This is a genomic window from Pseudomonas sp. BRM28, assembly GCF_002939405.1.
GTDB classification, from domain to species: Bacteria; Pseudomonadota; Gammaproteobacteria; order Pseudomonadales; family Pseudomonadaceae; genus Aquipseudomonas; species Aquipseudomonas palmensis.
On the sequence record NZ_PEFV01000001.1, the window covers coordinates 3,655,034 to 3,712,704 of the forward strand.

52 protein-coding genes and 1 pseudogene (2 of these 53 running past the window's edge) are annotated in these 57,671 nt (G+C 63.3%); 15 read left to right on the forward strand and 38 right to left on the reverse strand.

Going from position 1 to position 57,671, the window contains the following annotated elements:
- On the forward strand, positions 1-1,193 hold the 3' portion of the coding sequence (locus CR917_RS17165; protein ID WP_104572664.1) for an FAD/NAD(P)-binding protein. Its footprint begins 241 nt before the window's first position; the window shows 1,193 of its 1,434 coding nt (coding positions 242-1,434); its start codon lies off the left edge, out of view; it ends in the stop codon at positions 1,191-1,193.
- An 8-nt stretch (positions 1,194-1,201) separates the two neighbouring features.
- On the opposite strand, the gene CR917_RS17170 is transcribed toward CR917_RS17165, so the two are convergent.
- From CR917_RS17170 to CR917_RS17210, 9 genes are all read right to left on the reverse strand, one after another.
- On the reverse strand, positions 1,202-1,453 hold the full coding sequence (locus CR917_RS17170; protein WP_058541278.1) for a response regulator transcription factor: 252 nt from the start codon (positions 1,451-1,453) through the stop codon (positions 1,202-1,204).
- A gap of 42 nt (positions 1,454-1,495) precedes the next feature.
- The gene (locus CR917_RS17175; protein ID WP_235593702.1) at positions 1,496-2,203 is read right to left on the reverse strand and encodes a sulfite exporter TauE/SafE family protein; all 708 of its coding nucleotides are present in this window, start codon (positions 2,201-2,203) and stop codon (positions 1,496-1,498) included.
- Between the two features lie 161 nt (positions 2,204-2,364).
- Positions 2,365-3,312 (reverse strand): LysR family transcriptional regulator, encoded by a 948-nt coding sequence (locus tag CR917_RS17180; RefSeq protein ID WP_235593703.1) that lies wholly within the window; start codon positions 3,310-3,312, stop codon positions 2,365-2,367.
- Between the two features lie 237 nt (positions 3,313-3,549).
- Positions 3,550-3,876, reverse strand: a complete 327-nt coding sequence (locus tag CR917_RS17185; RefSeq protein WP_104572665.1) for a DUF3325 domain-containing protein — start codon at positions 3,874-3,876, stop codon at positions 3,550-3,552.
- 1 nt (position 3,877) lies between these two features.
- Complete coding sequence (locus CR917_RS17190; RefSeq protein WP_104572666.1) at positions 3,878-5,401, reverse strand: PepSY domain-containing protein; 1,524 nt, start codon at positions 5,399-5,401, stop codon at positions 3,878-3,880.
- Position 5,402: 1 nt separating this feature from the next.
- Positions 5,403-5,687: a hypothetical protein gene (locus tag CR917_RS17195; RefSeq protein WP_043861156.1), complete on the reverse strand. Its 285-nt coding sequence runs from the start codon at positions 5,685-5,687 to the stop codon at positions 5,403-5,405.
- Positions 5,687-7,048 carry a sensor histidine kinase gene (locus CR917_RS17200; RefSeq protein ID WP_104572667.1) on the reverse strand — a complete coding sequence of 454 codons (1,362 nt, stop codon included), beginning with the start codon at positions 7,046-7,048 and terminating at the stop codon, positions 5,687-5,689. The genes CR917_RS17195 and CR917_RS17200 overlap by 1 nt, the downstream gene beginning before the upstream one ends.
- The gene (locus CR917_RS17205) at positions 7,045-7,755 is read right to left on the reverse strand and encodes a response regulator transcription factor (RefSeq protein WP_104572668.1); all 711 of its coding nucleotides are present in this window, start codon (positions 7,753-7,755) and stop codon (positions 7,045-7,047) included. The genes CR917_RS17200 and CR917_RS17205 overlap by 4 nt, the downstream gene beginning before the upstream one ends.
- 106 nt (positions 7,756-7,861) lie before the next feature.
- Positions 7,862-10,078 (reverse strand): TonB-dependent siderophore receptor, encoded by a 2,217-nt coding sequence (locus CR917_RS17210; protein WP_104572669.1) that lies wholly within the window; start codon positions 10,076-10,078, stop codon positions 7,862-7,864.
- 657 nt (positions 10,079-10,735) lie between these two features.
- Here CR917_RS17210 and CR917_RS28165 point away from each other — a divergent pair.
- The 3 genes and pseudogenes from CR917_RS28165 to CR917_RS17220 all read left to right on the forward strand — a co-directional run.
- A pseudogene (locus tag CR917_RS28165) lies at positions 10,736-11,743 on the forward strand (HAMP domain-containing protein); the annotation flags it as partial.
- Between the two features lie 102 nt (positions 11,744-11,845).
- Positions 11,846-12,601, forward strand: coding sequence for a methyl-accepting chemotaxis protein (locus CR917_RS28170; RefSeq protein ID WP_370409154.1), 756 nt, complete (start codon positions 11,846-11,848; stop codon positions 12,599-12,601).
- Positions 12,602-12,799: 198 nt separating this feature from the next.
- Entirely contained in the window at positions 12,800-13,951 is a 1,152-nt protein-coding gene (locus CR917_RS17220; protein ID WP_100633310.1) for a cysteine desulfurase family protein, read from the forward strand.
- A 106-nt stretch (positions 13,952-14,057) separates the two neighbouring features.
- On the opposite strand, the gene CR917_RS17225 is transcribed toward CR917_RS17220, so the two are convergent.
- On the reverse strand, positions 14,058-15,437 hold the full coding sequence (locus CR917_RS17225) for an amino acid permease (protein ID WP_104572670.1): 1,380 nt from the start codon (positions 15,435-15,437) through the stop codon (positions 14,058-14,060).
- A gap of 531 nt (positions 15,438-15,968) precedes the next feature.
- Here CR917_RS17225 and CR917_RS17230 point away from each other — a divergent pair.
- The 10 genes from CR917_RS17230 (at position 15,969) to CR917_RS17275 (ending at position 36,680) form a co-directional block, all read left to right on the forward strand.
- Positions 15,969-16,373, forward strand: coding sequence for a hypothetical protein (locus CR917_RS17230; protein WP_043861149.1), 405 nt, complete (start codon positions 15,969-15,971; stop codon positions 16,371-16,373).
- A 93-nt stretch (positions 16,374-16,466) separates the two neighbouring features.
- On the forward strand, positions 16,467-23,048 hold the full coding sequence (locus CR917_RS17235; protein ID WP_104572671.1) for an SDR family NAD(P)-dependent oxidoreductase: 6,582 nt from the start codon (positions 16,467-16,469) through the stop codon (positions 23,046-23,048).
- A 34-nt stretch (positions 23,049-23,082) separates the two neighbouring features.
- A complete protein-coding gene (locus CR917_RS17240) occupies positions 23,083-24,399 on the forward strand; it encodes an NAD(P)/FAD-dependent oxidoreductase (protein WP_104572672.1) in 1,317 nt (438 codons plus the stop codon).
- 28 nt (positions 24,400-24,427) lie between these two features.
- Positions 24,428-27,964, forward strand: coding sequence for an alpha/beta fold hydrolase (locus CR917_RS17245; protein ID WP_104572673.1), 3,537 nt, complete (start codon positions 24,428-24,430; stop codon positions 27,962-27,964).
- A complete protein-coding gene (locus CR917_RS17250; RefSeq protein ID WP_078481915.1) occupies positions 27,961-29,451 on the forward strand; it encodes an NAD(P)/FAD-dependent oxidoreductase in 1,491 nt (496 codons plus the stop codon). The genes CR917_RS17245 and CR917_RS17250 overlap by 4 nt, the downstream gene beginning before the upstream one ends.
- Positions 29,439-32,099 carry a beta-ketoacyl synthase N-terminal-like domain-containing protein gene (locus CR917_RS17255; RefSeq protein ID WP_104572674.1) on the forward strand — a complete coding sequence of 887 codons (2,661 nt, stop codon included), beginning with the start codon at positions 29,439-29,441 and terminating at the stop codon, positions 32,097-32,099. The genes CR917_RS17250 and CR917_RS17255 overlap by 13 nt, the downstream gene beginning before the upstream one ends.
- Positions 32,096-33,913: an ACP S-malonyltransferase gene (fabD, locus tag CR917_RS17260; RefSeq protein ID WP_104572675.1), complete on the forward strand. Its 1,818-nt coding sequence runs from the start codon at positions 32,096-32,098 to the stop codon at positions 33,911-33,913. Before CR917_RS17255 ends, fabD begins: the two co-directional genes overlap by 4 nt.
- Complete coding sequence (locus tag CR917_RS17265) at positions 33,910-34,173, forward strand: acyl carrier protein (RefSeq protein WP_043860793.1); 264 nt, start codon at positions 33,910-33,912, stop codon at positions 34,171-34,173. Before fabD ends, CR917_RS17265 begins: the two co-directional genes overlap by 4 nt.
- Positions 34,166-35,896, forward strand: a complete 1,731-nt coding sequence (locus CR917_RS17270; RefSeq protein ID WP_104572676.1) for a fatty acyl-AMP ligase — start codon at positions 34,166-34,168, stop codon at positions 35,894-35,896. Before CR917_RS17265 ends, CR917_RS17270 begins: the two co-directional genes overlap by 8 nt.
- The gene (locus tag CR917_RS17275; RefSeq protein ID WP_104572677.1) at positions 35,883-36,680 is read left to right on the forward strand and encodes a thioesterase II family protein; all 798 of its coding nucleotides are present in this window, start codon (positions 35,883-35,885) and stop codon (positions 36,678-36,680) included. Before CR917_RS17270 ends, CR917_RS17275 begins: the two co-directional genes overlap by 14 nt.
- Here CR917_RS17275 and CR917_RS17280 read toward each other — a convergent pair.
- From CR917_RS17280 to CR917_RS17290, 3 genes are all read right to left on the reverse strand, one after another.
- On the reverse strand, positions 36,677-36,967 hold the full coding sequence (locus CR917_RS17280) for a DUF3077 domain-containing protein (RefSeq protein WP_052504224.1): 291 nt from the start codon (positions 36,965-36,967) through the stop codon (positions 36,677-36,679). The two genes, CR917_RS17275 and CR917_RS17280, sit on opposite strands and share 4 nt — an antisense overlap.
- A gap of 200 nt (positions 36,968-37,167) precedes the next feature.
- Positions 37,168-37,395 (reverse strand): hypothetical protein, encoded by a 228-nt coding sequence (locus CR917_RS17285; RefSeq protein ID WP_104572678.1) that lies wholly within the window; start codon positions 37,393-37,395, stop codon positions 37,168-37,170.
- Positions 37,396-38,040: 645 nt separating this feature from the next.
- A complete protein-coding gene (locus tag CR917_RS17290; RefSeq protein WP_104572679.1) occupies positions 38,041-38,406 on the reverse strand; it encodes a DUF2388 domain-containing protein in 366 nt (121 codons plus the stop codon).
- Between the two features lie 554 nt (positions 38,407-38,960).
- Between CR917_RS17290 and CR917_RS17295 the strand changes: the two genes are divergently transcribed.
- On the forward strand, positions 38,961-39,131 hold the full coding sequence (locus CR917_RS17295; RefSeq protein ID WP_104573187.1) for an HNH endonuclease signature motif containing protein: 171 nt from the start codon (positions 38,961-38,963) through the stop codon (positions 39,129-39,131).
- 525 nt (positions 39,132-39,656) lie between these two features.
- Here the strand turns inward: CR917_RS17295 and CR917_RS17300 are convergent.
- The 25 genes from CR917_RS17300 to CR917_RS17410 form a co-directional block, all read right to left on the reverse strand.
- Positions 39,657-40,160, reverse strand: coding sequence for a DUF2514 family protein (locus CR917_RS17300; RefSeq protein ID WP_104572680.1), 504 nt, complete (start codon positions 40,158-40,160; stop codon positions 39,657-39,659).
- On the reverse strand, positions 40,157-40,600 hold the full coding sequence (locus CR917_RS17305; RefSeq protein ID WP_104572681.1) for a structural protein P5: 444 nt from the start codon (positions 40,598-40,600) through the stop codon (positions 40,157-40,159). Before CR917_RS17305 ends, CR917_RS17300 begins: the two co-directional genes overlap by 4 nt.
- Before the next feature lie 142 nt (positions 40,601-40,742).
- Positions 40,743-42,635 carry an acyltransferase family protein gene (locus tag CR917_RS17310; RefSeq protein WP_104572682.1) on the reverse strand — a complete coding sequence of 631 codons (1,893 nt, stop codon included), beginning with the start codon at positions 42,633-42,635 and terminating at the stop codon, positions 40,743-40,745.
- 359 nt (positions 42,636-42,994) lie between these two features.
- Complete coding sequence (locus tag CR917_RS27130) at positions 42,995-43,420, reverse strand: phage tail assembly chaperone (protein WP_146095022.1); 426 nt, start codon at positions 43,418-43,420, stop codon at positions 42,995-42,997.
- A gap of 2 nt (positions 43,421-43,422) precedes the next feature.
- Positions 43,423-44,352: a hypothetical protein gene (locus CR917_RS27135; RefSeq protein ID WP_146095023.1), complete on the reverse strand. Its 930-nt coding sequence runs from the start codon at positions 44,350-44,352 to the stop codon at positions 43,423-43,425.
- Between the two features lies 1 nt (position 44,353).
- On the reverse strand, positions 44,354-44,995 hold the full coding sequence (locus tag CR917_RS17315; RefSeq protein WP_104572683.1) for a DUF2612 domain-containing protein: 642 nt from the start codon (positions 44,993-44,995) through the stop codon (positions 44,354-44,356).
- Positions 44,995-46,215, reverse strand: a complete 1,221-nt coding sequence (locus tag CR917_RS17320; RefSeq protein ID WP_104572684.1) for a baseplate J/gp47 family protein — start codon at positions 46,213-46,215, stop codon at positions 44,995-44,997. The genes CR917_RS17315 and CR917_RS17320 overlap by 1 nt, the downstream gene beginning before the upstream one ends.
- Positions 46,208-46,555: a hypothetical protein gene (locus CR917_RS17325; RefSeq protein ID WP_104572685.1), complete on the reverse strand. Its 348-nt coding sequence runs from the start codon at positions 46,553-46,555 to the stop codon at positions 46,208-46,210. The genes CR917_RS17320 and CR917_RS17325 overlap by 8 nt, the downstream gene beginning before the upstream one ends.
- A complete protein-coding gene (locus CR917_RS17330) occupies positions 46,552-47,259 on the reverse strand; it encodes a Gp138 family membrane-puncturing spike protein (protein WP_104572686.1) in 708 nt (235 codons plus the stop codon). Before CR917_RS17330 ends, CR917_RS17325 begins: the two co-directional genes overlap by 4 nt.
- A 71-nt stretch (positions 47,260-47,330) precedes the next feature.
- Positions 47,331-47,753, reverse strand: a complete 423-nt coding sequence (locus tag CR917_RS17335) for a hypothetical protein (protein WP_104572687.1) — start codon at positions 47,751-47,753, stop codon at positions 47,331-47,333.
- Positions 47,754-47,825: 72 nt separating this feature from the next.
- The gene (locus CR917_RS17340; protein ID WP_104572688.1) at positions 47,826-49,241 is read right to left on the reverse strand and encodes a hypothetical protein; all 1,416 of its coding nucleotides are present in this window, start codon (positions 49,239-49,241) and stop codon (positions 47,826-47,828) included.
- Positions 49,238-49,546: a hypothetical protein gene (locus tag CR917_RS17345; protein WP_104572689.1), complete on the reverse strand. Its 309-nt coding sequence runs from the start codon at positions 49,544-49,546 to the stop codon at positions 49,238-49,240. The genes CR917_RS17340 and CR917_RS17345 overlap by 4 nt, the downstream gene beginning before the upstream one ends.
- A complete protein-coding gene (locus tag CR917_RS17350) occupies positions 49,546-50,202 on the reverse strand; it encodes a phage baseplate protein (RefSeq protein ID WP_104572690.1) in 657 nt (218 codons plus the stop codon). The genes CR917_RS17345 and CR917_RS17350 overlap by 1 nt, the downstream gene beginning before the upstream one ends.
- A gap of 2 nt (positions 50,203-50,204) precedes the next feature.
- A complete protein-coding gene (locus CR917_RS17355; RefSeq protein ID WP_104572691.1) occupies positions 50,205-51,608 on the reverse strand; it encodes a hypothetical protein in 1,404 nt (467 codons plus the stop codon).
- A 156-nt stretch (positions 51,609-51,764) separates the two neighbouring features.
- On the reverse strand, positions 51,765-52,166 hold the full coding sequence (locus tag CR917_RS17360; RefSeq protein WP_104572692.1) for a hypothetical protein: 402 nt from the start codon (positions 52,164-52,166) through the stop codon (positions 51,765-51,767).
- Between the two features lie 3 nt (positions 52,167-52,169).
- Positions 52,170-52,577, reverse strand: a complete 408-nt coding sequence (locus CR917_RS17365) for a hypothetical protein (RefSeq protein ID WP_104572693.1) — start codon at positions 52,575-52,577, stop codon at positions 52,170-52,172.
- A 10-nt stretch (positions 52,578-52,587) separates the two neighbouring features.
- Positions 52,588-53,730 (reverse strand): DUF3383 family protein, encoded by a 1,143-nt coding sequence (locus tag CR917_RS17370; RefSeq protein ID WP_104572694.1) that lies wholly within the window; start codon positions 53,728-53,730, stop codon positions 52,588-52,590.
- An 18-nt stretch (positions 53,731-53,748) separates the two neighbouring features.
- Positions 53,749-54,294: a hypothetical protein gene (locus CR917_RS17375; protein ID WP_104572695.1), complete on the reverse strand. Its 546-nt coding sequence runs from the start codon at positions 54,292-54,294 to the stop codon at positions 53,749-53,751.
- The gene (locus tag CR917_RS17380; RefSeq protein WP_256589705.1) at positions 54,291-54,548 is read right to left on the reverse strand and encodes a hypothetical protein; all 258 of its coding nucleotides are present in this window, start codon (positions 54,546-54,548) and stop codon (positions 54,291-54,293) included. The genes CR917_RS17375 and CR917_RS17380 overlap by 4 nt, the downstream gene beginning before the upstream one ends.
- Before the next feature lie 107 nt (positions 54,549-54,655).
- The gene (locus CR917_RS17385) at positions 54,656-55,255 is read right to left on the reverse strand and encodes a hypothetical protein (RefSeq protein WP_104572697.1); all 600 of its coding nucleotides are present in this window, start codon (positions 55,253-55,255) and stop codon (positions 54,656-54,658) included.
- On the reverse strand, positions 55,255-55,674 hold the full coding sequence (locus CR917_RS17390; RefSeq protein WP_104572698.1) for a DUF4054 domain-containing protein: 420 nt from the start codon (positions 55,672-55,674) through the stop codon (positions 55,255-55,257). Before CR917_RS17390 ends, CR917_RS17385 begins: the two co-directional genes overlap by 1 nt.
- Before the next feature lie 45 nt (positions 55,675-55,719).
- Complete coding sequence (locus CR917_RS17395; protein WP_104572699.1) at positions 55,720-56,046, reverse strand: hypothetical protein; 327 nt, start codon at positions 56,044-56,046, stop codon at positions 55,720-55,722.
- 68 nt (positions 56,047-56,114) lie between these two features.
- A complete protein-coding gene (locus CR917_RS17400) occupies positions 56,115-57,143 on the reverse strand; it encodes a DUF2184 domain-containing protein (protein WP_104572700.1) in 1,029 nt (342 codons plus the stop codon).
- Between the two features lie 5 nt (positions 57,144-57,148).
- Positions 57,149-57,643 (reverse strand): hypothetical protein, encoded by a 495-nt coding sequence (locus CR917_RS17405; protein ID WP_104572701.1) that lies wholly within the window; start codon positions 57,641-57,643, stop codon positions 57,149-57,151.
- A 2-nt stretch (positions 57,644-57,645) separates the two neighbouring features.
- Positions 57,646-57,671: the end of a DUF2213 domain-containing protein gene (locus CR917_RS17410; RefSeq protein WP_104572702.1), read on the reverse strand. The gene runs 1,135 nt beyond the window's last position; only the last 26 of its 1,161 coding nucleotides appear in the window; its start codon lies off the right edge, out of view — the gene reads right to left on this strand; the stop codon is at positions 57,646-57,648.

Consider the following 57,671-nt stretch of genomic DNA (forward strand, 5'->3'; position numbering starts at 1 on the left):
AGCCTGGTTGCGAAACCACCGACCTGAACGACTATGTCAGCCGCCGGCAGATGGGCCAGTACCTGGTCAAGGAGCTGGAGCTTGCCCGTCACACCCTGGCCCGGTTCAACATCCGATTGCGAACCCTCGCGCAAACCGTCATCGACGTGAAGGCCGAGCACCCCAGTTACACCGTGACCACTGCACAGGGCGATGAACGCTTCGACAACGTTGTGCTGGCGGTCGGGCACTTGAAGAAGCAGACGCCCTACCCCGACCTGGCGCACTACTACGCCAACCCCTATCACGATCTGGAGCGCCTGAAGACGCAGGTCAGGCCGGGGGCCACCGTCGGCATCCTGGGCACCAAGCTGACCGCAGTGGACATGGCCCTCATGCTCAGCGGGCTGGGCGCCGGACATGTCGCGATCTACTCCAATTCGGGGCGTATCCCGCTGGTGCGCGGGGCCGTGCTCGACAACCCGGTGGGCACGCAGCGACGCTTGCCAGAGCGCGTCTCGATCAGTGGCTTCCTGAACAGCTTTCGCCGCATGCGCAGCTTCAGCGCCGAGTACAAGGGCCTGTTTGCACCGCTGGAACCGCTGGAACGCCTGCAGCGGGAGATCCAGGCGGCGGCCCATGTGCGTGACTGGCAGATCTGGCTGGACGCCACCAAGACCTGGATCGACGAGTTCTGGACACGGCTGGACAACGTGCAGAAGCGTCGCTTCCAGCGCAAGTACCAGGGCCTGTGGATGTCCTATCGCCACCCCATGCCGCTGGACAATGCACTCAAGCTCGAAGCGCTGATCAAGGCAGGCCGGGTATCCATTCACCGCGGCTACAAAGCCACCCGCGCGGATGCGCAAGGCAACATCCTGATCGACCTCAGCGGGCAGACCCTGAGCGTTGACTACGCCATCGACGCCACCGGTTTTGCCGGCAACCTGGCGCGGCTGGACTCACCGCTGATAGAAAACCTGCTCGACCGCGGCCTGATCCGACAGAACAGCCACGGCGGCATCGCGATCAACCCTACCACCCACCTGATCGATGGGCAGCGGGGGGTGTATGCGATCGGGCCATTGACCCAGGGCTCGCTGTTCTATGTGTCAGCGATCGAACGCCTGGCGGTGCATGCGCGCAACCTGGTCACTCACCTGATGACCAACAACAGCCGCGTGCAACCTTCGTTGTCGAGCCTGCAGCAATAGGCATCTGCTCACGACAGCAGGCCCAGCGCGAACGCGCGGGCCACCGCTGCCGTGCGGTTCTTGCCGCCGAGCTTGGCCACCGCATTCTTGGTGTGGAACTTGACGGTGTTGACCGAAATGCTCAGCGCCAGCGCCACCTCCTTGCAGTTCTTGCCGGCGGCATAGTGCTTCAAGGCCTCGCGCTCGCGTGCGGTCAGCCTGTCGTCGCCAGGGCTTGCAGAGGGGTCGAGGTGATCACTGTCCAGCGGGGTATGCGACATGACTCATTCTTCCTTAAAGAGTAAGTGCATCAGCAGTGCTATTCAGCCGATGAGGTTGGGTACCGAGGAAATCAGCAGCGAAATGCCGGAGACCGTGAGCAGGCTCAGCACGACGCGGCGAAACTGCACGTCGCTGATGCCGATATACAGGCGTGTGCCGAGGAACGTCGGAATCAGCATCGCCGGCGCGACAATGGCGAAGTAGGGCAGCATCTCGCGCGTGGCAATGCCGGTACTGAGGTAGGTGCCCATGGTGACCAGCAGCATGGACAGGTTGAAGTTCTGGATAATCGAGCGCTGCACGTCGCGGTCGTACCCCTTGAGGGTGCACCACAGGGTCGGCACAGTGCCGGTGAAACCGCCCAGCCCGCCCATGATGCCGCCGGCCATGCCGATCACACCGTCGGCGATCTTGCCCTCGGCAGTGATTTTCGGCAGGTTCTTGGCAAACAGCATGGCTGGGCACCAACTCACCAGCAGGGTGCCCAGAATGGCCTTGAACCAGTTCATGTCCAGGCTGGGCAGCAGCGCGACGCCGAGTGGGATGCCGGCCAGGCCGCCAAGCACGAAGGGCAGCAGGCGCTGCATGTTGAAGCCCCGGCGTACCGAAATGGCCGCCACCACTTGGCCGGTCAGCGCCCCGAATACCGCCAGTGTGGCAGCCAGCTTCGGGTCGAGTACCCAGGCCCAGAACGACATGGCCACCAGGCCGAATGCAAAACCCGAGAGCCCCTGAACAAAGCCGGCCACCACTGCTCCGACCGTTACAATCAAATAAACCGTAAGCACCTGATATCCCCCTTTCCCTGGCACACCCTCATGGTGCGCCTGGCGGGAAGTATGGTACCGGGTCTGTAAAGTTGGAAATTTGAATCCTGTATCAGCCTATAAAACAATGTTATTGCGACACTTCAATCTGTCGTGACCAGCCACTGTTCATTGACCGGTGACGTCGATAAAACAGCAACTTTTGCGGCGCGTTTGAGTGCCCGTGCAAAGAGCGCCTGTTCGACCGCATTGGCACCATTGATACGCTGAAACAGGCTCATGGGTGACAGCCGCCAGCCAAGGCGATGGCGCACCCTGCCGACATTGCACAGGCGCACGAGCTCTTCGGCAACATCTGCCGGCACGATGGCCACGGCCTGCTCGTTGGTTGCCACCAGCTCACCGATGAACCTTGACGACAAGCTCTCGACCATGGGTGAAGGGGGGGTGATACCGGCATTGAGGAAGAAGTCGATGAGTTGCTCGCGGATCGGCGTCTGGCGTGGGCCGAGTACCCAGTCCAGCCGAGCCAGTGCCTGCAGGTCGAGTGGCCGCTGGTTGAGGTGCATCGCCAGGCGTTCGTGGGCAATCAGCCGGGGTTCCTGGTGATACAGCACCTCGTGTTGCAGATCGGGCACGTCCGGCAGCGCGGACGTGCGGCCGATCACGCAGTCGAGTTCGTGGGCCTGCAGGCGCTCCAGCAGGTGGGCGCTGGAGCCCTCGTGCAAGGTCACCGATATGCGCTTGCCGCAGGAGCGGGTCTGGTTGATGGCGGTGGCCAGCAGGCGCCCGGGTAGAAACGGTATGACGCCCACGTTCAAGTGTGCTGCACGACCCTGGGTCATGGCTTCGATGTCCATCGCCCAGTGATCGAGGTCGGCCAGCATCCCCCTGGAGCGGGCGACGATCAGGTTGCCCAGTTCAGTGGGCAGCATGCCGCGCGGTGAGCGTACAAAAAGGGGGGCGCTGAACAGGCTTTCGAGGTCGGCGAGGATCTGAGTGATCGCCGGTTGGCTGGTGGACAGCCGCAGCGCAACCTGGGTCAGCGAGCCATGCGCCTGAATGGCCTGAAGCACCAGCAGGTGTTTCATTTTCAGGCGGCTGGCAAGTCGTCGTGACAGTGAGGTTTCAAAGGGTAAGCGAGTCCTTTCGGTTTTCATACAATTCCATCATAAGAAAGTTATTATCCGTTCTATGCAGAACGTACACGCCCGTATGAGGTTAGTACGAAACACGCGCAATGATTGGCCGCAATTAAAACTTCCCAATTATTTAAATTGCACACTTCCCGACACTGTTTGCAGGTATAAGTTCGCCACAAAAAACCGTCAAACCAACACTACCCCTACCCCCCATATCGGTAAAACGCCCAGCAACCACACCGCCAGACGCGGCCAGTACGGCAACAGCATCGCCACCCCGAACCCGGCCAGTGAAATACCGCCAAACCAGGCTACCGGCCCCATCGCCCAGCCCCAGGCCACGCCACTGACCCACAGGCTGATGGCCAGCGCCGACCAGCCCGCCGACCGCAGGGCCACCCTCAACCAGGGTGCAGGTGCCCTGCCCCACACCTGCTTGTAGTGCCGCTCCAGCCCCAGGCACAACGCCAACATACCCACATAGGCAAACACCACCGCGCCGATCATCAGCATGTCATTGCCCCTCCACCGCTACCGTCGCACGCTTGCGCGCAGGTTTTTCTTCACGCGGCGCCACGCAGCGCCATGCCGCATACGCCAGCAACCCACCCAGCACCACGCTGGTGGCCTCCAGCACGCGGTGCGCCGGGTCGTGCTGCGCGGTCAACGCGCCCAGCACCGGCAGGCCGATGCACAGTACCGCGGCCAGCCCCAGCTGCTCGGCCCAGGCGCGCTGCGCCGGGCGCAAACCGGCATGCAGCAGCGACAGCAACCACACCGCGAAGAACGCCTTGACCTCCCAGTTGGCCCGCTGCGCCAGCTCCACCGGCAGCAGGCGGTTGGCCCACAGCAAGCCTGCGCAGGCCAGCATCAGGCCGGCGACGAACGCCACGTTGAAGCTCTCGGCCACCTTGTACCAACGCTGCGCCGACACCGAGGCACTGGCGTATTTGCGCCGGCGCTTGACGCAGAACAGCACCAGCCCGGTGCCGATCATCGCGGTGCTGACCAACGCACACACGAAGTACAGCCAGCGCATCGGATAGCCGCCGAACTGCGCGAAGTGCAGCCCCGCCATCACCCGCTGGGTGAGCACGGCAGGCCGCATGTCGGGCACATCGCGCAGCAGCTCGCCGCTGACGCCGTCGAACACCATGGCCTGCCCCTTGCTCAGGGCGATGCGATAGCCCAGGGTCGGGCGCACCTCGATCCGCGCGGCCGCCGTACCGGGGTTGGAGATACCGATGCTGCTGATGGCGCCCAGCCGCTCTTGCGCGCTGGCCAGTACCGGGGCCAGGTCGACCAGCGCGGCTGGCTGCTTGAGCGCCGCGCGCGGCGTGGGCAGACGCTGCTCGCCCTGGGCCTTGTAGTACGCCTGGTTGTCACCCTCGAACAGCGCATCCACCGCCGCCGGCATGTAGATCAGCAAAAAGATCACCAGCCCGGTGTAGGTGATCATCAGGTGAAACGGCAACAGCAGCACCGCGCTGGCGTTGTGAAAATCCAGCCACGAGCGCTGGCCCTTGCCGGGGCGGAAGGTGAAGAACTCCTTGAAGATCTTCTTGTGGATCACGATGCCGCTGACCAGCCCCACCAGCATCACGATCGCCAGGGCGCCGACCACGAAGATGCCCCAGTTGCGCGGCAGGTTCAGGGTGAAGTGAAAGCGGAAGAAGAAGCTGCCGCCGGCCGTTTCGCGCACCTCGATCGGCTCGCCGGTATGCGGGTCGAGCGCGGTGCCGCCACCGCGTCGACGCTCGCCGGACGCTACCTGCAAACCGGGCGAACGTGCATCCGGCAGGCTGATGTTCCAGTTGCTGGCGCCCGGTGCATGCTGGGTCAGGTAGGCCAGCCCGCGTTGCGCGGCCTGCAACTGGGTGAGGTCGTGGCTGCGCACCTCGGGGCGCATCCAGTTGTCGATTTCGCTGTCGAACACCGCCAGCGTACCGGTGGCGAATATCGCGAACAGAAGCCAGCCGAAGATCAGGCCGGCCCAGGTGTGCAGCCACGCCATGGATTGGGTGAAGGTATTTTTCATCTCACAGGCTCCACAACTGCGGCCAGAAGCCGACCGCCGCCAACGGCACCGCCAGCGCCGCCGGCCACCACGCACGCAGGGCATCGCGACTGGCGAAGGCCCACAGGAACGCGCAGGTGTAGAACGCAAAGGACGGCAGGCTGGCCACGATCACCGCATCTACCGCAGGCATTGGCAGCACACGGGCCAGAAAAGCCGTGGCCGCATAGCTGAATGCATAGCCGCCCAGCAAGGCGGCTGCCGCGCGCGACACAATCAACAACCAGACCGGTCGGGTGTTGCTCATCAGGTTTCTCCTTGTGCTGCCGCTGGCAGGCGCAGGTTCACGCGCAGGCCCGGCTTGAGGTTCTGTGCCCATACCTGGCCGCCCTGCAACTGCACCCGGCAACGGGCGATCGTCAGGCCCAGGCCGAAGCCGTCGCCGCCCGGGCGTGCGACGTCGAGTCGGGTGAAGGGTTGGAAGATGGTCTCCAGCGCAGCCTCGGCCACGCCGGGGCCCTGGTCGTCGATCCACAGGTGCCAGCAATCGCCATCGCGCCGGCCGCCCAGGCGCACCTGCCCGTTGGCAGGCGAATGGCGGATGGCATTGCGCACGATGTTTTCCATCGCCTGGGCCAGGCCGTTGAGGTGGCCGCGCACCAGGCAGTCTTCGGTGAGCGCCATGGGCAGTTGCCCCTCGCGCCAGCCGGACTCGAAACAGGCGTTCTCGCGTACCACCTCCCACAGGGTCTGCACCTCGACCGTGTCCAGCGCCAGTTGCGGGCGCTCGGTGCCGAGCCACACCAGCTCCAGGGTGTCGTCGACCAGCTGGCGCATGCACTGCACCTCGCGGGTCAGGCGCTCGCGCAACACGTCATCGTCGGGCTCGTTTTCGGCGGCCATGTGCAGGCGCGTCAACGGCGTGCGCAACTCGTGGGACAGGTCGGCGAGCAGGCGCTGCTGCAGCGACACGGTCTTTTCGAGGCGCTCGGCCATGTGCTCGAAGGCCCGCCCCAGATCGCCCAGTTCGTCGCTACGCCGGGAAATCGCCGGGTCGACCCGGGTGTCCAGGCGGTCGGCACGCAGGGCATTGGCCTGGGCGCGCAGGTGCGCCAGCGGGCCGATCAGCACGCGATACAGCAGAAAACCCGCCAGCAGTGCCAACAGCGCCGGCAGCAGCCCGTGGATCAGCAGTTGCACCAGCAGCGGACGCATCGACGGCATGAAGCGCTCGGGCAACTGGATCACCAGCCTGCCGGCCTGGGGCGCCTCGGGGAACGGCACGCTGATCGCCGGCAGCTCGGGGGAGCGCTTGCTCATGGGCCAGTCGAGCTCGCGCATGAACGTCACGTACTTCTGCTGCTCATCGGTCAGCGTCTGGCTGCTCAACGAGCGCAGGTCGCTGCCCAGCACCAGCGCCCAGCCCGGCTCGCGGATCTTCAGGTCAGCCAGCCACCGGTCGACGCCTGGCGTACCGCCGCTGCGCCACGCCGCGTGGGCCTCCACGGCGTAGCCCTTGAGCACCTGGCGCGCCTCCTCGCTCAGGTGATAGCTCCTGCGCTCCAGGTGCGCACCGCCCGAGCGGCTGAACCAGATGATCGACAGGCACAGCACCACCAGAAGCGCGCACAGTTTCCACAGCAGCGAGTGACGTCCGGGCAAGCTCATGCCGGCACCTGTGTCAGCACGTAGCCCTTGCCCCATACCGTGGCCAGGCGGCCGGCATAGCCGATGGCGGCCAGCTTGCGGCGCACATGGCTGACGTGCATGTCCAGCACGCGGTCCTGCTGGGAGAACGGCCTGTGCAGCACCTGCTGGTAGAGGAACGGCTTGCTCAGCACTTCCTCGGGGTGCGCCAGCAGCACTTGCATCAGGCGGTACTCGATGGGGGTGAAGCTGGCCACCGCGGCGCCCAGCTGCATGTCCTGGCGCATGTCCTTGCGCAGCGCCGCCGGCTCGCCCTGCGCGCCTTCCGGCGCGGCCCGCTCATAGGCAACCCGGCGCAGCACCGCATCGATGCGCACGTCCATCTCGTTCATGCTGAACGGCTTGGGCAGGTAGTCGTCGGCGCCCTGGCTGAAGCCGACGATGCGGTCCTGCTCGGCACCCAGTGCCGACATCAGGATCACCGGCACCATGAACCGCTCGCGCAATTCACCCAGCAGTTGCAGGCCGTCGCGACCGGGCAGGAGGATGTCCATGAGGATCAGGTCGAAGGCCGTCCAGGCCTGCAGGTCGGTGCTGTCGTCCACGCCATGACAGACGCTCACATCGAAACCGCGGCGACGCAGGTGCTGTTCCAGATGGGCCGCCAGCAGCGGATCGTCCTCGACGGCCAGAATCTTCGTGGCAGGTTGTGCTGATAGATAACTCACGCTTCACCTTGGGTAGTACGGGTGTAGAGGGCCTGAAAACACAAAAAAGCCGCCCCGGGCCGATCGATGCGCGATCGACCCGGGGCAGCCTGTAGGCAATGGCGGCTCAGAACGAGATGTTCAGTGCCGCGAACAGCGCCCGGCCCGGCTGGTTGTAGGTGTTGGCGCCCGAACTGCTGGCGTTGCCACCCCGGTGGATTTGCTTGTCGAACACGTTGTTCACGCCAAAGCGCACGTCGTAGTTCTTGGTGATCTTGTAGCCGGTGCTCACATCGACCAGGCCGTAGGCTTCGACGTCCTGCTGGGCATCCAGGTCGTAGTTCTGCTGGGTGCGGTAGTTGTAGGTCGGCGACTTCTGCTTGCCGAAATAGGTACCGGCGACCTGGAACGACAGCTTGTCGGTGGCACGCCAGTCCAGGGTGCTGTTGACCGTGTACTTGGGAATCACGCTCAGCGGCTCGCCGGTGTCGCGGTTGTCGTTGTTGAGCATCAGGGTGAGGTTGGTGTTCCAGTCCAGCGACGGGGTCAGCTCGACGAAGAAGTTGCCTTCCACCCCTTCCACCAATGCCTTGCCGGCGTTTTCCCAATGGGTCACGCGGCGACCGCTGTTGATGTCGTAGATCACGTCGGTGCCACCGATGATCTTGTTCTTGTAGTCGTTGCGAAAGTACGTCGCGCTGGTGCGCCAGGTGCCACGGTCGTAGAGCAGGCCGATTTCCTTGTTGACGCTGGTTTCGGGGTCGAGGTTGGGGTTGCCCTGCAGGTAGCAGCCACCGTTGTTGGTCTGCTGGGTGCTGCAACCGTTGCCCCGGCTGTAGAGCAGGTAGTTGGGGTTGGCCTGGTACAGGTTCGGGGTCTTGTAGGCCCGTGCGATACCGCCCTTGACGGTGAGGTCGTCGGTGAGCTTGTGCGCCACGTTCAGGCTCGGGCTGTAGTTGTCGCCGAACTCTTCGTGGTGGTCCAGGCGCAGGCCCGGGGTGATGGTGGTGTCGCCGATCACGATGTTGTCTTCGGCGAACAGGGCAAAGCTCTTGGCCGACATCTTCGAGTCGCTGCGATCGAAGCCTGCGATTTCATTGCCGGCACCACCGCTGGGGTCGAAGCTTTGCGGACGCAGCGAGCCCTTGTCGTTGAGCACTTCGTACAGGTACTCGCCACCCAGGGTCAGCACATGTTCGCTGCTGTCGAGGCTGAACGGCAGGTTCACTTCGCTGGACAGGCGCGTGTTGCGCAGGCGCGACATGTCGGCACCGGTGTCGTTGATCGAGCCTTCCGGGCCACCGGCCAGACCTTCGTTGAGGCGCCAGTTGCGCACGTATTCATACGACAGCGACGACTTGGTCGAGCCCCACTGGAAGTCGCCCAGGTGCGTGAGGTCGTAGGTGCTGCGTTGCATCACGTTGGTTTCGTGGCCGTACAGGCTGGAGATGCGCTCCACGTCACCGCCGCCGTTGCTGTTCATGGTGTCGCCGGCGTAGATATTGCCCTGGCGGCTGTAGCCGCTGCCCAGCTCCAGGCGGTGCTCATCATTCAGGCGCCAGCTGAGCAGGCCGTTGATGTCCTTGTTGCGCACGCCTTCGCGGCCGGCCACCAGCGCGCTGTTGGCGCTCTTGGCGTTGATGTCCAGGTCATCGGCGTCGGTCTTGGCCAGGCCGCCATACACACGGAACGCCAGGTCGTCGGTGAGGCCGCCGCTGAGGCTGAAGTTGGTGCGCTTGCTGGCGCCTTCGGCGTGGTCTTCGGGCAGCGTGGTGAACAGGCTGACGTTGCCCTGCAGCTCCTGGGTGGGGCGCTTGGTGATGATGTTGACCACCCCGCCCATTGCGCCGGAGCCATAGCGTGCAGCAGCCGGGCCGCGCAGGATCTCGATGCGCTCCACCGCCTCGGCCGGTACCCAGTTGGTTTCGCCACGGGTGTCGCGGTCGCCGTTCCAGCCGTAGCGCACTGCGTTGCGGGCGCTGGAGGGCTTGCCGTCGATCAGGATCAGGGTGTTTTCCGGGCCCATGCCGCGCAGGTCGATCTGGCGGTTGTTACCGCGCGCGCCGCTGGCGCTGTTGCCGGTGAGGTTGACCCCCGGTTCGCGACGGATGATGTCGGACAGGTCGTTGGCGGGCGGGTGACGCTTGATGTCCTCGGCGGTGATGATCGAAGAGCCCAGTGCCTGCTTGGCTTCCTGCTCGGCGGTGACCATGGTGTTCTGGATCACCAGGGTGTTCTCGACGTTCTGCTCGTCATCGGCCTGGGCCGAGGTGGCAATCAGGGCCGGCGATGACAGCGCGACAAAGGCCCAGGCCAGGCTGTTGGGGGTACTTCTGGACTGCATTTCACGTCTCCGTCACATCAAGCACAAGGGCAGCCTGCACGGCAGGGCTGCCACAAAGAGACGCCAAATATAATGATTCTCAAATGGGTTTAAATCTTATTTACGAAATTTACACATGGTTTCGCCTGGGCTGATAACCGATCTGTCTAATTTAATAAACAAACCATCAGTCATCACCCGCGAAAAAACGGAAACATCGGCAATTTTGCGTTTTATCTGCGAACACCCCGCCTCAAAGTGGAAATATTAATTGACACTTGTCTGTCAATTTTCTTATGGTCCGTGCCTCCTGTATGCCATCACTGCGCCACCCCTGCCGAGCACCGCCCAACGATGCCTACCCGCGATCCAGAGCGGGCCGTTGCTGCTCGACACCGTGAAATCAAGGACCTGATCATGTTGCTGCGTCGCCTGCGAATTCAATGGAAGATCACCTTGCTGGCGGGCCTGTGCCTGCTGGCCGTCGTGGTGGTGCTGATGGTGGCGACACGGGTGCAGTCCTCGCGCAGCGCCACGCTGGTGAGCAGCGCCAGCACCCAGATGCTCGACCAGAACGCGCGCCTGCGCCTGCACACCTACGCGCAGCTGCAGGCGGCGCAGATCCAGCGCTACTTCCAGAGCGCCTACCTGTACGGCAACGGTTTTGCAGACCTGGTGATGTACCTGCGCGCCCAGGGCAATGGCGACCTGCGCCAGGCCCTGACCCGCGAAACCGAACGGGCGCTGGGCAACAACCCCGAACTGCTCGGGCTGTACCTGGTGTTCCTGCCCGATGCGCTGGACGGCAAGGACGCGGCCTTCGTCAACCAGGCCGGCGCGGGCAGCAACGAGGCCGGACGGTTCTCGTTGTACTGGTCGCAGCCCAGCCCCGGCACCCTGGAGCGCGAGGCGATGCCTGAATCGATGCTCGCCGACACCAGCGTGTCGGCCAATGGCTCGGTCTCCAATCGCTGGCTGACCTGCACCCTGGAGAGCGGTGACACCTGCATGGTGGAGCCCTACTTCGACACCGTGGGCGACCGCACCCCGCTGACCACCAGCATCTCCATCCCGCTCAAGCACAACGGCAAGCTGATCGGCGTGCTGGGTGTGGACATCAGCCTGGACAACCTGCAGCTGCTGAGCCTGGAGGGGCGCAAGGACCTGTTCGACGGCAACGGGCAGGTGAGCATCGTCAGCGCGACCGGCCTGCTGGCCGGGCACAGCGAGGACAGCGGCCAGTTGAGCAAGCACTTCGAGCAGGTGTTCGGCACCGACTCCAGGGCCCTGGCCGAACAGATGCGTGCCGGCAAGGCGGCCGAATTCAACGACAACGGCCTGCTGCAGGTGAGCCAGTCCTTCGCCCCGGTGCCCGGTGCCCAGCCGTGGAGCGTGCTGCTGGAGGTGCCCGAGCGGGTGCTGCGTGCGCCGGCCGTGGAACTCAACAATCGCCTGGACACCTACAATGCCAGCGCCAACCTCGGCAGCCTGTTGATGGCACTGGTGGCCGCGGTGGTGGGGTTGCTGGTGATCTGGCTGACCGCGCGCGGCGTGACCCGCCCGATACTGGACGTGGCGGCGATGCTCAAGGACATCGCCAGTGGCGAGGGCGACCTGACCCGGCGCCTGGAGTATGCGGGCAAGGACGAGCTGGGTGAGCTGGCGGGCTGGTTCAACCGGTTTCTCGACAAGCTGCAGCCGGTGATTGCCGACGTGAAGGCCTCGGTGCACGACGCACGCGGCACCGCCGACCAGTCGGCGGCACTGGCCAGCCAGACCAGCGCCGGCATGCATCAGCAGTACCGCGAGGTGGACCAGGTGGCGACGGCGTCGCACGAGATGAGCGCGACTGCGCAGGATGTGGCGCGCAACGCCGCGCAGGCCGCCGAGGCTGCGCGCGGCGCCGACCATGCCAGCCGCGAAGGCCTGGAGCTTATTGGCGACACCACCCGCGCCATCGAACAACTGGCCGGCGAGATGACCACCAGCATGCAGGAGGTGGAGCACCTGGCCACGCGCAGCGAGCAGATCGGCTCGGTGCTGGACGTGATCCGTTCGATTGCCGGGCAGACCAACCTGCTGGCGTTGAATGCCGCCATCGAGGCAGCGCGGGCGGGGGAAGCCGGGCGTGGCTTTGCGGTGGTGGCCGATGAAGTGCGCAACCTGGCCAAGCGCACCCAGGACTCGGTGGACGAGATTCGCGTCGATATAGAAGGGTTGCAGCAAGGCACCCGCGAGGTGGTGGAGGCCATGCACAACAGCCACCGCCAGGCGCAGGACAGCGCGGCGCGTGTGGAGCAGGCATTGCCGGCCCTGCAGCGCATTGGCGATGCGGTGGCGGTGATCACCGACATGAACCTGCAGATCGCTTCGGCGGCGGAGGAGCAGAGTGCCGTGGCCGAAGAAGTGAACCGCAACGTGGCGAGCATTCGCGACGTGACCGAATCGTTGTCCGGGCAAGCCGAGGAATCGGCGCAGATCAGCCAGACACTCAACCGGCTGGCCAATCATCAGCAGGGGCTGATGGCGATGTTCAGGGTGTGATGGGGTTGGCGAGGCGCAACGGTTTAGGCGTGAATACGGTCGGCGGCGTGCGATGACGAAAAATATACTAATCCCTTAGACACAAAGAGAATATTTTTTCTATAAGCACTAAACAAACCGAACAACAGTCAAAAATTTTCTCCGTCATCGTCGGTAGGCTACCTACCTGCCCTTCACGTGCACAAAAAGACGATGACCATGCCAGAACTACCGCTGTACCTCGACTACGCCGCCACTACTCCGGTCGATGACCGGGTGATCGAAGCCATGCTGGCCTGCCTCGGCCGCCAGGGCAATTTCGGCAACCCCGCCTCCACTGGCCACGGCTATGGCCAGGCCGCCCGACAGGCCGTGGACCACGCGCGCCAGCAAGTGGCCGACCGGGTTGGCGCTACCGCACACGCCCTTGTATGGACCTCGGGCGCCACCGAGTCCAACAACCTGGCCCTCAAAGGCATTGCCCAGGGCCAGCCTGGGCGCCGTCACCTGATCACCAGTTGCCTGGAGCACAAGGCGGTGATCGACACCGCCCATGAACTGGAGCGCCAGGGCCACACGGTCACCTGGCTCAAGCCCGATGCACAGGGGCTGATCCAGCCAGAGGCCGTGCAGGCGGCCTTGCGCGAGGACACCGCACTGGTGTCGTTGATGTGGGTGAACAACGAACTCGGCACCCTCACCGACATTGCCCGCATCGGCGACATCGTGCGCGAACACGGCGCACTGCTGCACGTGGACGCGGCGCAGGCGGTGGGCAAGGTGGCCATCGACCTGGGCACGCTGGCGGTCGACCTGATGTCGTTTTCGGCGCACAAGGTCTATGGGCCCAAAGGCATCGGTGCGCTCTACGTCGGCCCGCGTGCGCGCCCCGTGCTGCAGGCGCAGATGCATGGCGGCGGGCACGAGGGCGGTATGCGCTCGGGTACGCTGGCCACGCATCAGATTGTGGGCATGGGCGCGGCGTTCGAGCTGGCGGGCGTGCAAGGTGATGCGCAAAGCATGCGCATCGAGCAACTGAGCCAGCGCCTGCGTGAAGGCTTGCTGGCCCTGCCGGGCGTGACCCTGAATGGGTGCGCGCAGCAGCGCATCCCGCACACCTTGAACCTGTGCATCAGCCGCAGCGGGTTCAACAGCGCGCAGGTGGCCGGCAGCCTGGCGCTGTCGTCGACCTCCGCGTGCAGCTCGGCCACCCAGGCCCCTTCGCATGTGCTGCTGGCACTGGGGCTGGATGCCGGCCAGGCGCTGAGCAGTGTGCGGGTGAGCGTGGGGCGGTATACCGAGATGGCGGATGTGGAGCGGGCGATCGAGGTGTTCAGGGCTGCGCTGCAGGCGCCGGCAGGGTTCTGGTAAAGCGGCCTGCAGGAGCCGGCCTTGCCGGCGATGGTGCGTATAGCACCCCTGGCCCGGCATGGCCGGGCATCGCCAGCAAGGCTGGCTCCTACACCCTTGCCACGGCTTACTCGGCTTGCACGTAAGCCGCCGGTTTGTCGGCCACCCGGTTGCGCTTCACGCAATAGGCCACCACCACCAGCACCGTGGTGGCCGCGATGAACCACAGTTGCAGGCGCGATGCCGGGTCGATGGCCTGGCTGCCGATCACGGCGAGCAGCGCAAGCAGTGCCACGACGTTGGCATAAGGGAAGAACCAGGCGCGGAAGGCCTTGGGGTCGACCGGTTCGTGACGGGTTTTCAGGCGCATGGCCAGGTGGGCAATGATGATGAAGATCCACACGATCATCACGAAGGTGCCGCTGCTCTTGGCCAGGGTCATGAACAGGTCGCCGCCGCTGAGAAAGTGCACGGTCAGAATCGTCAGGCAGATGCACAGGCTGAGCAGCAAGGCATTGAGCGGCACGCCCTTGGCCGTGGTGTGCGAGAACAGCTTGGGCGCATGCCCACGCTGGCTCAGGGAGAACAGCATGCGCGAGTTGGAGAACATGAACGAGTTCATCACCGACATGAACGAGACGAACAGCACGATCTTCATCGCCACCGCCGCGCCGCCGAACCCGGCCAGGGTGAACAGCGACACATAGGGCGACGCCAGGTTGGCCTTGTCGGTCCACGGCAGGCACAGGATCAGGATCGACACCGAGCCCACGTAGAACAGCATCACGCGCAGGATCACGCTCTTGATCGCGCGGATCACGTTGCGGCGCGGGTTCTCGGACTCGCCAGCCGCCACGGCGGCGATTTCACTGCCGCCCAGCGAGAAGATCACCACGATCACCCCCGCCATCACCGGCGACAGGCCATTGGGCATGAAGCCGTCGTGCGCGGTCAGGTTCACCAGGCCAGGGGACGGGATGTCGCTGTGCAGGCCGAGCAGTATCGACACGCCCAGCAGCATGAAGATGAGGATGGTGGCGACCTTCAGCGCGGCCAGCCAGTACTCCACTTCGGCGAACGACTTCACCGAGTAGGCGTTGCTCGCCATCAGGGTCACCAGCATGATGAACGCGCCCGCCCAGATCGGCAGCCAGGGCAGAAAATCATGCAGGATGGCGCCCAGCAGCACGGCCTCCAGGGTGATCGTCATCATCGACTTGAACCAGTACAGCCAGCCGACGGTAAAGCCGGCCCACTCGCCCAGGTACATGTTGGCGTAGGTGGAGAACGACCCCGCATCGGGGGTGCGGCAGGCCATCTCGCCAAGCATGAACATCACCAGGGTGACCACGATGCCGCCGATGAAATACGACAGGATCGCGGCGGGGCCGGCCGACGCGATCAGCGAGCCGGAGCCCATGAAAAGCCCAGCCCCGATCACGCCCCCCAGCGCGATCATGGTGATGTGACGTTGCTTCAGGCTCTGCTTGAGACTGTTGGATTGCATTTCCTTTACCTCTCTTATTATTGGGAGAAGACGGCAACGTTCTGCAGCGAGATGACGCGTCACGCTTGCAGAAGGCCGCTCCTCACGCAGGCATCGTCATGTGCCTGCGCCGCACGCTTCAGCCTTTTTCAGGCAATGGCTATCAGGGTGGCACCTTGGACGGCAAGGCCGGCCACCTCAAGCGATTTCTGCGCACAACATCCTGCATTTTTTTCCTGAGGGGCTGCAGCGGGTTTGTGGTAGGCGGCGAGCGAGTGGGCCCTGACGGTCATGTGCCGGCAGGGCTCGCAACTATCGGATAAATAAAACTTTATTCACCCGGTTATTACTTGATAACTTCACCTGCCGTGAAGCGGTTGATAACGTTTTAAGTCTCGCGCCCTAAGTAGTACGACTCTCGACCCGGCTCCCCTTCTTTGGTATTCCCCCACCGCGGCTTGCTTGACACACAAGTACCGCCCTCGCAATGCTTGCCCCCAGCAAAACCCCACGATGAATAACAACAATAACAATTGAACAAGGAGTTCGCCGATGCTTGGCTACTATGCGCAATACAGTAGTGTGTACATCACCACCCTGATGATCGTGACCACGCTGTTCTTCGCCCTGCCGATCTTCATTGCGCCACTCACCTGGGCGCGCCTGATGCAATGGACCATCCCGGAACATACCCACCTGGCCATATATTTCGGCCGCTGCCTGGGCGCGTTCATTCTGGTGGTTGAAGTGGCCATGTTGCGCTCGGCCACCACCGGCACCAGTTTCAGTTATGCCTTCGACATACTCTTCGTGGTATTCACCCTGATGTTTGTGGTGCATGTCTATGGCGCGATAAAACGTATTCAGCCTATTACCGAAACACTGGAAATCGGCTTCTGGATGATTCTGTTCGTATTGAACATGCTGTTCTACCCCACCACCAGCATTACCCTTTAATACCTGACCCAGCCACTTGAAGGCTGACGCCACCGCGGCGTCGGCCTCTGTGTGCCTGCCCGTCGTCTGCCAACTTTTATTCAGGAATTGAAGATGCTCGATACCGAGGAAGCCCGTTCGCACGCCGCCTTGATGGATCTGGTGCGTCAACTGCTGGAGCAGGCGACCGGTGTCGAGGCCCACACCCTGTACAACGATGCGCCCTTCCACGAGATCGGCCTCACCTCGCTGGCCATCCTGAATTTCAACGAGCTGATCCAGCCCCTCTTCGCCGACCTGAACAAGACCCTGCTGTTCGACTGCCGCTGCATCCGCGACGTTGCCACGCACCTGCTGCGCGAGCATCCGCAGGCCAGCGCCAGCTACCTGCAGGGCCGCCCGCCCAGCCCGCCCCCACCAGCCGCAGGCGTCGAGGCCTGGCCCTCGATTGCCCCCCTGGCGCCGTGCAATGAGGAGCCCGCTGGCGATATCGCCATTGTCGGCCTGCATGGCCGCTTTCCCGGTGCCGACGACCTGGATGCGCTGTGGCGCAACCTGCTGGCGGGTGTCGACTCGGTGAGCGAGATACCCGCCGAGCGCTGGCCGCTGGACGGTTTTTTCGCCGCGGGCAGCGACGCCCGCAGCAGCGGCCTGAGCTATGCCAAATGGGGCGGTTTTCTACCCGATATCGATCGGTTCGATGCGCAGTTCTTCGCCATCGCCCCGCGTGAAGCCGCCTGCCTCGACCCGCAGGAGCGGCTGTTTCTCGAATGCGCCTGGCATGCCCTGGAAGACAGCGGCCACCTGGGCGAGCGCAGCCAGTTGCTGCGCGGCGCCCAGGGTGCGCTGGATGTCGGCGTGTTCGTCGGGATCACCAGCAACACCTACCCCCTGCTCGGCCCTGCCCTGTGGCAGGCCGGGCAACCGGCGATCCCCAGTGGCCTGCCGTGGTCGGTGGCCAACCGGGTGTCGTTCGCCCTGGACTTGTGCGGGCCGAGCCTGGCCATCGACACCGCCTGCTCGTCATCGCTCACGGCATTGCACAGCGCCATCGACAGCCTGCGCAAGGGCGAGTGCCGGGCAGCGCTGGTGGGTGCGGTCAACCTCTACACCCACCCCGCCAAGTACGTGCAGTTGTGCCAGCAGCACATGCTCTCGCCCACCGGACGTTGCCATGCGTTCGGCAGCGAGGCGGACGGTTTCGTGCCCGGTGAAGGGGTTGCGGCCGTGGTGCTCAAGCCGCTGGAGGTGGCCCGGCGCGACGGCGACCGGATACTGGCAGTGATCAAGGGCAGTGCGATCAACCACAGCGGGCGCACCAACGGCTACACCGTGCCCAGCGCCGGTGCCCAGGCCGCGCTGATCGAGCGGGCGCTGGCCGATGCCAGGGTACCGGCCGCCAGCATCAGCTACATCGAAGCCCACGGCACCGGCACGCGCCTGGGCGACCCCATTGAGTTGCAAGGGCTCAGGCAGGCACTGGGCGGGCAACACTCGGCGACCTGCCATGTCGGCTCGATCAAGGCCAATTTCGGGCACCTGGAAGCGGCCGCCGGCATGGCCGGGCTGAGCAAGGTGGTGCTCCAGTTGCAGCACCGGCGCCTGGCGCCGTCGCTGCATGCCAGGGTACTTAACCCCGACGCCGGGCTCGAGCACAGCCACCTGCAGATCGTGCGCGACACGCGCGATTGGACCAGCGACAACGGCCCGCGCCGCGCCGGCATCAGCTCGTTCGGCGCTGGCGGCGCCAATGCCCATGTGATTGTCGAACAGGCCCCCGAACCCACACCGTCGAGCGCCAGCACGGGCCCGGCGGTGTACCCGCTGTCTGCGCGCAGCCAAGCGCAAGTGCGTGAACAGGCCGCCGCCCTGCTGGCCTGGTTGCAACGCCACCCCGACGCATCGGCCAACCAGCTCGCCTACACCCTGCAATGCTGCCGCCCGGCGTTCGACCATCGCTTCGCGCTGGTAGCTGCCGACTTGACGCAGTTGCAGGCTGGCCTGGAGCGCTTCGTGCAATCGATGCCGGGGGGCTATCAGGGTCGGCTGCTGCCCGGCACACCAACGCGCGAGCTGAGCGCCAGCGCCCCCGATGAACTGGCAGCGGCCTGGGTAGACGGCACGCTCGCCCGCTGGGGCCGCTTCTGGCCGCAGCCGCCCAGCCCACTGGCCGCGCCGCTCTACCCCTTTGCCAGGGACCGCTACTGGGTGCCGCGTGTGGCGTCGGCCGCGCCCCACGCCAGCACCCAGCTGCACCTGGATGCCGGCCAGTTCTTTCTGCGCGACCATGTGGTACAGGGCCAGCCGGTGCTGCCCGCCGCCGCCTACATCGACTTGTGCTGCAACCAGGCGCGCCGCCACGGCCTGGACCTGCCGCTGACCCTGCACAAGCTGACCTGGGCCAGCCCGATCCGCGTCGAGCCCGGCCAGCAGCGCAGCATCGAATGCCGCAGCGAGCGCACCCACGACGGTGTGCGCCTGGCGTTCCAGCCGCTGCCGGCCAGTGACCCCACCCCCAGTTTTCGTGGCGAGTGCCGCGCCGTGCAGGTGCCCGCCGACAGCCTGCCAAGCCTGGCGCAGGTGCGCAGCGAGTGCACCCGGCCGCTGGCCCTCGACGCGCTGTACCCCACCCTCGAGTGCCTGGGCATCGCCTACGGCCCCACCCTGCGCTGCATTGCCGGCGCGTGGCTGGGCGAGCAACAGGCGCTTACCGAACTGCACTGGCGCCCCGAGCAGCGCCCGGGCGAACCGCTGAGCACGCTGGACCCGGCGTTGCTCGATGCGGTGCTGCAAAGCGCCTTCGTCACCGCCGCCCAGGGCAATGCACAGATCGACACCACCTTCGTGCCCTACGCCTGCCAGGCCCTGCACGGCTACCGGCCCTTGACCGAGCGCTGCTTCGTGCACGTGCGCCCGCGTGCTGCCCAGGGCAGCCAGATGCGCCTGTACGACTTCCGGGTGTTCGATGCAGACGGCCAGGTGCTGATGGACATCGAGGCCTTTGCCTTTCGCGAGTACCGCGTCGACCCCGAGCATGCCGTGCATCTGCTCGAACCCTACTGGCAGCACCAGCCCGCCGCCCCGGCCGCGCCCGGGCCGATGCCCACCACACTGCTGCTGTGCGACGACCCGCAAGCCTTCGCCCAGTTACCCTCGCAACTGCGTGACGCCGCCTGGCGACTGGTACCCGCGCAGCAGTTCCACTACACCTCACCACGCACCGTCGAGGCCGACCTGGGCGATGCGCGCCACATCGACCTGTTGCTGCGCCTGCTGACCAGCCAGCAGCAGGTACCCGCACGCCTGCTGATCGACCTGCGCAGCACCGACAGCCAGGACGCCGGCCTGGGCGAAGGGCTGGACGCCGCCCTGGCCACCGCAGACCTGCTGCGCCACCTGTGCCAGGGCCAGAGCACCCCCGCGCTGCATACCCGGATCGTACTGCACCCCGGCCCTGTCAGTGCCCTTGAAGGGCTGCTGCGCTCGGTGGTGCAGGAGATCCCCAGCCTGAGCGCCAACCTGATCGAAACCAGCCACCAGCCCGGCAGCGCAGAGCGTGAAGCGCTGGCGCACGAACTGCTTGCGGCTGCGCAGCCCGGTGTCAACCGGGTATCGCTGTGCGAAGGGCAACGCCGCGTGGCGAGCCTGCGCTTTGTCACCCCGGGTGCCGGCACAGCGCCGACGCAACTGAGCGCCGGCGATGTGCTGGTGATCAGCGGCGGGCTGGGGGCCGTCGGCCGTGCACTGGGTGAAGCGCTGGCGAGCCTCGGCGGCCTGCGCCTGGCCGTGCTGGGCCGTCGCGCCCTCGATGCAGACGCTGCCCGATGGCTGCAGCGCCTCACGCACCTGGGCGCCGACGATGCCGCCTACTGGCAGGCCGACTGCGCCGATGCCGACTCGTTGCACGCTGCCCTGGCCAGCATTCGCCAGCGCTATGGCGCCTGCCACGGGGTGATTCACTGTGCCGGGGTTCTGCAGGACGGGTTCTTCCTGCGCCAACCTGCCCAGGAGCGCGCCAGCGTACTCCAGGGCAAGACCCTGGCCGCCCGCCATCTGGATGCAGCCACCGCCGATGACCCGCTGAAACTGTTCATGGTGTGCTCGTCGCTGGCCGGGGTGTACGGCAATGTCGGGCAGAGCGCCTACGCGCTGGCCAACGCCTGGCTCGACCGCTTCGTGCAGGCCCGCCAGCAGCGCTGTGCCAGCGGCCAGCGCCAGGGCCGCTCGCTGTCGATTGCCTGGCCACTGTGGCAGACCGACAACGGCATGCAGGCCCCGGCGCCGGTGCGCCAATGGCTGGCTCGCCATGGCCTGGCCCTGTTGCCGAGCGATCAGGGGGTGGCCACGTTCCTGCGCTGCCTCGCCTTGGCGCAAGCGGTGTTGATCCCGGTGTGCGGCAAGCGCGACGCGGTTGCGCGGTTGTTCGGCATCGAGGCGCCGCCTGCGACGCCTGTGCAGGTCGCGCCGCAGGCGGCCAGCGACGCGCCCTGCCTGCTCGACTACCTCACCCGTCAACTGGCCGAGGTGACGGCCACACCGCTGGACAAGGTCGACCCCGACACCTCGCTGGAGGTATTCGGCCTGGACTCGATCCTGGTGATGGAACTCAACGGCCGGCTTGAACAGCACTTCCCCACCCTGTCGAAGACCGTGCTGTTCGAAGTGCGCAGCCTGCGCGAGCTGGCCGCCCTGCTCGGCAACGAGCACCCGGCCGAAGTCGCCCGGCTGGCACCGGGCCCCGTGGTGGTCGAGCCGCCAGCACCCGCGCTGTCGGTGGTCACGCAGGGCACTGCCGACACCCAACGCCAGGACATCGCGATCATCGGCCTGGCCGGGCGCTACCCCGGCGCACGCGATGCCCAGGCGCTGTGGCAGCACCTGGCGGCCGGCGATGACCTGATCAGCGAAGTGACCTCGCGCTGGGAGCAACCGGGCGGCGACGACCAGCTGTATGCACGCTGGGGCGGCCTGGTGGATGATTTCGACTGCTTCGACCCGCTGTTCTTCGGCATCTCGCCGCGCGACGCCGAGCGCATGGACCCGCAGGAGCGCCTGTTTCTGCAAACCGCCTGGCATGCCGTGGAAGACGCCGGCTACACCCCGCAGAGCCTGTGCGGGCCGCGCCAGCCGGGCGTGGAGCGACGCCGCGTGGGGGTGGTCGCGGGGGTGATGTACGGCGAGTACCAGTTCTATGGTGCGTCGAGCTGGCCCGCGCGGCCGGCGACCCTGACCAACTCCTCGTATGCCTCGATCGCCAACCGCGTGTCGTTCTGCCTGGACCTGGAAGGCCCCTCGTTCGCCGTCGACAGCATGTGTTCGTCGTCGCTCACCAGCCTGCACCTGGCCTGCGACCTGATTCGCAGCGGCAGTTGCGAGCTGGCCCTGGCCGGCGGGGTGAACCTGTCGCTGCACCCGTACAAGTACCGCATGCTGTGCGAGCTGAACTTCGCCTCCACCCAGGGCCAGTGCCGCAGCTTCGGTGCCGGCGGCGACGGCTATGTGCCGGGTGAAGGCGTGGGCGTGGTGCTGCTCAAGCCGCTGGCCCAGGCCCTGCGCGACGGCGACCACGTGTACGGGGTGATCCGTGGCAGCGAGCTCAACCATGGCGGGCGCACCTCGGGCTATACCGTGCCCAACGCCGAAGCGCAGGCCCAAGTGATCGGCCGCGCCCTGCAGCGCTCGGGCCTGCCCGCCGCCAGGCTGGGCTATATCGAGGCCCACGGCACCGGCACCAGCCTGGGCGACCCGATCGAGATCCGTGGCCTGGGCAAGGCCCTGGCCGCCCAGGTACCCAGCGAGTGGCGCTGCCCCATCGGCTCGATCAAGGCCAATATCGGCCACCTGGAATCGGCCGCCGGCATGGCCGCGTTGACCAAGGTGCTGCTGCAGTTCAAGCACCGGCAACTGGCGCCGTCCATCCATGCCCAGCCGCTGAACCCGAACATCGATTTCAGCAACACGCCCTTCGTGGTGCAGCAGCGCCTGGCCGACTGGCCGGACCCTGCGGATGGCCTGCCCCGGGTGGCCGCCATCAGTTCGTTCGGGGCCGGCGGCGCCAATGCCCATGTGCTGATCGAGGACGCCCCGCTGCAAGCGCCACCCGCACCCACCGGCCCCCAGGCCTTTGTATTCAGCGCGCACAGCGCCGGGCAACTGCGCAGCTACCTGCAGCGCTTTGTCGACTGCCTGGAGCATGAACACGCCCTGGCACCGCAGCACCCCGAGCACTACCTGGGCCTGCGCTGCTTCACCACGCGGGATGTCGCCAGCACCCTGCTACACGGGCGCCAGGCGTTCGAGCAAGCACGGTTGGCCGTGGTGGCCGACGACTTCGACGCGCTGCGCCGGCAGTTGAGCGAATGGTTGATGAGCCCGCCGGGCGACGACGCACGGGTGCTGCTCAGTGGCCCGGCCCCTGCCCCCGAGTGTGCGGCCCTGGCCCGCACCTGGCTCGATGCGCACCTACCCGCGACGCCGCCAGCGGCGACCCAGGCGTGGCGAAAGGTGCCGCTGCCCGGCTATGAATTCTTGCGTCGTCGCTACTGGATCAGTACGCCGCCCACGGTGAGCAGCCCACCGCTGCCGGCGCCACCGCACGCTGCGCCCGCGGTGACGCCACAAGACATTCTCGACCGCCTGGCCCGCCGGGAAATCAGCCAGCAACAGGCCCGCGACCTGCTGCGCTCGATGCTCTGAATTCGCCTGTTTCCACCTTCAAGGGAGTGATGCAATGCAGCAGCCGACTATCGCCATCATCGGCGCCGGGGCCAGTGGCCTGGGCGTGGCAAAGGCCCTCGGCGAAGTGGGCCTGGCCTTCGAGATCATCGAGGCCACCGCGCGTTTCGGCGGCAACTGGCAGCCCGACGGCCCGGCCTCGAAAATGTATGAAGCGGTGCACCTGATCAGCTCCAAGCGCAACACCCAGTTCGCCGACTTCCCGATGCCCGAGCACTACCCGGACTACCCGCGGCACACCCAGGTGTTCGACTACCTGACGCAACTGGCCGAGCATTGCCAGCTGCAGCAGCACACCCGCTTCAACACCCGCGTCACCCACATGGACAAGACCGCCGACGGCTGGCTGCTGAGCTTCGACGACGGGCGCCAGGCCCGCTACGAGGCGGTGGTGGTATGCAACGGCCTGCTCGGCACGCCCAAGGTGCCGCAGTACCCCGGCACCTTCAGCGGGCAGGCCCTGCATGCCGGCGCGTACCGCAGCTCGGCACAGTTTCGCGGCAAGCGCGTGCTGGTGGTGGGTGGCGGCAACTCCGGTTGCGACATTGCCGTGGACGCCGCGCAAACCGCCAGCCTGGCGCTGCACTCGACCCGGCGCGGCTACCACTACATGCCCAAGTTCATCGATGGCCAGCCGACCCAGGAATGGCTGATGGACCAGGCGCCGAAATTTGCCGACGAGGACGAATACTGGGCGCACGTGGAGCGCAGCTTCAAGTTCGCCGGCTACGACGGGCGCGACTATGGCCTGCCCGCACCGGACCACGGCATTCGCGAATGCCACCCCATTCTCAACTCGCAGATTCTCTACTACATCGGCCATGGCGATGTGCAGGCCAAGCCCGACATCAGCCATTTCGACGGCCAGCAGGTGCACTTTTGCGACGCCAGCGTGGCCACCATCGACCTGATCGTATGGGCCACCGGCTACGGCATCGACCTGCCGTTTCTGCCGCTGCGGACCTTCGACTGGCAGCGCGATTTCGACTCGCTGTTTTTGCGCATGCTGCCGGCCGAGCACGACGACCTGGTGTTCGTCGGCTACCTCAACACGCCGTCGGGCATCGGCAACTTGGCCAACATGACCGGGCGCTTCGTGGCCGCCTACCTGCAGGCCCGTGCCCTGCGCAGCCCGGCCTGGCACACCGTGCAGCAGATCAAGCGTCAGCCGCAGCTGCTCGACCTGGGCCAGCAGCGCTTCATGCAGACCCAGCGCCACGCCCACGAAGTGGACCTGTGGAAGTTCATCCGGGCCGTGAACTTTCTGACCGCGCGGCTGCAGCCCTCGCCACCCTTGGCGCGTAGCGCCTGACCATCGACGACACGCCGGGGAACCGACCATGAACCAACCGACCCACCTGCCCCTGACGGGCGACCCGGATGCCGGCGCGCTGAGTGCGCGCCAGGCGCTGCTGCTGCTCGACAGCCTGGATGCCGGCGCCGCGCCGCCGCTGGAGCAGCGCCTGCTGGAGGACCTGCGCGATCTGCTGCTGGGCGTGCTGAAGATAGACCCGGCGGACTTTTCGCCAACACGCGCATTGATGGACTACGGCCTGGACTCCATCGCCTCCACCGAAATCGGCACGCTGTTCACCCAGCGCTTCGGCATCAGCGTGCCACCGACGGTGTTCTTCGAATTCCAGAACCTGCAGAGTTTCTGCGGCTACCTGCTGGCCAACCATCACGGGCAGTTGCTCGAGCATTACGGCGACAGTGCGCCCTTGCCCGCCCCCGCACCGGTTGTGGCTGCGGCGCCACCGATGGCGCAGGTGGTTGCGCCCGTGGCTGCCGGCGCAGTGGCCACACCCGCTACGCAAGGCCCCTTGAGCATCGAGGCGCTGTGGCAACGCTATGAGCACCTCGCCCCCGCTGCCCCGGCGGTGGTCCAGGGCACGCGAGTGAGCAACGAGTACGAGCCCAGCCAGGCCCTGCTCGACGAACAGTTCAGCCTGTGCCAGCAGGCCACGCGGGTGCAGATCCACCGACCCGGCGCGCCGCGCCTGGAATGCGCGACCTATGGCAGCGGCACGCCGGTGCTGATGCTGGGCGGGCTGGTGATGCAGTACGACGTGATGTGGCGCCTGCAACTGCAGGCGCTGGGGCGCGGGCACCGGTTGATCATGCTGCACCTGCCCGGCTGCGGCGAGGCCGAGCTGCCGCCTGCGTTCGACATTGCGCACCTGGTGGCCGATATCGTGGTGCTGCTGGATCAGCTGGGTATCGACCAGCCGCTGCCGGTGATCGGCTATTCGTTCGGCGGCGTGCTGGCCCAGGCCTTTGCCCTGGCCCACCCGCACCGCTGCGCAGGGCTGTGCATCAGCGTCAGTTCGCCGTTCAGCGAAGGCGCGTCGAACTTCCCGGTACTGATGGGCGAGCTGCAGAAAAGCCCGCGCTTCATGACCCTCAACCGCGGCTGGAACATGGCAGCGCTGCCGGCCTACCAGCAGGTGATCGGCGACTTCGACCTGCGCCCGCAGTTGGGCAACCTGCACTGCCCGTGCAGGATCATCTGCGCCAGCGACGATGCCTATCAGCCGCCGGCCTATTCGGCGCTGATCGCCAACGCCGTGCCGCATGCCGAACTGATCGAGGTGCAGGGCGCCGGGCACCTGCTGGGCTTTACCCATCACCAACGCTACAACCAGTTGCTGCTGGAGTTCCTGCACAACCTGCCAACCCCCGAAGGCCCGGCCCGGCACCCCGTGCCCCCGGTGTTTCAGCCGGCCACCGCGCACACCCTGCAGACGCTGGAAGACTACGTGCGCCAGGGCGAACAGGGCCACTGCGCGATCCTGTCGGCGCCCGCCGCGCAGACCGCCCTGCTGCTCAATCACCTGGCCAAGCGCGGCAAGCGCGAGCCTGCCGATTACCGCAGCTACTTCATGACTTCGCTGGAGGAAGCCTTGGATGCGGCCCTGCGCCTGGCCCGCCACCATGCACGCAACCGCACCCCCGACGGCCAGGGCGAACTGCTGCTGATCGACGACAGCGGCTACTGGGCGCGCTACTTCAACCCGCTGCAGCGCGCCGATGCCAGTGCGCTGGTACCCGGCATCCGGGTGGTGGCGAGCCTTGCCCAGGCGCTGGCCTACCAGCGCCAGCATGGGCCCGAGCAACTGGCGGCGGTGGCCTGCATCCAGGCCGCCGACGCCAACGCCGAGGCCTGCGATGCCTGGCTGCGCGAGCTGGCCGGCAGCGGCATTCTCAGCCTGGTGGTGGAGCCTGCCCGGCAGGCCGGGCACTGGCCGTTACTGGCGTTGTGCGAAAGCCCCGACCTGATCGTGCTGGGCGAGGGCCTAAGCGGGTTCCAGGCGCCGCTGGGCGCCTGCCTGGTACATGAACGGGTGAAGAACCCGTGGCTGATGACGCCCAACGAAAGCTATGTGCGCCATGTGATGAGCAACTTCGGCCTGCCGTTCAAGCTGGCCTTCGAACACCTGATGGCGCAGTTCGCCGCCGGGCTGAGCGTGGATGAACAACGCGAACTGCGCCGCATCGCCAGCAGCAGCGAAGCGACCTACCAGGCGCACCTGTGCTACGGCAACCGCGGTTACGCGAAGATCGCCCGCATGCACGGCTTCGATGGGCGCTTCCACGAGGCTCGCGGGGTGCGCTCACGGCTGATGCACGATGGCGAACCCTCGCGGGAAATCATCGACTGCTTCGTCAACGTGGGCACCTGCCCGCGCGGCCTCAACCCGTTGGATGTGATCGAGCAGGTCGCGCGCCAGCACGACACCCGGCGTGACTACTGGGGCGAGCTGCAAGGCCTGCTGCAGCACAACACCGGCCTGCCGATGGCGCTGCCGGCCTCCAGCAACGTCACCGCCGTGGAGGCCGCGCTGACCCTCGGCCTGCTGGCGGCCAGGGGCGAGCGTCACAAACTGCTGTGTTTCAGCGGCGGGCTGGGGTTCTCGATGCTCAGCGCCGCGGCCTCGCACACGCTGGGCTTCGATATCTTCCGCGCGCCGTTCGAGCCACTGCATGCGCATACAGTGTTCATCGACCCGCTGGCCGAAGACGCCGAGGCGCAGTTGCAGGGCCACCTGCTGAGCGGCGAAATCGCCCTGGTGTGGTTCGAGACGATCCAGGTCGATGCCAATGCCTCGCGCCCGGTACCGCCCCACCTGATCGCGATGATCGAGCGCCATCGCGACGCCGGCGGTTACCTGGTGGGCATCGACGAAACCCAGACCAACCTGATGACCGGGCGCTTTCTGCACAGCCAGGCACAGGTGCCGCAGCCGGATATCGTGGCACTGGGCAGCGCGCTGTGCGACAGCCTGCTGCCGATGGGCGTGGTGCTGTGCAGCGAGGCCGTGACCCACGCTGGCGCCCAGCGACAACCGCAGCGCGTGGCCGACCTGCAGGGGCGCGGCATCAGCCAGCTGAGCGCGCACCTGGCGCTGAACTGCCTGCAGGCACTGGAGCGCGAGGGTGCGCTGGCCCATGCGCGAACGCAGGGGGAGTACTTCCACCAGCGCCTGCTGGAGCTGCAACGGGCGTTCCCGCTGATTCGCGCGGTGCGCGCCGAGGGCCTGCTGCTGACGGTGGAGCTGGAGCTGGCCGGCACCCCGGCGTTTGTCGAGCGCAGCTTCGGCTACCTGCTGTGGGGCAGCCTGCTGCGCGACCCCGAAGGCGGGGTGGCGGCAGCCGTGTGCCCGATCCACAACCACTGCCTGCGCTACCTGCCGCCGCTGAACATCGACCGCGACAGCATCGACCTGATGGTCGCCAACCTGCGCCGGGCCCTGGCCCGGGGCGTGGACGGCGTGCTGCAGGACTGCGCCGAACACAACCGGCACCTGGGCGATACGCGCACTGCGCAGTTTCTGTCGAGCCTCACCCACCCTAAAAAAAAAGGACCCAACCTGTGACTGAGCACACTCGCGTCAACTCGCCAAGCCACGCCGCACCGGGTGTGGCCGCCATTCGCCCGCTGACCGGGCCAGGCCCCAGGGTGTGCATCGTCGGCGCCGGGGTCGGCGGCCTGTCGATGGCCCGCGCGCTCAAGCGCAAGCACATCGCCTTCGACTGCTTCGACAAGCGCGACCGCATCGGCGGTATCTGGGCCTTCGACCACACGGGCGAGCACACCTCGGTGTGGCACAGCATGAACATGAACACGCCCAAGGGCCTGTACCAGTTCAGCGACTTCCCCATGCCGTCGCATTACCCGGACTTCCCCTCGCACCGCCAGGTACATGCGTACCTGGACAGCTTCGTCGAGCACTTCGCGCTGCGCGACAGCATTCACCTGGAGTGCCCGGTGCAGCACACCGAGCGCCTGGCCGACGGCACCTGGCGGGTGACCCTGGGCTCGGGCGAAGTACGCCACTACGACGCGCTGGTGGTCGCCAACGGGCACCACAACACGCCTAACCTGCCGGACTACGCAGCCACTGCCCGGATCGACAGCATCCACTCCAAGCACTACCGCTATCGCCACCCCTACCAGGACAAGACCGTGATGGTGGTGGGCGTGGGCAACAGCGGCGCGCAGATTGCCGTGGACGTGAGCCACGATGCACGCATGACCTACCTGTCGCTGCGCCGTGGGGTGTACGTTCTGCCGCACTACCTGTTCGGCATTCGCGTGGACAAGGTGATGGGCCCACTCAACGACTGGTGGGTGAAGAAGCTTCTGCCCTACCCGCTGACCGGGCTGATGTTCACCGGCCTGTACAAGCTGCTGATCGCCAAGCGCAAGCAACTGGGCATGCCCAAGCCCGACCACCTGATGATGTCGAGCCTGCCGACGCTGTCGGAGAACTTCGCCAACCGCGTGGGCGACGGCAAGCTCAAGGTGGTGCCGCAGGTGCAGCGCATCGACGGCAACACCGTGCACTTCGTGGATGGCAGCAGCCTGGAAGTGGACGCGGTGATCTACGCCACGGGCTATCACACCGACTTCCCGTTCTTGCCCCAGAGCCTGTTGCAGATCGAGGAAAACCGCATTCCGCTGTACCAGCGGATCTTTTTGCCCGAGGTGCCGAACCTTGCCTTCATCGGCGTGTTCCAGGCCGTGACCTGGGGCTTTCTGGACATGATGGAGCGCCAGGCCGAGGTGGCCGCCGACTACTTTGCCGGTGCGTACCAGCGCCCCGGGGCCGAGGCCGAGCGCGCGCACATTGCCGCCGAGCGCAAGGTGATCGAGCGCGAGTTTCTGGCCACCCCACGCAACAACTACGAGATGCACGGCCCCACCTACCTGCACTACCTGGCCAAGGAGCTGCGCCAGGGTCGCGAGCGGGCCCAGGCCGGCAATCGCCAGAGCCCGTTGCTGAGCATCGCCCACACCTATGACGCCAGCAGCGCCGCACACCACGTCCAAGAGCGGGAGCCGGTCTCATGCCCGTCGTGACGCCGGTCGCCGTGGTCGGCATGAGCGCTCGCCTGCCGGGGGCGCCAGACCTGCGCGCGTTCTGGCAGCTGTTGCGCGAAGGCCGCGATGCGGTCGGCCAGGTGCCGGCCGAGCGCTGGAACTGGCGCGACCACGACAGCACGCTGAACCCCGGGGAAGAGACCACCTACTGCCAGCGCGGCGGCTTCATGCCCTGGGTCGACCGCTTCGACGGGCGCTTCTTCGGCATTCTGCCCCGCGAAGCGCAAGGCATGGACCCGCAGCAACGGCTGTTCTTGCAGGCGGCCTGGGCGGCGCTGGAAGATGCCGGCTACGCGCCGGGCCAGCTGGCCAAACGGCGGGTGGGGGTGTTCGTGGGCGTGGGCCATGCCGACTACCCCACGCTGATGCGCCGCGACGGCGTGCCCAGTGATGCCTGGCGCGGCACCGGCATTGCGCTGACAGCCATCGCCAACCGGGTGTCGTACTGCCTGGACCTGCACGGCCCCAGCGAGGCCATCGACACCGCCTGCTCCAGCTCGCTGGTGGCACTGCACCGTGCCCGGCAGGCACTGCAGGACGGTGAATGCGAGCTGGCGATCGTGGGCGGGGTCAACCTGCTGCTGGGGCCGGAGCTGTTCATCGCCTTCGGCAAGGCCGGCATGCTCAGCCATGCCGGACATTGCCAGACCTTCGCCGCCAGCGCCGACGGCTATGTGCGCGGCGAAGGGGTGGCCGCGCTGGTGCTTGCGCCGCTGGCGGCAGCCCAGGCCAACGGCGACTTCATCTACGGCCAGGTGTGCGCCAGCGCGCAGAACCACGGCGGCCGTGCCCACAGTTTTACCGCGCCCAACCCCAAGGCGCAGACCGAGGTGATCACCCGGGCCTGGCAGCAGAGCGGCCATTGCCCCAGCCAGGCGCGGATGATCGAGACCCACGGCACCGGCACGCCGCTGGGTGACCCGATTGAAATCAACGCGCTGAAAAACGCCCTGCCCACGACCGAGGCCGGCACGCCCATCGCCCTGGGCGCGCTCAAGAGCCAGATCGGCCACCTGGAAGCCGCGGCCGGGATTGCCTCGGTGATCAAGAGCCTGCTGTGCCTGCAGCATCGCCAGGTGGTGGGCAACCTGCACCATGACGAGCTCAACCCGCAGATCGAGCTGGCGGGCAGCCCGTTCTATCTGCCCGATGCCACGCATTCCATGGGCGAACAGGATGCACCGCTGCTGGCCGGGGTGAGTGCGTTCGGGTTTGGCGGGGTGAATGCGCATGTGGTGCTCAAGGCTGCCGACAGGGGGAGCGACAGCCCTGGCGTGCCCGACGGCCAGCCGTATCTGGTGCTGCTGTCGGCCAAGGATGAAGACGGCCTGCGCGCCCGTGCGCGGCAGTTGCTGGCGGCCTTTGGCGAGCCCTTGCCCGATGCCGGCGGCGCGCTGCGCCAGGCGCTGGACGAACGTCTGCGCGACCTGCTGGGGCTGATGCCAGGCAACGGTGTGGCCACCCGGCTTGCCGAGCTGAAGGTGGACGCCGAGGATTTTGTAGGTTGCCTGGAGCAGGCGCTGGACGCCCTGCAACTGGACGTACCCATCGATGCATGGCGCGGTGCGGTAAGCCTTGAAGAGGTGGTGGAGCGGCTGGTGGGCGAAGCGGCGGTGCAGCCTGCAGAGGCGGCACGGCTGGAGAGCTTGAATGCGTTGCCGGGCGGCCTGTCGGCCAGCCTTGCAGCCATCGCCCGCAGCCTGCAGGAGGGGCGCGATGCGATGGTGCGGCGGCTGGCGGTGGTGGTCGATAGTCGCGAGGCGTTGTTCGAACAGCTGCGGGCGTATCTGGGGTCGTCTGATTGCCCCTCGGATACCCGGTGGCACAGCGCTGATGGGCTGACCGCCAAACCGGCGCCGGAGGCAGGCAGTGGCCGGGCCGACCGTGCACTGCTCGAGCACTGGGCTGCGCATTGGGTGGCCGGCAAAGTGCCGAGCCCGGGCTGGGCCACGCTGTATGGCGACGAACCGCGGCCACACAAGTATCCCTTGCCGGCCTACCCTTGGCGGCTGGATCGGGTGTGGTACAGCGCAGCCGTCGCAGCACCTGCGCCGGCCACGCCGGCACAGGCGTGGCTCGACTGCTGGGCGCCTGGCGCGGCGCTGCCGGGTTCATGCATGGCGCTGGCCGCCCTGGTGGACCATGTGGCCCAGCCAAGCAGCGTGCTGCACTGGCACGATGTGTGTTTTGGCCCGCCGGTTGCCCTTGCGGCAAGCGACACGCTGCACTTTACCCGCGCCCCACGGCATTGGCAGGTGAGTGTGAACGGGCAGGTGCTGCTGCAGGTCGAGACCGCGGCTGCGGTTGCTGCCGCGCCGGTATTGCAGGCGTTGCCCGTCACGGCAGAGGGTGTGCAGGCGACACTGCCTCAGGGCCTGGACGGCTACCGGCTGTGGGCTGCGCTGTTGACCCACCTGAGCACAGCGGCGGGCACCAGCCTGCCCTATCGCGTTCGCACGCTGACGCTTGATCCCCAGGCGTTGCGAGACGCGCGGCAGCTGAGTGTCGAGCGCCAGGGCATGACCTTCGATGTGGCCCTGTGCACGGCCGATGGCCGCTGCGCACTGCGCCTGGCGGGCATGCAGATGCGCGCCTTCGACCTTGTGCGCCAGCAGGTGAGCGCATGAAGGCGTGGTTGTTCCAGGGCCAGGGCAGCCAGCGCAAGGGCATGGGCGCGGCGTTGTTCGCGCGTTTTCCCGCGCTGGTGGCCGAAGCCGATGCGGTGCTGGGTTACTCGATCGAGCGTCTGTGCCTGGAAGACCCCGAGCAGCAGTTGAACCTCACCACCTTCACCCAGCCGGCCATCTATGTGGTGTCGTGGCTTGGCTACCTGGCGGCACGTGAGGATGGCGTCGTTGCCAGCGTTGCGGCCGGGCACAGCGTGGGTGAGTACGCGGCGCTGACCGCTGCCGGCGCGCTGGACTTCAGCCTGGGCCTGCGCATCGTCATCGAGCGGGCGCGGTTGATGGCCCAGGTGCAGGGCGGCGGGCTGGTGGCGGTGCTGGGCCACGATCGACAGCGGGTGCAGGCACTGCTGGACGAACGGCCGGATGCAGGCCTGGCCATCGCCAATATCAACAGCCCCACACAGATCATCGTAGGGGGCACGCTGGCAGCCCTTGAACAGTTGCTGGAGCACTGCACAGCGCGGGGGATTCGGGCCATTGCGCTGAAGGTGAGCGGGCCCTTTCATACCGCGCACATGGCCGCTGTGGAGCAACCGTTTCGGGACTTTCTGCATCGCATGAGCGGAGCGTTTCGCGAACCGGCATTCCCGGTGATCGCCAACGTGCACGCGCGCCCGCATACCCGCGACGGGCTGGTGGAGGCACTGTCCACACATCTGACCCACCCGGTGCAATGGCAGCAGGTGGTCGAGCGGATGCTGGCCGAGGGCGTCGAGGATTTTATCGAGATCGGCCAGCCTGCGATTCTGGGCGGGATGCTCAAGGCTATTCGTGAGCAGCCTGCCGTTGAGCGGTCGAATGCCCCTGCGCGCCCTGTGCTGGTGATTGCGCCTGACGCCCCCGCGCTGCTGAGCGAACTGGCACGCCACGGGGCCATGGGGCTGATCGACAGTCACGGCCTGGACAAGAAACAGTTGAAGGCCCGTGTGCTGCGCCTGAGTGCCGAGCCGCAGGTGGGCGGCCGTTTCGGTATCCGCCTGTATGGCCGCGCTGATCCGGCACTGATTGATTGGCTGGCGGGCCAGACACTGGCCTGCATCGAGGTGCCGGCCCACTGGCAGCCCCTGCGTGAGCGCTGCCCCGGGGTGCGTTGGCAGGTGCGGGTCGAGTGCATCGATGAGCTGGAGGCTGACGCCGATGCGCTGGTGATTGCTGCCGATACACACCTGCCCCTGCTGCTGGCAGCGCTGGCCCGGCGCAAGCCTTGCGGGCCGAAGATCGGCGCCAGCGGCCTGATCGGCAGCCCTGCCAGCGCCCAGGCGATGTTCGATATGGGGGTGGATTTCGTGGTGTGCGGCAGCGTGTTTCTGCTGGGCAGCGAGGCCGGCCTGCCCGTCGAGCGTCAGCAGCAGCTTGCCGGCATGACACAGGCCGAGCATCGCCCGTTGACGGACTGGCGCTACCCCGAGTTCGCCAGCCGCACGCCCGGCTATGTGCTCGACAGGTTGCGCAACGAACAGGCCGAGGCGTTGCAGGCCTTCTACCTCAGCGACAGCGGCGGCGATCAGGCCGCGCTGCGCGACCGCCTTGGCGACGCTGCCAACCCCGCGACCCAAGCCACCTGCGCACGCCGCGCACTGCAGGCCCACATGCTCGCCGGCCTCAACCAATGGCAACAGCCGGGCGATGCCTCGCTGTGGCTGTTCAATCGCTGGCGCCAGTGCTGCCGGCCCGAGCTGCCCATTCCCATGACCACGGAGCAATTGCTCAACCTGCTCTGCCCTCCCCTCTGCCCTTCAAGGACAACGCCATGACCCTGGTCGAGACGCTGCAAACGCGCATCAGCGAATTCATCTGCTGTGAAATGGACCTGCCGCCCGAAGACATCGACCTGGATACGCCCCTGGGTGCGTTCGGGCTCGGCTCGCTGGCGGGCATGAAACTGATCGGCAGCCTGGAGCAGCAGTTTGGCTTGCGCCTGTCGCCGACCCTGGTGTTCGAGCACCCGACCATCGCCGAATTGGCCCTCGCCATCGCGGCGATTGCCGCCCGTGGGGAGGCCGCGCATGTTTGACAAGAGCTGCCTGAGCCCACAGGAACTGGCCAGTGCCACCGGCCTGCTGGCGGTACACGATAGCCTGGCGCTGCGCGCCTGGGTGCACCCGCACAAGGTGCTGTTCACCCTGCTCGACGACCAGGGGGAAGAACAGCAGCAGGTCAGCTACCAGCAGTTGCTGGGGCGGGCCAACGCCATCGCCCGCCAGTTGCAGGCCGTGAGTGAGCCGGGTGATCGCGTGGCGCTGTTCTTCCCGCAGGGCCTGGACTTTATCGCAAGCTTTCTGGCCTGCCTGATCGCCGACCGCATCGCCGTCCCCGTCAACCTGCCGAACCGGCGCCGGGTGGAGCGTTGCCTGAGCATTCTGCATGACAGCGGCAGCCGCCTGCTGCTGGTGGCCGCAAGCGAACAGGCAATGCTGCAGCAGGCATTTGCCGGCACCCCGGCGGCGGCGCTGGCGATGCTGAGCCCTACCGACGATTGCGACGCACCGCTGGCGTTCGCCCGGCCTGCGGAGCGTGACCCACAGCGCGTCGCCTTCTTGCAGTACACCTCCGGTTCCACCTCGGCGCCCAAGGGCGTGAGGGTGAGCCACGCCAACATCACTGCCAACCTGCGCATGATGCGCGACAGCTGGGCGCTGGACCACACCAGCGACTTCGTCACCTGGCAGCCGCACCACCATGACATGGGCCTGATACTCGGGCAGCTGCTGCCCATCGTGCTGGGCAACCACACGGTGATCATGGCGCCGGCGACCTTCGTGCGTCAGCCGCTGATCTGGTTGCAGGCCATTGCGCGGTACAAGGCGCGGTTGGCCGGGGGGCCGAACTTTGCCTACAACCTGGCGGTGGAGCGTTACGACGCCGAACGCCTGCAGGGCCTGGACCTGTCCCACTGGACCCACGCCCTCAACGGCGCCGACGTGGTTCGCCCGGCAAGCCTTGCGCGCTTTGCGCAGCAGTATGCGGAGCATGGCTTCAGGGCCAGCGCGTTTGTGCCGTGCTATGGGCTGGCGGAGGCAACGCTGTTCGTGAGCGGCGGGCCGCAGGGGCGGCCGGTATGCTCGGTGGTGGTGCCCGTGGATGCAGGGGCACCGCAGGAGCTGGTGGGGTGTGGCGAGCCTTCGTGGGAGGTGGAAATAGCAATCGTCGACCCGGCCAGCCGACAACGCTGCGCGCCTGGGCACATCGGCGAAATCTGGCTACGCGGGCCGAGCATTGCACAGGGCTACTGGCAGAACCCGGCGGCGACCGAGGCGGGTTTCAAAGCGCGGATCGACGACGGCAGCCCCCTGGATTACCTGCGCACCGGCGACCTGGGTTTTGTCGGCCCCGACGACCGCCAGCTGTACGTGTGTGGCCGGCTCAAGGACCTGATCATCTGCGAGGGCCGCAACCTGCACCCCGAAGACATCGAGTACACCGTGATCGAAGCCCTGGACGAGGTGCGCCCGCAGAGTTGCGCGGTATTCAGCCACGACAACGAGCAGCAGCGCCAGACCCTGGTGGCGGCCATCGAACTGAACCGCGAGATCAAGCGCTGGCTGCAGGACAACCCGCGTCAGCTCAAGGCGGTGGTGCGCAGCGCAGTGGTGGACCAGCACGGCATCACCCTCAACCGCATCGTGTTCGTGCAGCCCACCAGCATGCACAAGACCACCAGCGGCAAGATCCAGCGCGCGAAGATGCGCCAGCTGTACCTGACGAGCGAGCTGGACCTGTTCGATGAAACCCGCTGAGCCGCTGGTGCAGTGGCTGGCAGACGCCGAAGCGCCGGTCAGCCTGGTCTGCTTTCACTGCGCAGGCGGCAGCGCGCAGAGCTTCTTTGCGTGGAAGCAGGCGGCGGCTGGGGTATGCGAGTTGTACGCTGTGGAACTGCCGGGGCGCAGCCGGCGCTTGCGCGAGCCGTTCGCCCGCTCGGTAACGGAGGTGGCCGCGGCGTTTGCCGAGCAGTGCCAGGCGTTGCCCGACAAGCCGCTGGTGCTGTTCGGGCACAGCCTGGGCGCCCTGCTCGCCTACGAGACTGCGCGGGTGTTGCTGGCGCAGGGGGTGCGCAAGCCCGTGCACCTGCTGGTGTCTTCTCGCCAGAGCCCGGACTGGCTGCCCGTGTGCGCTGGCCTGCCAGCACTCAATGACCAGGCCTTGCGCGATTACCTGGCGAACCTTGCCGGCACGCCACGGGAGGTGCTGGCGAACCAGGCGATGATGGACCTGGCGGTGCCGATACTGCAGGCCGACCTGGAGTTGATTCTGGGGTATCGCCACACGCATGTGCGCGGCCTGGACATCCCGGTGGATGCGTTTGGCGGTATGGGTGACGAGCAGGTGCGCTTTGAATCGCTGGGTTGTTGGCAGCGCGTGACCGAGGGTGGTTTCAGCTTGCGCATGATCGAGGGCGGGCACTTTGCGGTGATGCAGCAGCCGCAGGTGGTGATGGCGCGGGTGCGGGTGATCGGTGACGGCCTTGCCGCGGCCGAGGGGCAGCATCGGCGCCCTTCGCCCGCTGCTGTGCGGGGTGACTAGTCGGTGAGCATGGCGTGAGCCACGTCCTCGACCAGGGCTTTTGACATGCCGCTGAGGCAGTGCGCGGCCCAGATCAGCGAGGCGTCCTGCTGGGTGCCGGCTTGCAGGGTGAGCTTGTACACGCAGCTCATCAGCGCGGCGGCTTGTTCCAGCGCGAACTGCGCATTGTGACCGGGTTGCACGCGGAACAGCCGGTCGGCGTTGGAGGCTGCTTCGCCTTCGCCGAAGGTGCCGACGCCGATGGTTTTGACCGCGTTTGTGGCGGGTGCAATCGAATCCTTGTCCATCCAAAATGCTCCTGCAGCGTTGCCAATTTCAGGAGGTGTGGGGGCTCTACAGGCGCCGCATAACCTTGTAGGAGCTGGCCTTGCCAGCGAATGCAGACACCGCCGTAGCCGAGTGCACACCACAAAACCCTGTAGGAGCGGGCTTGACCCGCGAACGACCGCAACACGGTCGCATAGCACCCAAGCCCCCTACTACCCCATCAGTGAACAGCCTGAACCCGGCTCAACGCCACCTCCACCAACCCCCGCGCGTGCTCTATCTCATGCACGGCCGCCAGGCTGAGCATCTGCTGGGGGGCTTGGGAATGAAGTAGCACCGCGTGCTGCGACACGGTCTGTGCGCAGAGCAGGTATTCGGAGAGTTGGATGAGGATGTCTTCGAGTGTTTGGGTGGCGTGGTGGGGTGGGTCTGGGACGATCTTGAGCATGACGATCTCCTTGCTTTATGGAGCCGCCAAACACCCTGCTGTCAAACAAGAAGGTGGCAGCTATACGCGGGTTGACAGACCGAGAAAGCAAGGAACCCGGCGCACACGAGTGTGCCCCACGTACAGCCGCCATAAAGCGAGCACATGCGGATTGCTTGATATCGATCTGTCAAAACCGGTCGTTGGATTGACAACGACGTGGGGAGACTAGAGCGGTATGAAGGCGCCCGCAATGGCTGGAAAGCGGCGGAAGTATGAATGGGAAATGGACTACACGGAATAAGGAATGTCTGAAATTTTCGGAGAAACTGCACGTTTAGTCTTGTATCAGAAGGCTACTCAGACAGTAAGGTGGCAGCTGTACTTGGGTTGACAGACCGAGAGCATTGAAACTCGGCGCACGTTGATGTGCCCCACGTACAGCCACCATAAAGATGCACCTACGCTAGACGTCGGAGACGATTTGGCAAAAACGCGCGCTTAATTGGCTACGACGAAGGGAGCGTAGTAGAGCGACGGACGCGGCGCCATGACGAGCGTGCAGCCAAACTGCGATTCGGAAAGTGACTACAGGAAAGTTGGAAACTTGAGGTTCGGATGTGACGGATTGTAAATTTGCGTGAGAACAGCGATTCAGCCAGAGCTCTAGTTCGCTGGCTGATAAGCCAAGATCGCCTTCGCCAGCCGCATCTCGTCCTCAATGGTAATCGTGCGCGTGGGCTGCAGTGCTATGAAGGCGGCTTGTAGCTCTACGCCCAGAATGGTGCCGTCGCTAGCCACGTAGGCAGCAGCATCATTACGGGCGTCCACGATTTTTTTATCCTGGTTTTTGCTGCTATTTCGGCTGCTGGCTTCCGCGTCCTCGGTCAGGGTCACGGGAAACAGCGTCACGGCCAGAGAAGACGTAACGATTACTCCAAGGAACGTGGGTTCTACGGCGCGGCCATCCCCGGCTTGTGCGGATGGGATGGCGGAAAAACTGAGCACAATTGCCGCTAAAAGTTTGCGCACCTACTCGCTTCCTGCGTTAGACCGATCGGGCAAAAACGCAATGTACGCGCATTCGGGCGAAGTATCGACTGAGGGAACATCAGACGGACAACATTGGACCAATCGGGGAGTTAACACATACCAGCAGTCGATCAAGTAGGTGGTGGCGGTACGCGGGTTGACAGACCGAGGACTCTAGAACTCGGCGCACACGAGTGTGCCCCACGTACAGCCGCCATAAACGCTTCACGCGCTCTAGGAGCAAGGGCTCGGCTGAGACTAGAGCTCTCACAGGAATTGCGCAATGGCTGGTGTTCAGCCGAAAGATGATTGGGAAAGGGGCTACGAGGACTAAGGAACACATGAAAAATCCCCCAAAATCAATATAGTCACGAAGCTGAAAATGGACCCGTAAGTTGATAAGCATTTCATGATGGCCACTTGAAATTAATCAAGATATTGCAGCACCATGCTTTTCCTACATTTTCGCAGGAAAGGTCTGACAGTGACGAAAGCAACGCCGAAGGAACTGTAGTACTACGGCCCCCTTTCTAAAAGTTGATGGGCAACCTTATCTGGAACCGCATCATATTAATCGAGTTTCAGATGGTGGCTTAGACCATCCTCAGTTTGTCGCAGCGATATGCCCGAATTGCCATCGAGAAATTCACTCAGGCGCAAATGGAGAGAGGAAGAATCTAGAGTTAGCAGCGAAAATTAAAAAAACCGAATTGCTTTACTCCTGAAATTACTATGGCACTTTTTCGGCTCGCCTTCACGCCCTTACTTGTAACGGTGCTATTTTCGATAACGCTTGCCGATTTATTCTCGAAGCTTGCCCTTACGAAAAGACCTATGCGGCTAAAGTAATTCGCTGCGCCCTAGCCACACTCAAAAAGCAACTAATTACAAAGTCGGCAATTTCCAAAAGAGAGTGATTGACTGCGGCGCAGAGGTAGGTTGGCTATTTCAGAAAACGTAGAAACCTAAGAATCTACATAAAAATCACGCACATGAAAAAAGCCATCCCTTTCGGAAATGGCCTTATTCACTGAATATATGGTCGGGACGGAGTGATTCGAACACTCGACCCCTTGCACCCCATGCGTGCAGGATACACCTAAAGCCTTACGGATCAAGGCCTTGAGCGGGCGCTCGCTGCAAACGGTGCCGCACTGTGCAACACCAATTTTCACCATCCCCCGAAAATCTCCCCACGGGCTCCGGTCCGCATCCGGCGTTCTGCCGACCGTTTCCGTTCCTTTATATAGCTACTCACCCTTTCGACGAATACCATCGACCACCGCCTCGCACGCCAGCCCAGCTATTCGACTTCGCTCAAGCGCTGCTGAGCAGCTGCCCGCCATTCGGTCAGCGTCTTCAAGCAATCCCCCGAGCACCACGACGGCAGTGGCTCCTGCTTGGCGCTGCTGGGCAGCGATGGCATTGCAGGTGGCTGAATGTCCGGCGCGCAGCCGGCTGATTTCCCCGCGCAGCCCACCAGCAGCAGACTCGGCAGCAGCAGCGCGATCCGCCGCCAGTTCAAGCTGTTTCCTCGCATTGCTCTCCTCCTCATCCACCACCGCCTGCCGGCGAAGCTCTTCTTTTCTGGCCACCTGCTCAGCCAGGGCCCAGGCCTGCTTGTCGCCAGCATCGCGCGCGGCCCACCTGCCCTGCCACTCGTTATTCATCGTCGTGCGCCCGTGCTCATAGGCGCACCAGTACGACGCCAGCAACAGCAGCAAGGCCGTAGCGCGCCAGGCCCAGCCGTTCACGCCAGCGCCCTGCGCACGCCCTCGTCGATCACCGACGCCGAATACGGATTGCCGCCGTTCTCGTGCACGATGATGCCCAGCACGGTCTCGCGCATGGTCTTGGGGTCCGCAATGTTGATCGAGTCGCGCAGGCCGACGCCCAGGCGCTTGGCGATCGCTTCTGCGTATGCCTGGGTGTTGTTCTCGTTGCTGGGCGCCCAGCGGCTGATGAACTCCAGGGGCGTATCGATGCCGGGCTTGCCGACGCCGGGGATGCCGTCCTTGCCTCGGTAGTTGAGCAGCAGCTTGCCCAAGGCGCGGATGCCGTTCTCTACTGTGTCGAACCGGGCGAACCGTGGCTTCGACACGCCAAGCTCCAGGCCAAGTTGGCCCAGCCAGGCGTTGCGGGGGTTGTAGTCGATGTTTCCGGGGTTATTGTTGCGTACGCCGCGGGCGGTCATGGGTTTTCTCCAGGCGAAAAAAAGCCCGCGCTGGCGGGCATTAGGGAGAACCTGCAGCAGCTGCTGCTCGGTGATCGGCATTGCTTACAACCCTATAATGAAAAAGCCCGCAAAAATCGGGCCTGATCAGTGGAATCTGCTGTCAGTGTCCTGAATGTATGGCGTCAACCAGCTTCCTTGCTACCGCTATTGAGCCGCCTCTTGTGTAGTGGCCGTAGTCCCACGCGGTTGGAACAATTTCACCATCGACATCGAGCGACGCCTTGCATTCTCCTTCGCGGCAGAGCTCTTTAAATACGGAAAAATACTGATATCCAGATTTTCCAGAGGCCGATCCTATCCTCTTATCCCAGTCCTCAATAACTCCATACAGACTGGTTTTCATATAGTGCTCTTTGTCTAAATGCACACCTTTTTTGAACATGTATGTTGGCAGTGCCACCGGCCACTTAGGAACCAGCCCAACAACAACAACGCGCGTCCCCGGTGTTTTTTCGTGGATATAAGCAACAGTTTTAGCGATTTCTTCTACAGGATTTTGCCAATGATATGTATCCCAGTTGGCATGCATCACCAGCACGCTGGGCTTCATCTCGACTATCTTGTTTATCGCAAAGTCATTTACCGATCGGCACTTAGGCCTCCACTCAATCGTGACATCCTTCAAAGGAGGGCAACTGCCAGCGGTTAGCTGAGTGACATTCTTTTCTTGCTTGATGAGCCCATAGGAAAGAGCCGCCGCGTGCGAATCCCCCCATATTACAATTCCTCCGTGCGCGGAACCATAGCACTCCTTGCTAAACGATTCAGGATCCTGGCCTTGATCAAGGAAGCACTTCTTGAGCCTTGAGTATTTACCCATGTCCTGCCGTTCAAATGAAAGCAGAATTGCCTGCTCGTCAGTCAATCTATTCTCAAACCCGTTGGTGTGGTATCCAGTAAGGCCTATGGCCAAAAACGCAACAGATCCCGCAGCGCTATAGGCGAATATTTTTCGCCTTGATATCTTATCTTTGCTCCGAAATGGAGCCTCCACATACCTCCAGCTGATGTACGCGAGAGCAAGCGTGAGGCCTATCAAGAAAGCTACTTTATCAATCCCTAGCTTTTCAGTTTCCCCTAGACGTGCGAATGCAAAAAGGGGTTGATGCCAAAGATACGCGCTATAGCTGATAAGCCCAACAAACACTACAGGCTTCAAGCTAAGTATCCTGCCGACCAGCGTCTTCGAGTCAGCGAACACTATTATCAAAACAGAACCGATGACAGGAATTAAAGCATATGCGCCCGGGAAAGGGGTTTTCTCATCAAATCGAAAAACGGAGAGTCCCACCATAACCAAACCAATCATACCCAAAAGCTGACCGAAAACTCCTGAAGAAATATTATGCCGCTGGTAATAGCAATAAAAAGCGACGAGAGCGCCGACAATTAGCTCCCAGCACCGCGCATGGAGAAGATAAAAAATTGCATCAGGGCTGTCTTTTAGCCAAAACTGGGAATACGAAAAACTGGAAATGCCAATGCATATGAGCAACGCAACAATCGCACCCCTCCCAAATCGCCACATTGAAAGCAGGACGATAGGGAATATTATGTAATACTGCTCCTCAACGGCCAAACTCCAAGTATGGAGCATAGGTTTGAGCTCTGACGAAGTATCAAAATACCCGCTCAAACTCCAAAAAAGAAAGTTTGAAGAAAACAAAGGAACAGACGCGAGACTCAATGAGAAGTCTTTCATGTCCTTTGGTGTTGTGGTGAACCAAGCTATAGCCACGCTCACCATCATCACTAAGAACAGCGCAGGAAGAATCCTCCTTGCTCTCCTCTCATAGAAATTTAAGACAGAGAATTTTTTTTGCTCATTCTCAGATATGAGGATTGAGGTAATTAGGAACCCACTTATCACAAAGAAAACATCAACCCCAATGAATCCACCGCTGAATCCAGGTATACCAGCATGGAAAAGGATCACCGGAATCACTGCGAGGGCGCGTAGCCCGTCTATCTCTCGTCTGTACGGAATCGCCATTCTGACCCCCAACCGTTAAGGTCGTGGATGCTAACACTTTTTAGTAGCTATCGCACGATCGTCAGCGGTCAAGTTCTTCAGAGTGTTATCGCAGAATATAGGGCCATTTTGTACGTTGTCGTTCCGATTCGGTAGAGCGCCCATATCTTGATCGGTCCAGGGACAGGAGAGACACTGGCAGTTGTGACGGAAGGCCATCCACGATTCCAACTGCAATGTCCATAATGCCATTAAAGTAACATGCTTGCATGGTGCAAATTGTTAGACAACACACACCTGGCGAACAACCTTGGAGGTCCCTGAACCTGCGATAAGCCCGATATTTATAAGTTGCGAACTTGCGCTCGCCCTTGTTTGGACTAGCCTTTAACCTCGGACATCCAGTCGCGTGGTTGCGGCCTATGCAAAGCATCAGGAAAATGACTATGTTCAGGCCAGTCTCTGAGCTGCTGACGGTATTCTAAAAGCTCTAAAAGTTTTTCGGCGCCAATAGTCGTTTCAATACCCCAATCTATCTCATCTCTGTGCCGAATGACGACCCAGTCGGTTGAAGAAATTTCGCCTTTTCGCCATATCCGTTCAAGATCAGACAGTTGTTCTATTGATTGTGCTGGCTTCTCTTGCCTAACTACGATTCCTTTATCAATCAGGTATGAATATCCTTCCGAGATGGATGCATGCATTCCCGATCTATCGGCAACCGATATTTCTACAGACCCCGGCGGAGGGGCGACAGTAGAAGAGTCGAAAAAACCAGGGGGGCTATCGTGGTAAAAAATTGCCATGCTTATCTCCCAATTGCCACGCCTATCACGCTGAGAATGTTTTTCTCTGTCGATGCGGTATTAAACAGCAGCACTGTAAAGCCGGTTTTAGTAAACTGAGTGGGCGTTGCAATTACTCCGGTATCAGCAGTGGTGCTTCCAGTGGCTATTGAAAACGGAATGTATGGATTGTTTGCAAACGCTTTTAGCCAAACTCCGTTTTTTGTTGCTTGGCCTCCGTTACCGGATATTCCATTCTGGGATCCGGCGTTCGACCACTGTATCATCCAGCCCCCTAGCCAGCTAGGGACTTGAATATATCCGCTTGCAGCTAGAAGAATATCGACCCCGTACCGAAGTTTTTTAGGCGTAACAAAAACAGAATCATTTGTACCAGTATCAACCTGCAACTGAGTTGCTGCACCGACGCCAGTAGAGCTTGTGAGCACCCACGATCCGATTATTGAAGAGTAAACCACCGTGCACACACTGCCGGCAAGTATCTCGCCACCGCCCAGCGCTATTTGACCAAGACTGAGCAATGGGGCTGCGGGCAATCCATTTGGCGAAAAGGTGCTAGCTCCAGTGTTCGCTGCAAGCGCACGAAACCGAAGGACCAAACCGTCAGATACAGCGCCAACTGCGGGCACGTAAGCGGCAGCGTAGGCGTTCGCAGCCCCCGTCCCCTCTGCGTAGTTCGAAGTACCAAGTATCTTCATCATCGCATTAAAGTATTGCGATGAGCCGACCTTATCGACCAAGTCGTTGGCAACTATCGCGGCACTTGATAAAAGTGATTGGAAAAACCCTTCCTTGTCGTTTGCCCAGTCCTGCTCGAGGTAAGATCCGTCCTTCGCGCCGGGAGCAGTCCTATTTTTGAATGACCCCTGCGGGTATTCATCGGTTGGATTATTGAAACGACCTGGGTACCGCTCGTTAAGCTTAAGTGCCATGTTACGCCCCTATATAGCCTGCAAATTCTGCGTCTTCATCACCGAATTCGGCATCTACATCGTCGAATTCGACCATATCGAATCCCTCAAGGAATCCGTTAAATCTCACCGCCTGCGGCTTTGGCACTAGACCGGCGTTCAGCAGAGCAAATCGTTCAAGGTTTGTGATTTGCCCGTAAAACTCGATGCTGAACGACATGTCCTCGCCGTCAGTCACGCGCAAGACATCAGCCTTGGGAAGCAGGAAGTTCATGCCGTCGAGGATGTTCTCGATCGTGGCGTCTCCGTTGTTCTTAACGATCTTGGCCTTGATGACCAGCCGGTAGAGTTCGTCGGAGAGTTGCCCGTCCTGATCAATCGTCAGTGCGCTGAACATGGCTTCGTCGTCGCCGAATTCATCGCCGTCAGTTAGATCGAACAGGCCAGGGTTCATGGGCATCGAGCCCACGAAGCTGCGCGGTGCCACGACGATCCTGCCAATGACGTTCAGTTGCTCACCAAGCACATTGTCGATGTCGTAGCTCTTGCGGACGGCCTCGGCGGCGTCCTCAAGGCTACCGCCCAGCTTCCTGGCTATGGCGTACCAATCCACGGCCTTAGGCTTGTCGCGGTACTGCGCGTAGATGCGGTCTGGGATGTTCATCACGTGATCACTACGGTGATGTTGCTCTCCGTCCACCGGGACATCTGGTTGTAGGAGATGGCGACGTTTGCCTGGCCGCCGTTGAGGCTGGACGAAGGCAGGTCGACATAACTGTCACCGTAGGAGCCGATGACCTTGTTGACCGGCGTGAAGATGGTGCTGAACGGGACAATCTCGCCGATATCGAAGCCATCGATCTTGAACCCGACGTCTGCAGGGATCAGGTCGCCAGCGGCATACTCCATGATCGCCTCCTTGATCAGCTGGTCAGCGTTCGGCGGGAGCGATCCGTCGTTGACGACGTGGATTACTGGGACCATGTCGACGTAGATGGGCCGGCTGGCGCGGATCAGCTTCTTGTTGGTCGGGTATTTGGGCGACGTGACTTCGACCTCAAATGGCGTCCCGGCCTGGTACAGCAAGGCGCCTGGGTTCTTCTTGAGGTAGATGGCCATGGCCACATCGGTGTCGGTCCCGCCGTCGATCACTGCCGCTATGGAGTGCGCCGGCAGGCCGTGCGGGTTGTCCACCGACACCGCGCCGCTGTTGGTGTCGTTCTCGTAGACCTTGACGCGCCGAACCCCGGAGACCCCGAACAGCTCGCCAATCATCGAGTCGATCTGGTTGTTGCCAGGCCGGCCGACTGCCGTTGCGCGCGTAACGCGGAGCTGTTCATCCCGCTGAGCGTCAGTGCCGGGGGTTGCGGGGGCGGCGTTGTTCACCGATGCCATGCCAGCCACCACGTCCACGATACGGGTAATGGTGTCTGCGTCTGCCTGGGTTGGGCCCACGACGGTGCAGGTCGCATTGACCGTGGCTGACCCCGAGCCATCTGCCGTGACGGTTTGATCTGTCGACCAGCGACTGCCGGTGACAACCGACTCGAACCGGTTCCCCTTCAAAATCACGGTACCCGGAGTCGCCGTAAGCGTCAGCTCTACACTCGAGCGCGACCCACTGGAGCGGATGGTGCCGGTCAGCGAGCAAATAATGTCGAGGTCGTTGCCCTTGGCCTTGTTCGGGTCTTTGGAGTTGTACGCACGCTGCAGTGTTTCGTCCAGGGCATAGAAGATCTCGGCGTCATGCGCCATTTTCAGGCCGTCGGGCGTGGATGGATCGAGGTTCCAGAGCGGATCGATATCCACGTAGAACTGACGTTCCTGGGCGAACCACTCGTTCTGCGTCTGTAGCACGTAGCCAGTTGAAGTCAGGCTAGCCATTCAGTGTTACCTCGTCCGTGCCGAACTCAGTGAGTATTCCAGCGGTCACGCTGTAGCGGCGGGTGGTGATATCGAAGTCGGCGGAGAAGCTGGTGAGGCGGATCACGCCAGGCGTATTGGCAATACGCGCCCTCAGCGCAGCCTCGGCCGCCGACAGGCTGGTGAACTTGCCAAGGATCTGCTCGTACCAGGGTGTGCCGTCGGTGATGTCGCGGAAGTACTCACCCAGGAACAGCCGAAGCCTGGTTAGCACCGTCTGCGCTACTTCGGACTGGCCAGTGATGAACTGCTGGCCGCGTGTCACGATGTCGCCGTTGTCGTCGAGTCTGCGAACGGTCATATGATTGGCCCATCCGAAATCTGGTTGCCACGCGTTACGCCCGTGGTCCTATGCGTGTTCAGCGATATGCCGTCAGCCGTGACGACGTCACCTTCTGGCGTGATGGTCAGGCCATTGATCAGAAACGACCCGTCAGCCAGCAGCTGAAACATGCCCGCGCCGTTCTGCATGAGGGTTGTGCCGTTGGCCAGCACGCTGAATCTGGCGACCCCGTTGTCCATGGAGATGCTGTTGTCGTTCTTCAGCCAGACGAATTGCGTGCCGGCCCGGTTGCGCAGGCGTACACCGTTGTTTTGGAACTCAGGTAGCACATTGGGCTGTGACCGGAACCCGGGCAGGAACATGGCGTCCTGCATGTTGTGGAATCGACCAATGGGGTTGGCAGCGATGCCGCCGCTCTGGATCCAGCCATCAATGCAGCGCTGCGAGAACAAAATGTCGCCCTCACACTCTGTGTCGATCTGGTACTCGACACAGAAATCACCGCCCGGGAAGTAGACGGGCACCTCGATGATCGGCGGGACCTTGAACTCGGCGCCGTTGATGTCCACCCGGGCAACGCCAACCTGGACTTGGGCGAGCTGGGTCAAAGGATCGAACGTCAGTACATGCCCTGGTATGGAGGTACACACCCCCTTCATGACCTCGCGGAATGCATCGCGGATCAGCTTTGCCTGCTTTGCGCGGCCTTCAGACTCAAGCATTCAGGCTCTCCATTTTGCTGCGGGCAATAAAAAACCCGCCGGAGCGGGTCGATTCTGTTGTGATAGGGCTCCTATCTGGTCTCGCCGAAACCTTCGGTTAGGATTCCCTTTTCGCTGTACTGGCTGTTCACCAAGGCTTTTATCTTGGCATCGACCTGCCGGAGGGTCGACATCATCCCCTTCGTTGGCCCATTGGTGAGTGACTTGCATCCGCTGCGCGACAAGCTCAGGTCGTGCTCGCGGATATCGGCGATCATGGCATTGTAGGTCCGCATGTTCTGCGACTTGAGCGCTATCGACACCGACCCTCCGCCGTAGGCTGGGTCATTCGCGACGTTCACCACTCCCCCACCGGCCCGAAGCGCCACATCGACGTAGTTGTACATCTGGCGCCCGTCGCACTCGGCGAACACTTCATCGGCGGTCACACAACCTGACGTAGAAGCCGCAAAAAGCGCTAAAGCCGCGAGCATGGCCCTGCTTTTCGTCGACATGTGAGCTCCTGGTATCAACGAGATTTCTGCGAATGTAGCAGACAGCCCGCAGCGATTCCGAGGGCCTATTGATCACCGGACGAACTGCTGACCGCGCATGAAAGAGTTGTTGACCGATGCAACAGCCTCTCCTCGGGTGATCACGCCGTTGTGATTCACATCCAGCCCCGAGTTGGCGGCGTACTCCCGCTGGTAAGGTCCGGTGTCTCGCTCCCACATAACGTAGGAATCTGGACGGCCAACCGCGACAGGCCACAGGACGGCGAGGTACGCGTCACCCAGGTTACGAATGCGCCCGTTGTAGGGCTGGTAGTAGCTCTCGACGTAGTCCAGCTGCCGCACCGCCGTCATGCGCGCAAGCTGTGCCGTGGAGGTGCCCAGTCCGCGAGCGGTCGACTCGATGAACTGGATCAGCCCAGTGGCCGTGCTGCCTGGGTTGCGGGCTGCCGGACTGAAGGTGTAGCTGGTTTCGAACCCCATCACGGCCATCAGCCAATTCGGGTCAACCGAAAGGCGTGAGGCGATCTCGCGGACTTTGACGCGGAATGCCTGATCTACCCTGGCACCCCATATCAACTTGCCGTTCTCGGATGTGGCGGCCTGCGTGATGTTCGGCGTCGTTCCCGCGCGCAGACCATCTATTTCGGTGCGCCATGTGTCGCTGCCTGAGTCGCCGGTATGCTTCATTGCGAAAATGTTGTATTCGCCGTTCGCGCTGGCGTCACCGCTCAGTTCGGAAACAAACAAGTTCCCGGTGTTGAACGTGGCGAACTCGCTCTCCACGTCGATCTTGCCATTGATGCGCAGTGCCGGGTTGAGCTGTACCGAAACAAATACGCCGAGACCTTCTGGGCCGCGTGACACCTCTGGTATGCCGATCATCCCGCTGAACTGATCAACCCTCACTGGCGCGGCTGTACGCGGCATGTTCGGCTTCGTGATAACGATCCGTCCGCGGTCCTGCATCCATTCGAATTTGTAGGCGTAGGCCAGGTCGGTCATAGCTGAAGGGATGTCCCCGTCAACCACCAGACCCGATGCAAGCGGTTTCGCGTCGGCGAACTGGGCGTTGTCGATATCGATCGGCAGTGGCCATGCCGCCGCCATGGCTCGCAGAATCTCTTCAATGCGGGTGCCGATGCCGAAAGAAAGCTGGACAGATGCCCGGTCCACTGCCGGCTGGCCAGAGCGGCAAATCAGCCTGGTGATGATTTCAGGCTGACCTGGCTCGCGTTCGCGCAGGGTATTGGTCACAAAACCGGTGAACACCGCGTCGATGTTGTCGTCGTAACCGGCGCGCAAGACGATGCTCGACCCCTGCGCAATGCTCGACCCTTTGTTCATGTTGTAGAGGCGGATGTCGGCGAAAGAAATCGCGTCACCCGGCGAGATGTCGATGTTGAACTGGATGCGAAACTGCCGACGCCCGATCTGCGGGCTGATATACGGCTGGCCGTTCACGTCGACCGACCAAACTCGCTCTCTCATGTTTCCACCAGTGGGGGTATCCAGACGAGGAAGTTGTCGACGCCAAGGTTGTCCAGCGTCACGTCGGCACCGGTGAACACCATTTGGCCAATACCGGTCCGGTAGCTCTGAATTACGTCGCTCCCAGGCTCAAGCATTGCTCCGGACACCAGCCGGCTGCCATCGCGAATTAGGTTCATCGACCAGGCAGGGGCATCCAGATAGGAAATGAAGTCAACCTCGAACTCGATCAGGTTATCGCCGAGCTGGACGGCGAAGCGCTGGTGAGCATTGATTGCACCAGGGCGCAGGGGGATCACGAACATCAGACGACTCCATCAAGAATGCCATTCACTGCGTTCGATACCGCCTCGTTCGCCTCCTTGGCGATCGCCTGTCCGCGTTTGATTGCGCGCGACAGGGCACTCTGTGAGGGGTCACCCTCTCGCAGCTGTGGCAGCGAGCACTGCGTGTCCTGCACGATGCGGTCGAGGCTGATGACTTCCTGAAGGTCGACAACGAACTCAAGGCCGCCCTCGTTGCGCGGCTCCTTGGTCCTGGCAAGGCGAGTGATCGCCATGTTCTTGAGCAGGATGTCGCCCGCGTCGATGTCGAATGGGTCAGCGGACTTCATCAGCCAGATGAGGAAGTCGAGGGTGGTACTGGCCCTGGTTTCGTCGCTACCGGCGAGGAACCCGGCCGAGAGACCCGCAACCGTCGAGACGATCGGATTGTCGGTCAGGTTCGACAGCGCACCACCGAGAAAGTCGGTCAGCTGCACCTTGACGGGGTTGTTACTGATTGCACCGGTCATCGTCCATTTGAATGGGTTCAAAATTCGGTGATCTGAAATCCGAACTCCGGACTCGATCGGGATTGAAGTGAGCGTCACCGTTGCTTCGAACGTATCCTCCAGCACCGCGTCGAACGAGTAGCCGGCAATAGTGGGCGCCTGGCGCGTGAAGATGTTGATGATGCTCACGGTTATCGCTCCGTCGTGGTCTTTAGGTCACCCAGGGTTTCGTAGTTCTGCCGTTCGTTGACCTGCGTGATTTTTGTTTCCAGCGCCTGGCCGTCAAGCTGAACCGTTAGCCCCAGCTGGTTTTCAACCTTGATCGGTGTCCGGCTGAGTGCACCGGCGAGCGCATCAGCGTCAGCCTGCCGGTCTTCGTCCTGAGTGGTGCCACTCGCCGGCGGCATGCTGTCGGCTGCTGACCTGTCGCGGTGATTCAGATAGTCGATATCCTCCTGTGAGCGGATAACCTGGCCGGTGTACTCCTGCGGCTTCTCATACTTGAGCTCGCTGGGGCTTTGGGTCGGATTTCCGTCACCGCCGAACATGAGCTCCATCGGGCCCTGGATTCTGTCCAGCCCCGTCACATCCTTGAGCAGATCATCAAATCCGCGAGAAGCGTCACCGTAGCCAGGGACGTGCTCATTCAGAGACCGGTTGATGAGGTTGGAGCCTATAGCGCCACCGGTGATGGCAAGCCCCGCTGTGCCAGTTTTGCTGATGAGGCCGCCAACCGAACCAAGGCCAAGCTTTGCCAGCGTTGCCCCAACCACAGCGGCCACAGAGGAGGCGCCGACTGCCGCAGTAGCCTCTGGATTGTCAGAGGCATAATCAATCACGCCGCTGATCTCGGGGCGGTGATCCTTCAGGAAGTTATTGAGCGCGCTGCCGGCGCCTACTAGGCTCGGCAGGAACTTCTCAGCGAGCTCATTCTTGATGCCTTCGATGATCAGGCTGAACTCACTGGAGTTCTCAGCAAGCTTCCTTGCGTCATCAGTCAATTGGTCGACGCTGCCAGTCAATCCGCTGGCGCGCTTCATGGTGTCGTCGAGCTTTTCTACGCCGCCGGCCAACGAGCGGAATGCCGCATCCGACAGGCCGAGGGAGTTTTGGACAACTGATCGCTGGCCCTCATCCAGTTTCGGGATCATGGCGGACAGCGCGCGCATGAACTCTTCGCCAGTCTGCGTCTCGTAAAGCGTGCTCACGTCGAGGCCGGCCATTGCCAGATCATTGATCGGCCCGGCATCGCCCTTGAGGCGCAAGTTGTTCTGGATCTCCTCGAAGCGCTGCAGGGTATCCAGCGCGTCAGCCGCATCGCCCCCCATCAACTTGATGGCGTTGCCGTAGTTGTACACGGCGGCCTGGGACGTGCGCAGGTTCTGCGTGGACATTGCCAGCTTGTCTACGCGCCCAGCCACGCCGACAATCGAGCCGGCGGCCGCACCGAAAGCGCCAACCAGCGCCGCCGAAATACTCAGCGCCCCAGACTTGATGCCGTTGAGGCTGGCGTTGATCTTCTTGTCGCCAGCCTCAAGGGCCTTTGTGTCATAGCCGATGCCGATCAGGAACGACTTCAGGACTTTGCTAGCCATTCTTCACAGCCTCGTATTGATCCCACAGTTCGTCCATGGCTTGGTTGAAGCGCTCGACGTCCGCTATGGAGAGTGTCCCGTCAGCGAGTTGCGACCAGGTGCAGAGCGGCGGGCAGATACCCACGATCCCGACACATGGCCGCATAAGGAACCACTTTACTGAACTGCGCTTGCCGCCTCGTCCTGCCGAGCGTCTTTTGCGGCGCTTGGCAGCCAGTCGAAAAAATCGGAGAGATTCCAGCGCAGCAGCTCGGCGAGGAGCTGGTTGTAGTGGACCATCCGGCCGCCGAAGTCAGCGACGGTGACCGGGCGCTCCGTACCGTTGATGAAGACACGGGTCATGAGCACCTGCGCGACCTGAGCCTTCACGTCCTGACGCATCGACATGAACATCATGGAGAGGACGTTGCTGTCCACCTCCACGCCGGCGCGTGCAGCCGTGGCAAAGCGCTCCAGCACGGCGGCGGACAGCAGGGACATCAGGCGATCTTGATCGACAGCGCTTGCCATGGCGGCGTTGTACAGCGCGCCGCCGACGGTGAATTGTTTCACGCTCATCTATCAGCCCCTTGTCGCTTCCCAGATGTTGAACTGCATCGTGAACTGGTCGTCCGTGATGGTTGAACCAGCCCGGCCGCGCTGGCCGTCGTTCACGATCACGCCTTCCGAGCCCAGCGCCGTTTCAAGCGTGCCGATCTGGGTAAAGGTCAGCGTGATGTTCGCTTTCGAGTTCAGCAGTCCCTGCACGTATGCCGAGTCGGAAGAGCCCGGGTTGAGGTAGACGTTCACCTCGCGGCCTGGGTTTTGGCGGTCGAGGCGGACAGCGTTGCCGCCCTGCCCCCGGCGCAGCTGACTGCGAGGATCGATCGGCGCGTCCGTATATGGGGTAGCGGTATCGCCCCAGTCTTGGATCTGCCGGCCATTGATGGTGACGACGGTCAGGTCGTTCGAGAAATTACTCAGGCTCATGGGTCACCTATCAATAAACGTCGAGGTCAACGTCAACAATGTGGATGGCGCCGGCGCGGAACAGGCGGATGCGCAGAGGCGCGGACTTACGGGCGTCACGGTCGGCATCCGAAAGATCGAGGATGTCTTCGGGCTTGGTCAGGATCTCGAAGCCAGCTGTGTACTTCTCGAGCCCGTCGTCTGGGTCGATGTAGTTGCGTGGTCCGAGGTAGCCGTTGTTGATGAACTGCTGCCCTACCGACCTCGCGGCGCCATTCAGAACCGCCTGACCTACAGGTGTTTGCGCAAGTTTTGTGACCTGTCCGCCCAGTGTGTTGTACAGCGCAGTGGTCATGAAGTTGATGCACGCATCGAGGTTGACTACATCGTCGATGAACTCGCCGTAGGTGCTGTGCGTGTAGGTGTTGATCCATCGACCCGAGTCGGCCGAGCCCTGGTTGTCCACGACCGTGTAGAAAAGAGCTTTTTTCTTGTCGCTCTGCATGGCGGTATACGCCGTTCCGGTCAGAGATTCAGCTGGGACACCTGGCGACTTCTTCAACTCACCAGTGATCGTCGAGCGGTCAGCGCTGTAGTTCACCGCAGCGAAGTGCTTTGCCAGGGCCGAGCCCGAATATGCATCAGTTGCGTGCGCGGCGGTGTAGACGTGACGGAAGCCGGCGGTCGTCAGCTGGGTGGCGATATCGTCAGTGTCCGCTGGGTCGCGGATCTCGGTAGCCGATGCGCCCGTCTGATTGTCGATGAACATGCTGGTGTTGTCTTCGCACCACTGGGCGATCGCCAGAACATCCGCCTTCACGGCAAGGATCGGGGCGGTCCACATGGTCCAGTACCACCAGAGCAGGTTACGCGCCTTGTTCAGGGTCGCTGCGCGGGTCGCGTCTGCGGTGGCCACGCCATACACCTTCAGTTCGCGAGTGGCAGGCGTGCCGCCAAGCCAGCGCTGGGCCGCCTTGTAGGTCTCGGTGGTGTCGGCAAAGTCTTCAGACAGCGCGACCAGCGTGAAATACGTCCGGTACGTGTCCGGTGCGAAACCCACCGGCAGCTCAGGCTGCGGAGCGAACAGCATGGCGCTGGCAAAGTTCGCATTGCCCAGGCCGGCCGGGCTGATCCGGGCATTAATCCGGATGATGTTGGTAGCTGGATAGCTCACTGTGCTAGCTCCAATGGGTTATGTGGGGTCGACTTCAACGCTGAAGGTCTGGATGACCTGCGCCTTTACGTTCTCGAACGCCACGCTGGCGCTCAGTATGTTGTTGATTACAGGCAGGCTGCTGGTTTCGTACATCAGGCGGATGGTGATTTGCGCCCGCTGCTCGAAGTTGGCCGATTGCAGGCTGGTGAGGTTGTTCACCGCATCGGTGCTGTTCCAGCCGACCTTGGATTTGAACAGCATCATGCTGATGTCCGGCCGCTTGTTGGCCTGCTTCAGGCGCTCGGCGTACATCAGCGCCTGGCCGCGGTAGAAGTTGATGCTGCAGGCGCACATGATCTGTGCCCTTACGTCCACCTCCACCTGGTCGCCCGGCACGTCGCGGGCGATGATGTTGGCTTGGCCGCGCTCGCTGACGGACTGGCGCGGGGTGATTGTTGCGTACGGCCCTTTCGGCGCCGGCATGCTGCCGGGGCCGGCCTGGTCGGCGAGGATGCACTCTGGTACGCCCGTGGCCAGCAGAACGATTGGCCGGATCTTGGCGAACAGCTCTTCGTTGGTCATGCCGGGCCACCGTCTTGGTCGTCGATGCGGCTGACGATCACCTTGCAGTAGTTCCGCCAGTGCCGGTTATCCACCTTCACGGCCTTCCACTGCTGCCCGAGAAACTCCCAGGTGCCGGTCTGGTCGATCAGCTGCATGTCACCTTCGTTGATGTAGATGCGCCGGCCGTCGACGATTCGCTCGCCGCCCTGGCGGATGAAGTCCACTTCCCGGTCGGTGGCCGGCTGGATGTTGACGACGTATGCTGATGTCACGGTGGCTCCTGGCACCCAGAGCCCATTGACGTACTGGCCACCGGTTACCGTCCGGCTCGCAGGAACGCTTTGAAACACCCCGTCGATCTGGCCCTGCATGTTCAGGCTCATTCGAGGCCCTCCGTCACTGGGTCGCCAGTCACCTTGTGGGTCACCGACTGGCGCAGGGCGCCACTGTCGATCAGCGGGTTGTCGCTGCCCTTCTTGCGCACCGTTGAGGCCGCGTTGGCCGGCGTGCGCAGTTCGGTCATGTAGACCTTCACCTCGCCAGCCGCGATGACGCCGACCGTTTCGAGGATCTGGTCCATGGGTTGGTCGGCGGCCATACCTGCCTCGATCGCGTCGAGGATCTTCGGTGTTGCACCGGCCACCCCCGGCTCAAGCCATGGCCTGGCTGGGATGGTGATGTTGTGGGGCTTGGTGACGCCAAGCTCCATGTAACCTGAGCCGGTCTTGAGGAATCGCACCTCGTCCCGGTCAGCTGCGGCCTTGGAGGCGTAGCCGTAGGACGTACCGCCAGGGTGCTTCACCTCGGCGCCGAACTCGTGCGTAGCGCCCAGCCCGGCCATGGTGATGTCGCCCGACTCAACGTCGCCTGCTTCCTCGTGGATGCCGACGGTCACGGCTTTGTTTGAGCGCAGCGTGGCCAGCTCTTTGGACACGGCGTCCTGCAGGTCCTGGAATCCGATCAGGTCTAGGGTAAGCATCAGACCGCCTTGGCGCCCATGCCGGCGCGCTTCTTCAGCCTGTAGAACTGCTGGCCGTAGTTGGTGTAGGTCAGCCAGTCGTTGCCGGCGTCCATCATGGCGGCCACGCGGTAGCCGATCGACTCATCGCCCACGGCCTTCTGCGCTACGTTCAGGCGCGCGTCGGAGTTCGGCGGTGCGCCAGCCCCGAGCGTGCCGAAGTTCGTCGCCAGCCAGTGAGCCGCGAAGTACTTCATGCCCCGCCACTTGAAGTTGCCGCAGGCCAGTTCGAAGGCGCCCCAGCGGCTTGAACCGGTCTCGGTGTCGGCCTCGCACAGCGCTTCGATGACCATCGCGTCAGGCCACTTGGTGGCGTCCGTGAATGCAGCCAGCAGCGGGTCGGCACGAAAGGCCGCCACGATCTCAGGGGTGATGATCATGCGACTCTCCGTGATTTGAATGAGTGGGCGCTGGGCGCCCGGGTGTTACTCGCCCTTCGAGGCCTTGGCGATCTCTTCCAGCAGGCGTGCTTTACCCCAGGTCCGGTTGACCTTGATGCCGGCGCGGCCTGCCTGCTCGCGCAGGGCTTCGATGTCGTCGTCACTATCATCGCTGTCGTCTTCAACCTCGTCAGCGCCGACGATGCGCAGGTCGCCGTTTTTCAGCAGCGCCTTGACGAAGTCGATCTTCTTGACCGCGTCCGGAACCTCAACGGCTGGGTTCTCGCCTGGCAGGATCGGGTAGCTGGTTTCCACGCCATCCACCAGGTGGTTGATAGTGATCAGTCGTGCTGCTTCGTTCTTCAGGAACATATCGAATCCTCGCCCGGAGTCATCGGCCGCCGCCCCGGGCATAGCGGAGGCGGCCAAGGATCGGCTGGTTAGAACTGGTCGCGGTATGCGCCAGAGAACGGATAGCGGAATTCAACGCCGCTGATCTTGTACTCGCACGGCACGTTGACCTTCAGGTTCCACATCTGCGGAGCCAGGGAGCGCCATGGGATCGGTACCTGCATGCCCAGGTTCTCGTCGTTGCGCTCGTACGCCACGATGCGATCCTTGTTGCCGTTGGACACGCCAGCGGCCGCCAGCTGAGCGGCGGAGAGCTGCAGGCGGCTGAAGATCTCGATCGGACGACCAGTCAGGGCGGTGAACTGGTTGTTGGTGCGGAAGTACTCGAGGATCGTCTTGTCGGTGATGGTACCCATCCGCTTGTTCGAGATGAACGCGAAGCGGGCGGCATCCATGATCAGCGTGTCAGGGACGTGAACGGTCGCCGAGTTGATGTAGACATCAACCAGGATCTTGTTCAGGTCAGCGACGATCTGATCACCAGTGGTAGCCGGGTCGTACCAGTTCAGGGTCGAATTGGACAGGGCCAGGTTCGGGTTGTTGAACAGACCGGTCATGTTGCGGGCTGCATCACCGAAGTACGCTACGCGCTGGGTATGCTCCTGGGCGCCCCGGAAGGCCATGCGGGCCTTGGTGGTGTCCAGCGGGATGCGCATCTGCTGCGACTTGCGCAGCTCGTCCAGGCTGTAGCTGTACTTGTTGCCGGCATAGCCGATCGGGACCGACGACTTGTTTGCGGACAGCGCAACATCCGGCAGGTCGTCGGCATTCGCGCCGATGAATTTGCCGATGGTGACAGCGTCGAAGCTGATGTAGTCCCACTGATCCACCCACTCAGGCAGATCGGTATGGACTGGGATCAGCTCCATGTAGTTGATCGCGGCGTACTTGGCCTCGTAGATACGAGATTCCAGGCTCGCCAGCTGGCTGATGTAGAACGCCAGGCCGTCGTCGACGGTCGGAAGGCCATCGTTGAAGGTAACCTGGAGGTTGTCGCGGCCGATCTGGTACGCAATGGCTGCGTCGATGGCTACGACGATTTTTTTAAGCTGGGTCATGTCGATTAGCCCCCGACCTTGAGAGAGATTTTGGCCAGAGCGCCGGCCCCGGCCGAGCTGACCCACTTGGCGCCCGGGATCAGCACGGCCAGGGTGGCGGCAGCGCCAATCACGTTGGAGAACTGGCCCTGGTTGGTGCCGGTGCCATCACCGACGACCAGATAGACCGGATCGTCTTTGGCCACGGCCACGCGGGCGGTGACCCAGATTGGCGCCATGGTTTCGACGGTCATGTCGCGCTTGGCGACCGCGCCGAACACTTCGTTCTGGGCGTACGCACGGTTCAGCTCGCGCCGAACGACACCGATGAACTGGGCAGCGGTCGAAGCAGCGACCGGCAGCTTGGCGCCGTCGTCACCGTCAGTCACAACGCCCAAGCCGAACGCGATGTTCGCGGTGCCTTTGTTGACCTTCGAGACGCCGTTGGACACCTCGCCGTCAGCGACCATGCCCGCGTAAGCGACGCCATGGTTGATTGCGTTACCACCTTGAACTGCCATGGTCAGGCTCCTTTCTGTTTGTGGGCGC

Bases quoted from the DNA above. Each gene is read 5' to 3' on its own strand.
- CR917_RS17170 (WP_058541278.1), bottom strand. From the start codon at position 1,453: ATGTCGCATACCCCGCTGGACAGTGATCACCTCGACCCCTCTGCAAGC.
- CR917_RS17180 (WP_235593703.1), bottom strand. From the start codon at position 3,312: ATGAAACACCTGCTGGTGCTTCAGGCCATTCAGGCGCATGGCTCGCTG.
- CR917_RS17185 (WP_104572665.1), bottom strand. From the start codon at position 3,876: ATGCTGATGATCGGCGCGGTGGTGTTTGCCTATGTGGGTATGTTGGCG.
- CR917_RS17190 (WP_104572666.1), bottom strand. From the start codon at position 5,401: ATGAAAAATACCTTCACCCAATCCATGGCGTGGCTGCACACCTGGGCC.
- CR917_RS17195 (WP_043861156.1), bottom strand. From the start codon at position 5,687: ATGAGCAACACCCGACCGGTCTGGTTGTTGATTGTGTCGCGCGCGGCA.
- CR917_RS17200 (WP_104572667.1), bottom strand. From the start codon at position 7,048: ATGAGCTTGCCCGGACGTCACTCGCTGCTGTGGAAACTGTGCGCGCTT.
- CR917_RS17210 (WP_104572669.1), bottom strand. From the start codon at position 10,078: ATGCAGTCCAGAAGTACCCCCAACAGCCTGGCCTGGGCCTTTGTCGCG.
- CR917_RS28170 (WP_370409154.1), top strand. From the start codon at position 11,846: ATGCATCAGCAGTACCGCGAGGTGGACCAGGTGGCGACGGCGTCGCAC.
- CR917_RS17220 (WP_100633310.1), top strand. From the start codon at position 12,800: ATGCCAGAACTACCGCTGTACCTCGACTACGCCGCCACTACTCCGGTC.
- CR917_RS17225 (WP_104572670.1), bottom strand. From the start codon at position 15,437: ATGCAATCCAACAGTCTCAAGCAGAGCCTGAAGCAACGTCACATCACC.
- CR917_RS17230 (WP_043861149.1), top strand. From the start codon at position 15,969: ATGCTTGGCTACTATGCGCAATACAGTAGTGTGTACATCACCACCCTG.
- CR917_RS17235 (WP_104572671.1), top strand. From the start codon at position 16,467: ATGCTCGATACCGAGGAAGCCCGTTCGCACGCCGCCTTGATGGATCTG.
- CR917_RS17240 (WP_104572672.1), top strand. From the start codon at position 23,083: ATGCAGCAGCCGACTATCGCCATCATCGGCGCCGGGGCCAGTGGCCTG.
- CR917_RS17245 (WP_104572673.1), top strand. From the start codon at position 24,428: ATGAACCAACCGACCCACCTGCCCCTGACGGGCGACCCGGATGCCGGC.
- CR917_RS17255 (WP_104572674.1), top strand. From the start codon at position 29,439: ATGCCCGTCGTGACGCCGGTCGCCGTGGTCGGCATGAGCGCTCGCCTG.
- fabD (WP_104572675.1), top strand. From the start codon at position 32,096: ATGAAGGCGTGGTTGTTCCAGGGCCAGGGCAGCCAGCGCAAGGGCATG.
- CR917_RS17265 (WP_043860793.1), top strand. From the start codon at position 33,910: ATGACCCTGGTCGAGACGCTGCAAACGCGCATCAGCGAATTCATCTGC.
- CR917_RS17270 (WP_104572676.1), top strand. From the start codon at position 34,166: ATGTTTGACAAGAGCTGCCTGAGCCCACAGGAACTGGCCAGTGCCACC.
- CR917_RS17275 (WP_104572677.1), top strand. From the start codon at position 35,883: ATGAAACCCGCTGAGCCGCTGGTGCAGTGGCTGGCAGACGCCGAAGCG.
- CR917_RS17280 (WP_052504224.1), bottom strand. From the start codon at position 36,967: ATGGACAAGGATTCGATTGCACCCGCCACAAACGCGGTCAAAACCATC.
- CR917_RS17285 (WP_104572678.1), bottom strand. From the start codon at position 37,395: ATGCTCAAGATCGTCCCAGACCCACCCCACCACGCCACCCAAACACTC.
- CR917_RS17305 (WP_104572681.1), bottom strand. From the start codon at position 40,600: ATGACCGCCCGCGGCGTACGCAACAATAACCCCGGAAACATCGACTAC.
- CR917_RS17310 (WP_104572682.1), bottom strand. From the start codon at position 42,635: ATGGCGATTCCGTACAGACGAGAGATAGACGGGCTACGCGCCCTCGCA.
- CR917_RS27130 (WP_146095022.1), bottom strand. From the start codon at position 43,420: ATGGCAATTTTTTACCACGATAGCCCCCCTGGTTTTTTCGACTCTTCT.
- CR917_RS27135 (WP_146095023.1), bottom strand. From the start codon at position 44,352: ATGGCACTTAAGCTTAACGAGCGGTACCCAGGTCGTTTCAATAATCCA.
- CR917_RS17315 (WP_104572683.1), bottom strand. From the start codon at position 44,995: ATGAACATCCCAGACCGCATCTACGCGCAGTACCGCGACAAGCCTAAG.
- CR917_RS17320 (WP_104572684.1), bottom strand. From the start codon at position 46,215: ATGGCTAGCCTGACTTCAACTGGCTACGTGCTACAGACGCAGAACGAG.
- CR917_RS17325 (WP_104572685.1), bottom strand. From the start codon at position 46,555: ATGACCGTTCGCAGACTCGACGACAACGGCGACATCGTGACACGCGGC.
- CR917_RS17330 (WP_104572686.1), bottom strand. From the start codon at position 47,259: ATGCTTGAGTCTGAAGGCCGCGCAAAGCAGGCAAAGCTGATCCGCGAT.
- CR917_RS17335 (WP_104572687.1), bottom strand. From the start codon at position 47,753: ATGTCGACGAAAAGCAGGGCCATGCTCGCGGCTTTAGCGCTTTTTGCG.
- CR917_RS17340 (WP_104572688.1), bottom strand. From the start codon at position 49,241: ATGAGAGAGCGAGTTTGGTCGGTCGACGTGAACGGCCAGCCGTATATC.
- CR917_RS17345 (WP_104572689.1), bottom strand. From the start codon at position 49,546: ATGTTCGTGATCCCCCTGCGCCCTGGTGCAATCAATGCTCACCAGCGC.
- CR917_RS17355 (WP_104572691.1), bottom strand. From the start codon at position 51,608: ATGGCTAGCAAAGTCCTGAAGTCGTTCCTGATCGGCATCGGCTATGAC.
- CR917_RS17360 (WP_104572692.1), bottom strand. From the start codon at position 52,166: ATGAGCGTGAAACAATTCACCGTCGGCGGCGCGCTGTACAACGCCGCC.
- CR917_RS17365 (WP_104572693.1), bottom strand. From the start codon at position 52,577: ATGAGCCTGAGTAATTTCTCGAACGACCTGACCGTCGTCACCATCAAT.
- CR917_RS17375 (WP_104572695.1), bottom strand. From the start codon at position 54,294: ATGACCAACGAAGAGCTGTTCGCCAAGATCCGGCCAATCGTTCTGCTG.
- CR917_RS17385 (WP_104572697.1), bottom strand. From the start codon at position 55,255: ATGCTTACCCTAGACCTGATCGGATTCCAGGACCTGCAGGACGCCGTG.
- CR917_RS17390 (WP_104572698.1), bottom strand. From the start codon at position 55,674: ATGATCATCACCCCTGAGATCGTGGCGGCCTTTCGTGCCGACCCGCTG.
- CR917_RS17395 (WP_104572699.1), bottom strand. From the start codon at position 56,046: ATGTTCCTGAAGAACGAAGCAGCACGACTGATCACTATCAACCACCTG.
- CR917_RS17400 (WP_104572700.1), bottom strand. From the start codon at position 57,143: ATGACCCAGCTTAAAAAAATCGTCGTAGCCATCGACGCAGCCATTGCG.
- CR917_RS17405 (WP_104572701.1), bottom strand. From the start codon at position 57,643: ATGGCAGTTCAAGGTGGTAACGCAATCAACCATGGCGTCGCTTACGCG.